This is a genomic window from Cyclobacteriaceae bacterium, from assembly GCA_030584025.1.
In the GTDB taxonomy this organism is placed as follows: Bacteria; Bacteroidota; Bacteroidia; order Cytophagales; family Cyclobacteriaceae; genus UBA2336.
In genome coordinates this window covers 1,730,144-1,787,814 of record CP129487.1, presented here as the reverse complement: position 1 = coordinate 1,787,814, position 57,671 = coordinate 1,730,144, and the positions used below count along the sequence as shown (strand labels likewise).

Annotated in this window: 38 protein-coding genes (2 of these 38 running past the window's edge); 29 read left to right on the top strand and 9 right to left on the bottom strand. The window is 44.5% G+C overall.

Annotated elements, in window-relative coordinates; genetic code table 11:
* A protein-coding gene (locus QY309_08170) for a PKD domain-containing protein (GenBank protein ID WKZ61455.1) crosses the window boundary here: on the top strand, positions 1–10,487 show its 3' portion. 6,892 nt of this gene lie to the left of the window's left edge; 10,487 of the gene's 17,379 nt are visible here — the last part of the coding sequence; the start codon falls outside the window, past its left edge; the stop codon is at positions 10,485–10,487.
* On the opposite strand, the gene QY309_08165 is transcribed toward QY309_08170, so the two are convergent.
* Together QY309_08165 and QY309_08160 are read right to left on the bottom strand one after the other, a co-directional pair.
* A complete protein-coding gene (locus tag QY309_08165; protein ID WKZ61454.1) occupies positions 10,484–12,424 on the bottom strand; it encodes an ATP-binding protein in 1,941 nt (646 codons plus the stop codon). The two genes, QY309_08170 and QY309_08165, sit on opposite strands and share 4 nt — an antisense overlap.
* Before the next feature lie 5 nt (positions 12,425–12,429).
* Positions 12,430–13,791, bottom strand: a complete 1,362-nt coding sequence (locus tag QY309_08160) for a sigma-54 dependent transcriptional regulator (protein ID WKZ61453.1) — start codon at positions 13,789–13,791, stop codon at positions 12,430–12,432.
* A 99-nt stretch (positions 13,792–13,890) separates the two neighbouring features.
* Between QY309_08160 and QY309_08155 the strand changes: the two genes are divergently transcribed.
* The 13 genes from QY309_08155 (at position 13,891) to QY309_08095 (ending at position 27,649) form a co-directional block, all read left to right on the top strand.
* A complete protein-coding gene (locus tag QY309_08155) occupies positions 13,891–14,358 on the top strand; it encodes a hypothetical protein (GenBank protein WKZ61452.1) in 468 nt (155 codons plus the stop codon).
* 5 nt (positions 14,359–14,363) lie between these two features.
* Positions 14,364–14,924, top strand: a complete 561-nt coding sequence (locus QY309_08150) for a rhomboid family intramembrane serine protease (GenBank protein ID WKZ61451.1) — start codon at positions 14,364–14,366, stop codon at positions 14,922–14,924.
* Positions 14,924–15,946: a DNA polymerase III subunit delta gene (gene holA, locus QY309_08145; protein ID WKZ61450.1), complete on the top strand. Its 1,023-nt coding sequence runs from the start codon at positions 14,924–14,926 to the stop codon at positions 15,944–15,946. Before QY309_08150 ends, holA begins: the two co-directional genes overlap by 1 nt.
* A gap of 156 nt (positions 15,947–16,102) precedes the next feature.
* Positions 16,103–19,144, top strand: coding sequence for a tetratricopeptide repeat protein (locus tag QY309_08140; protein ID WKZ61449.1), 3,042 nt, complete (start codon positions 16,103–16,105; stop codon positions 19,142–19,144).
* 5 nt (positions 19,145–19,149) lie between these two features.
* Complete coding sequence (locus QY309_08135) at positions 19,150–20,799, top strand: hypothetical protein (GenBank protein ID WKZ61448.1); 1,650 nt, start codon at positions 19,150–19,152, stop codon at positions 20,797–20,799.
* Between the two features lie 82 nt (positions 20,800–20,881).
* Positions 20,882–21,643: a hypothetical protein gene (locus tag QY309_08130; protein ID WKZ61447.1), complete on the top strand. Its 762-nt coding sequence runs from the start codon at positions 20,882–20,884 to the stop codon at positions 21,641–21,643.
* A gap of 55 nt (positions 21,644–21,698) precedes the next feature.
* A complete protein-coding gene (locus tag QY309_08125) occupies positions 21,699–22,370 on the top strand; it encodes a MotA/TolQ/ExbB proton channel family protein (protein WKZ61446.1) in 672 nt (223 codons plus the stop codon).
* Positions 22,367–22,756: a biopolymer transporter ExbD gene (locus QY309_08120; GenBank protein ID WKZ61445.1), complete on the top strand. Its 390-nt coding sequence runs from the start codon at positions 22,367–22,369 to the stop codon at positions 22,754–22,756. The genes QY309_08125 and QY309_08120 overlap by 4 nt, the downstream gene beginning before the upstream one ends.
* 2 nt (positions 22,757–22,758) lie before the next feature.
* Positions 22,759–23,640 carry a hypothetical protein gene (locus QY309_08115; protein ID WKZ61444.1) on the top strand — a complete coding sequence of 294 codons (882 nt, stop codon included), beginning with the start codon at positions 22,759–22,761 and terminating at the stop codon, positions 23,638–23,640.
* Positions 23,641–23,696: 56 nt separating this feature from the next.
* Positions 23,697–24,980, top strand: coding sequence for a folylpolyglutamate synthase/dihydrofolate synthase family protein (locus tag QY309_08110; protein ID WKZ61443.1), 1,284 nt, complete (start codon positions 23,697–23,699; stop codon positions 24,978–24,980).
* Positions 24,981–24,998: 18 nt separating this feature from the next.
* Positions 24,999–25,658, top strand: coding sequence for a tRNA (guanosine(46)-N7)-methyltransferase TrmB (gene trmB / locus QY309_08105; protein ID WKZ61442.1), 660 nt, complete (start codon positions 24,999–25,001; stop codon positions 25,656–25,658).
* A gap of 144 nt (positions 25,659–25,802) precedes the next feature.
* Positions 25,803–26,657 carry a UDP-2,3-diacylglucosamine diphosphatase gene (locus QY309_08100; protein ID WKZ61441.1) on the top strand — a complete coding sequence of 285 codons (855 nt, stop codon included), beginning with the start codon at positions 25,803–25,805 and terminating at the stop codon, positions 26,655–26,657.
* Entirely contained in the window at positions 26,654–27,649 is a 996-nt protein-coding gene (locus QY309_08095; protein WKZ61440.1) for a glycosyltransferase family protein, read from the top strand. Before QY309_08100 ends, QY309_08095 begins: the two co-directional genes overlap by 4 nt.
* Before the next feature lie 10 nt (positions 27,650–27,659).
* Here the strand turns inward: QY309_08095 and QY309_08090 are convergent, their stop codons facing one another.
* A complete protein-coding gene (locus tag QY309_08090) occupies positions 27,660–28,235 on the bottom strand; it encodes a hypothetical protein (protein WKZ61439.1) in 576 nt (191 codons plus the stop codon).
* Between the two features lie 69 nt (positions 28,236–28,304).
* Here QY309_08090 and QY309_08085 point away from each other — a divergent pair, with 69 nt between their 5' ends.
* From QY309_08085 to QY309_08035, 11 genes are all read left to right on the top strand, one after another.
* The gene (locus QY309_08085; protein WKZ61438.1) at positions 28,305–28,985 is read left to right on the top strand and encodes a hypothetical protein; all 681 of its coding nucleotides are present in this window, start codon (positions 28,305–28,307) and stop codon (positions 28,983–28,985) included.
* Entirely contained in the window at positions 28,972–30,591 is a 1,620-nt protein-coding gene (locus tag QY309_08080; protein WKZ61437.1) for a S8/S53 family peptidase, read from the top strand. Before QY309_08085 ends, QY309_08080 begins: the two co-directional genes overlap by 14 nt.
* Before the next feature lie 31 nt (positions 30,592–30,622).
* Positions 30,623–31,279: a ribulose-phosphate 3-epimerase gene (gene rpe, locus QY309_08075; GenBank protein WKZ61436.1), complete on the top strand. Its 657-nt coding sequence runs from the start codon at positions 30,623–30,625 to the stop codon at positions 31,277–31,279.
* A gap of 52 nt (positions 31,280–31,331) precedes the next feature.
* Positions 31,332–31,904, top strand: a complete 573-nt coding sequence (locus QY309_08070) for a penicillin-binding protein activator LpoB (protein ID WKZ61435.1) — start codon at positions 31,332–31,334, stop codon at positions 31,902–31,904.
* A gap of 10 nt (positions 31,905–31,914) precedes the next feature.
* Entirely contained in the window at positions 31,915–33,300 is a 1,386-nt protein-coding gene (locus tag QY309_08065; protein WKZ61434.1) for a hypothetical protein, read from the top strand.
* Positions 33,301–33,537: 237 nt separating this feature from the next.
* Positions 33,538–34,422, top strand: coding sequence for a hypothetical protein (locus QY309_08060; GenBank protein WKZ61433.1), 885 nt, complete (start codon positions 33,538–33,540; stop codon positions 34,420–34,422).
* A gap of 159 nt (positions 34,423–34,581) precedes the next feature.
* Complete coding sequence (gene gyrA / locus QY309_08055) at positions 34,582–37,077, top strand: DNA gyrase subunit A (protein WKZ61432.1); 2,496 nt, start codon at positions 34,582–34,584, stop codon at positions 37,075–37,077.
* A 23-nt stretch (positions 37,078–37,100) separates the two neighbouring features.
* A complete protein-coding gene (locus QY309_08050) occupies positions 37,101–38,288 on the top strand; it encodes a tetratricopeptide repeat protein (GenBank protein WKZ61431.1) in 1,188 nt (395 codons plus the stop codon).
* An 87-nt stretch (positions 38,289–38,375) separates the two neighbouring features.
* Positions 38,376–40,331 (top strand): glycoside hydrolase family 127 protein, encoded by a 1,956-nt coding sequence (locus tag QY309_08045; GenBank protein ID WKZ61430.1) that lies wholly within the window; start codon positions 38,376–38,378, stop codon positions 40,329–40,331.
* Positions 40,332–40,333: 2 nt separating this feature from the next.
* Complete coding sequence (locus QY309_08040) at positions 40,334–41,458, top strand: aldose epimerase family protein (protein ID WKZ61429.1); 1,125 nt, start codon at positions 40,334–40,336, stop codon at positions 41,456–41,458.
* On the top strand, positions 41,455–44,229 hold the full coding sequence (locus QY309_08035; GenBank protein ID WKZ61428.1) for an SUMF1/EgtB/PvdO family nonheme iron enzyme: 2,775 nt from the start codon (positions 41,455–41,457) through the stop codon (positions 44,227–44,229). Before QY309_08040 ends, QY309_08035 begins: the two co-directional genes overlap by 4 nt.
* Before the next feature lies 1 nt (position 44,230).
* On the opposite strand, the gene QY309_08030 is transcribed toward QY309_08035, so the two are convergent.
* A complete protein-coding gene (locus tag QY309_08030) occupies positions 44,231–45,850 on the bottom strand; it encodes an ATP-binding cassette domain-containing protein (GenBank protein ID WKZ61427.1) in 1,620 nt (539 codons plus the stop codon).
* Between the two features lie 207 nt (positions 45,851–46,057).
* Here QY309_08030 and QY309_08025 point away from each other — a divergent pair, with 207 nt between their 5' ends.
* From QY309_08025 to QY309_08010, 4 genes are read left to right on the top strand one after another with little or no spacing between them, the layout of a single operon-like run.
* Positions 46,058–47,956 (top strand): HYR domain-containing protein, encoded by a 1,899-nt coding sequence (locus QY309_08025; protein ID WKZ61689.1) that lies wholly within the window; start codon positions 46,058–46,060, stop codon positions 47,954–47,956.
* Between the two features lie 10 nt (positions 47,957–47,966).
* Positions 47,967–48,884 (top strand): type IX secretion system membrane protein PorP/SprF, encoded by a 918-nt coding sequence (locus tag QY309_08020; protein WKZ61426.1) that lies wholly within the window; start codon positions 47,967–47,969, stop codon positions 48,882–48,884.
* Position 48,885: 1 nt separating this feature from the next.
* The gene (locus QY309_08015; GenBank protein WKZ61425.1) at positions 48,886–50,475 is read left to right on the top strand and encodes a CDC27 family protein; all 1,590 of its coding nucleotides are present in this window, start codon (positions 48,886–48,888) and stop codon (positions 50,473–50,475) included.
* Complete coding sequence (locus QY309_08010) at positions 50,468–52,468, top strand: ATP-binding protein (GenBank protein WKZ61424.1); 2,001 nt, start codon at positions 50,468–50,470, stop codon at positions 52,466–52,468. The genes QY309_08015 and QY309_08010 overlap by 8 nt, the downstream gene beginning before the upstream one ends.
* A gap of 338 nt (positions 52,469–52,806) precedes the next feature.
* On the opposite strand, the gene QY309_08005 is transcribed toward QY309_08010, so the two are convergent.
* The 5 genes in view from QY309_08005 to QY309_07985 are tightly spaced (at most 38 nt apart) and all read right to left on the bottom strand, a layout consistent with a single transcriptional unit that may run on beyond the window.
* Positions 52,807–53,955 (bottom strand): HigA family addiction module antitoxin, encoded by a 1,149-nt coding sequence (locus QY309_08005; protein WKZ61423.1) that lies wholly within the window; start codon positions 53,953–53,955, stop codon positions 52,807–52,809.
* Position 53,956: 1 nt separating this feature from the next.
* The gene (locus tag QY309_08000; GenBank protein ID WKZ61422.1) at positions 53,957–54,475 is read right to left on the bottom strand and encodes a hypothetical protein; all 519 of its coding nucleotides are present in this window, start codon (positions 54,473–54,475) and stop codon (positions 53,957–53,959) included.
* A gap of 38 nt (positions 54,476–54,513) precedes the next feature.
* Positions 54,514–55,452, bottom strand: coding sequence for an ATP-binding protein (locus QY309_07995; GenBank protein ID WKZ61421.1), 939 nt, complete (start codon positions 55,450–55,452; stop codon positions 54,514–54,516).
* A 29-nt stretch (positions 55,453–55,481) separates the two neighbouring features.
* A complete protein-coding gene (locus QY309_07990; GenBank protein WKZ61420.1) occupies positions 55,482–57,485 on the bottom strand; it encodes a Mu transposase C-terminal domain-containing protein in 2,004 nt (667 codons plus the stop codon).
* Between the two features lie 24 nt (positions 57,486–57,509).
* Positions 57,510–57,671: the 3' end of a hypothetical protein gene (locus tag QY309_07985; protein ID WKZ61419.1), read on the bottom strand. It continues 240 nt past the right edge of the window; the window shows 162 of its 402 coding nt (coding positions 241–402); its start codon lies beyond the right edge, outside the window; it ends in the stop codon at positions 57,510–57,512.

Sequence of the window (57,671 nt, the reverse complement as noted above, 5' to 3'; positions counted from 1 at the left end):
TCAGCGGCAACAACAGTGTGTGTGAAAATCAGACCGGAGTGGTGTATAGCACGCCAGCCGCAGCAGGCAGAACGTATAACTGGTCGGTAACAGGCGGAGCGATTACTGCAGGGGCAGGCACCAACAGCATCACCGTAACGTGGGGAGCAGCGGGAGCGGGCACCGTTCAACTACAGGAAATTATTGATGCCACTACGTGTTCGGTAACTACACCGTTCTACAACGTAACGATCAATGCCAACCCGGCACCGGTGATTGCAGGTCCGGCTACAGCCTGTGCCAATGAGTCGGGTGCGGTGTACACCACAGGCGCCACCGGCAACAACTTCAACTGGACGGTGAATGGGGGAACCATCACTGCAGGCCAGGGCAGCAACAGCATCACGGTAACGTGGGGCTCGGCAGGAGCCGGCACCGTTCGGGTAACCGAGACGATCACCGCTACGGGCTGTGCGACCACGACAGCGAATTACAACGTAACGATTAACGCGAACCCTACCCCTGTCATCAGCGGTAACAACAGCGTGTGTGCCGGTGAGCAGAATATAACCTACTCTGTACCATTCAACGCAGGAAGAACTTATGCGTGGACGGTATCGGGAGGAACTATTGACGGACCATCAAATGGAAATAGCATCGTTGTGGATTGGGGTGCAGCAGGCCCGGGTACAGTAGCCGTTTTGGAAACCATAATCGCTACGGGTTGCAGCGCACTTACTCCGGATTTTAATATTCTTATCAACAATTCTCCGTCACCTGTTATCAGTGGATTAGCCACTGTCTGTGCGAACACAACAGGCGTTGTTTATTCAACACCAAATGTTCCAGGTGATCTGTATTCCTGGTCTGTATCGGGGGGAACTATCGTGGCAGGAGCAGGTACAAACTCCATAACCGTGGATTGGGGTGCTGCAGGCGCAGGATCAGTTACGGTAACACAATTCATTGTAAGCAGCAGTTGTACAGTCACTACTCCGCCTTACAACGTAACCATTGAAGCCATACCAACACCTTCCATTACTGGTGATAATACGGTTTGCGAAAATGCACAAAACAAAGTTTACACTACTCCACTTGTTGCAGGACATACGTATGCATGGGCGGTAACAGGAGGAACGATTGACGGTTCATCAAACGGAAACAGCATTGTTGTGGATTGGGGTGCAGCAGGTACCGGAACGATTCAATTAACGGAAACGATAACAGCCTCTGGTTGCTTTATTACTACCCCAATCTTTAATGTAAATATCAACACGTTACCTACGCCAGTTATCAGTGGTCTCAACGTGGTATGTGCCAATGATGCCGGAGTGATTTATTCCACACCGAATTCACCGGGTAATACATATACATGGTCAGTCTCAGGAGGTTCTATTGTAGCCGGAGCAGGCACCAATTCAATAACGGTTAATTGGGGGCCTGCTGGTGCAGGTACTATTGAAGTTACTGAAGTTGTTCCATCAAGTAGTTGCATTACAACAACCCCGGTTTACACGGTAACGATTAATCCAACACCAGCCCCTGTAATCAGCGGTGATAATGCCGTTTGTGCGAATGAGCAAAACGTTGTCTACACATCTCCATTTACAGCAGGGAATATCTATAGTTGGAATGTTACTGGTGGTACGATTGATGGATCATCAACCAATAATACCGTAACGGTCGATTGGGGTGCAGCAGGACCAGGAACCCTCACACTTACCGAAACAGTGGGTGGATGTACAACTGTTACTCCGGTTTATAACGTTACCATAAATCCGAATCCAACTCCTGTAATAGCAGGAAACAATAATGTTTGTCGGACAGAAACGGGTGTGTTGTATTCAACACCAAATGTTGGAGGGAACACCTACGCCTGGACGGTTGTTGGCGGTACGATAGATAGCGGTGCTGGTACGAACGAAATTTCTGTTACCTGGACATCGGCCGGTACAGGTTCAGTATCGGTAGTTGAAACCATCACAGCCACAGGGTGTAATACGTTGGCTGCACCACTTCTTGTAACGGTGTCTCCTAATCCGATAGTGAATGCCGGAAGTGATCAGGAAATTTGCGAAGGATCAGTCTTTAATTTTACTGCTCAGTCAACACCTGCAACCGCTTCAAACTTTGCTTCCTTACAATGGACGACTACCGGAACCGGTGTGTTGACGAATGCAACAACGTTGACACCTAATTATACACCTGGCGTAGGTGAAACCGGACCAGTAACGTTTACACTAACAGCTGAAGGTATTGGTACTTGCGCAGATGTTGCCGATCAGATGATTCTGAACATAACTCCGCTGCCCACAGTTGATGCAGGTAGTAACAGTGAGACATGCGCTGGTGCAATTTTCAATTTCTCGACTCAAGCGACACCGGCTTCTGCTTCCAATTATGCTACATTAACCTGGTCGCATACCGGAACAGGAACGTTATTTAATCCAAATACGATTGCCCCCACATATTTGCCTGGAGCAGGAGAGACAGGCACCGTTACTTTTACCTTACTTGTTACCAGCACGGGAAGTTGCGCGAATGCATCGGATCAAATGGATTTGGTGATTACGCCAGCGCCAACCGTTAATGCGGGAGGTGATGCGGAGATATGCGAGGGATCAAGCTTTGATTTCAGCACGCAGGCACCACTGGCGACCGCCACCAATTTTGCTTCCTTGCTGTGGACAACCACAGGAACGGGTTCACTGACCGGTGCCAACACGTTAACCCCATCATATACTCCTGGAATAGGAGAGACAGGAAGTGTAACGTTCACCTTAACGGCAACTGGAAATGGCTCTTGTGCTGCTGTGCAAGATGCCATGGTATTGCAAATTACTCCGGCTCCCATAGTGAATGCGGGCAGTGACGCAGAAATTTGTCAGGGATCGAATTTTAGTTTTGCCTCTCAATCTACTCCTGCATCAGCCAGCAATTTTGCTTCGTTATTATGGACAACAACCGGTTCAGGTTCCTTGTTTAATGCGACTACTTTAACACCGACATATATTCCTCAACCTGGGGAAACAGGTGTTGTTACCTTTACCCTTACGGCAGATGGTGGTGGCAGTTGCGCAGATGTAAATGACCAGATGACCCTGACCATTACACCAGCAGTTATTGTTTCGGCAGGTAGCGATGCAGAAATCTGTCAAGGTCTTGCATTTAATTTCGCCACACAGGCAACACCGGCATCGGCAAGTAACTTCAATACCATTACCTGGACTACCTCTGGTACCGGATCATTGGCCAATGCCAACACACTTACACCAACCTACACACCAGGTGTGGGCGAAACGGGTGGCGTAATCTTTACGTTGACAGCAACCGGAAATGGCAGCTGTGCCACATTGAATGATCAGATGGTGCTTACCATTACACCGGCACCATTGGTATTTGCCGGAAGTGATGAAGAAACCTGTCAGGGCGTAACGTTTAATTTTGGAGTACAAGCTTCTCCGGCAACCGCATCGCAATTCAGCAGTATTCAATGGACAACCACAGGAACCGGAACATTGGTGAATGCAACAACATTATCACCCATTTATACACCAGGCGTTGGTGAAACGGGTGCTGTCACCTTCACACTTACTGCCACTGGTAACGGAAGTTGCGTTAGTGTTAATGACCAGATGATCTTGAACATCACTCCGTCTGTACTTGTATCTGCTGGAAGTGATTCGGAAACTTGTCAGGGTGTGGCGTTTGCTTTCAGTACGCAAACAACGCCTGCTTCAGCCAGTAATTTCAATACCATAACATGGACTACTTCCGGTACAGGTTCTTTAGCCAATGCCAACACGCTTACACCAACCTATACCCCAGGTGTAGGTGAAACCGGAAGTGTAACCTTTACCTTAACCGCAACTGGAAATGGCAGTTGTGCCACAGTGAACGATCAGATGGTTCTGACGATAACTCCTGCACCATTAGTTTCAGCAGGAAGTGATGCGGAAACGTGCCAAGGAGTAACGTTCAACTTTAATACACAAGCAACCTTAGCATCAGCATCAAATTTCTCATCTATACTTTGGACACACACCGGTACAGGCACCATCTTTAACGCGAATACACTTACACCTACGTACGAGCCTGGTGTTGGAGAGACCGGAAATGTTGTTTTTACCTTAACGGCTATCGGTAATGGAAGCTGTGCCTCGGTGAACGACCAAATGACTTTGGTGATTACTCCTGAACCCACTGTATCTGCAGGAAGCGATGCTGAAACGTGTCAGGGTGTTACCTTCAATTTCAGTACACAAGCTACACCAGCATCCGCAACGCAGTTTGCTTCGTTGTTGTGGACACACAATGGTACAGGTACCTTGGCAAATGCGAGTACACTAACACCAAGTTATACACCGGGAGTTGGCGAAACCGGTAATGTTATCCTCACCCTTACGGTAAATGGTAACGGAAGTTGCACAAGCGTAAATGATCAGATGACATTGGTGATAACCCCGGCACCCGTTGCCTTTGCTGGTAGTGATTCAGAGACTTGCCAGGGAGTATCTTTTGATTTCAATACTCAAGTAACCCCGGCATCAGCAACCAACGCTTCATCCATTTTGTGGACCCATTCCGGTACCGGTACAATTTTCAATGCCAATACCCTTACGCCAACCTACCTGCCAGGAGTTGGAGAGGCGGGCAATGTAACCTTTACGCTAACTGTAAATGGTAATGGAAGTTGTGTGAGTGTGAATGACCAAATGATATTGGTGATTACCCCTGCGCCAACTGTAAATGCCGGCAGCAATCAGGAAACCTGCGAAGGTGTAGCCTTTAATTTCAACACACAATCTACACCGGCATCGGCAACCAACTACAGCAGCATACTTTGGACAACTACGGGAACGGGTTCTTTAACCAATGCCTCTACGTTTACGCCAACTTATACCCCTGGAGTAGGCGAGACCGGTGCGGTAACCTTCACCCTTACGGCCAGCGGAAACGGAAGCTGCGTGAGTGTGGCGGATCAGATGATTCTGAACATTACACCTGCACCTGTTGTATCTGCCGGAAGTGATGCGGAAACCTGTCAGGGAGTGAATTTTAACTTCAGCACACAGTCGACACCGGCAAGCGTATCAAATTTCAGCAGCATATTGTGGACAACCACAGGCACGGGTTTGCTTAGCAATGCCAATACGTTAACACCTACTTACGTTCCTGGTGCAGGTGAAACCGGATCCGTAACCTTTACACTTACTGCGAATGGAAGCGGAAGCTGTGTTTCAGTCAATGATCAGATGATTTTAACCATTACGCCTGCACCAACAGTTTTTGCGGGAAGTGATGCGGAGACTTGTCAAGGAGTGACCTACAACTTTACCTCACAAAGTTCACCGGCCACAGCTACAAACTTCCAAAGCATTTTATGGACAACTACAGGAACCGGCACGCTAAACAACGCCAGTACACTTACTCCATCGTATGTACCAGGTGTTGGTGAAACTGGGAATGTAACCTTTACCTTAACGGCAACGGGTAATGGCAGTTGTTTCACGATTCAGGATCAAATGACACTGGTGATTACACCGGCTGCTGTTGTTTCTGCCGGAAGCGATTCAGAAACCTGCCAGGGAGTAACCTTCAATTTTAATACACAAACAACGCTGGCAACCGCATCTAACTTTAACACGATACTGTGGACAACCACCGGTGCCGGTGTGCTCAGTAATGCCAACACCCTGACACCCACTTATGTGCCTGCCGTTGGCGAAACAGGTAACATCACTTTTACGCTTACAGCTACAGGCAACGGAAGTTGTGTTACCGTTAATGATCAGATGATACTCACCATTACTCCGGCCGCTACTGTGTTTGCCGGAAGCGATGCAGAAACCTGTCAGGGAGTGAACTTTAGTTTTGCTTCCCAGTCAAGTCCGGCCACAGCCACAAACTTCCTTTCGATTATATGGACCACCACAGGAACAGGTTCAATCACCAATGCAAACACACTAACACCTACCTACACTCCGGGTGTTGGTGAAACCGGTAATGTGATATTTACATTAACAGCTACAGGAAACGGAAGCTGTGTTTCGGTACAGGATCAAATGACACTGGTGGTAACACCAGCCCCCGTGTTATCAGCAGGAAGTGATGCAGAAACATGCCAGGGGGTCACGTTTAATTTTACTGCCCAGGGAACACCGGCAAGTGCCTTAAATTATGCCACTATAACGTGGACAACTACCGGTACCGGAATACTCTTTAATCCCAATACATTAACACCAACGTATCAACCAGGTGTTGGTGAAGCTGGGAATGTAACCTTTACTTTGACCGCAACAGGTAATGGCAGTTGTGATACCATTCAGGATCAGATGGTGCTCACCATTACACCATCGGCTACAGTATCGGCAGGTAGCGATTCAGAAACCTGCGAAGGAGTAGTATTTAATTTTGCTTCGCAGACTACGCCTGCCTCAGCCAGTAACTTCAGTTCCATTACCTGGACTACGTCCGGTCTGGGATCTTTAACAAATGCAAGCACCTTAACACCAACCTATACGCCAGGTGCGGGAGAAACCGGAAATGTAACGTTTACTTTAACCGCAACCGGTAATGGAAGCTGCGCGAGTGTAAACGATGATTTGGTATTAACCATCACGCCTTCCGTTATGGTTAATGCAGGAAGTGATGCTGAAATCTGTCAGGGCGGAAGTTTAGCATTTTCCTCTCGCGCAATTCCAGCTTCTGCCTCCAACTTCAGTTCGCTACAATGGACTCACAATGGCAGTGGAACTTTGTTTGATGGCACAACGTTATCACCCACATATTTTGCTTCTCCAGGTGAAACCGGTATTGTAACCTTCACCCTTACGGCATTCGCCAACGGAAGTTGTGTGGATGTTAATGATGTTATGGAGATTACCATTACACCCGGGCCAACAGCAAATGCCGGTGGCAATGATGCTGTGTGTGAAGGAACGCCATCCTTTGATTTTTCAACCCGTACCACAATAGCTTCTGCTTCAAACGGAAACTTGTTCTGGTCGCACAACGGTACGGGTAGCTTGAATGACGACACTGCGTTAAATCCCGTTTATACGGTAGGGGTTGGTGATGTTGGTAACGTAGTAACGTTTACCCTTACTGTTACGAGTCCATCTGCAATCTGTACCATCGTTATAAGTTCATTTGAGTTGCGTGTAAATCCACAAGCGCTTGTATCGGTACCGGCAACATTGGTTGATGTATGTGAACCCGACAGAATTAGCTTAAGTGGTTCAATAGGCGGCAGCGCAACAAGCGGAACATGGAGCTTGATTAGCGGAGACGGTACACTCTCCACCAGCAGTATTACCGGTTTAACCGTTACAGCATCCTACGATACTGAGCTTTCGGATGTAGGTAATGTACTTACCTTCCGCTTGACCACAAACGATCCAGATGGAGCAGGACCCTGTTCAGTTGCCTTTATTGATGTAGACTTTAATGTAGAAGAGTCAGCCAAAGTATTTGCCGGAGCGGATTTTGCCATTTGCGAGTATGATGACATAACGTTGAACGGATCATTTAGCGGATCAACATCATCGGTAACCTGGAGTGGGGGTACCAATAATTTTGATGTGGCTACTAACCCCATTACAGGTTATACCTTGAACAATGCAGAGCGTTCAGCTACTAATCTGTCAATCACCTTCACTTTGACCACTGATGATCCTGCAGGTGTTTGTCCTGCTGTTTCTGATCAGGTTGTGGTAGCGGTGAGGGATACGTTGAACTTTGTAACGATTGTTGGGTTAGATCCTGTTTATGCTGAAAATAGTCCTCCGGTTACGATGAGCGGTGTTCCACCAGGAGGTACGTTCTCAGGCCCTGGTGTTTCAGGAAATACGTTTTTCCCGTCTATTGCTAACTTAACCCCGGCAATAAATACTATACGCTACTCTTATCAGGATCCAGCTACCGGATGCTTCAGTTCACCCGTTAGAAACATAATCGTTAATCCTATTACAACAGTTAGCTTTAGAGTTCAAAATGAGCAACCTGATCCGCTTGGCGTGGCTAGTGGTTATATCTGTGCAGACCAAGGAGACCTTACACTTATCGAAGATCCGCTGGAGGATATTCCAAACCTAACACCTCCTGAAGCTGCTAATTTTTCAAGTCCTGATTTACCTCCGGGTAGTATTTACTTTGATGGTGGTAGCGGAAAATTCAAGCTGCGTACCGATGGTCTTACAACCAGCGAGTATACCATCATTTATGAATACACGAATGAATTTGGTGCAACAAATCCATTGGCACGCATTATACGGGTAACCGCATCACCTACATCGATAATTGACGTGGCCAACTCTTGCGTCACTTCAAATATCACATTTGCCGAATCGTCTTTAATTAGTGGTACCAATAGTTATAACTCAGCAATAACACAATACTTGTGGCAATTTGGTGATGGTAATGGAAGTACCTCTCAAGAGCCAACGTATCAATATACAGCCCCGAATAGTTATAATGTAACATTACTCGTTACCACAAATGAGGGCTGTTCAAATGAATCATCAAAGCTCTTACGTGTCGGACCTGTACCTGAGATGGCATTTAGCTGGACAGAATTTTGCAGCGGTGACGATACAAAATTCGTGGATCAGACGAATCCGGGAATTAGTAATATTGAATCGTATACATGGACATTTGATGATGGATTTTCCGTAACAGGCCTTGCTGGAGATAACATTCCTGCCGGAACAAATGGAGGAAGGACCTTAGGAACATTTGCCGAACCAGAACACCGCTATGATAATTTCGGTCAGTACAATGTAGAACTGACCGTTACTACTGATGATGGTTGTACAAACTCATTGATACGAAGAGTATTTATTCAAGATTATGGAACTCCATCGCCAACCATGGGGTACTTCGAAGACTTTGAATTAAGCCAAGGCACATGGGTTAGAACAAAAGCAAATAATGGACTTCAGATTTCAGATCTTATTGTTTCGGATACTAGTTGGCTTTGGGGTCCTCCAACGGGTACAGTAATTAATTCCGCAGCAGCAGGTAGTAGCAATGCGTGGTGGACGGGCGGTAATCCTGACATTACTTCGCAAAATGCCACCTATTTCCATAACGAGAAATCGGCTGTTATTGGACCTTGCCTTAATCTTCTTGATATTAAGAGACCCATGGTGTCAATTGATTACTGGTCTGATCTCGAAGATCAACGCGATGGAGCCGTACTTCAATATTCAATTGATGGTGGGACTACATGGGAAGCTATTGGCGATATCAGTGGCGCAGGTATAAACTGGTATAACCGGGGTGCACTGGTAGCTAATCCTGGCTTACAATCCATCGGTCAGTTTGGATGGACTGGTATACAAACTGGTTGGAGAACGGCCAGGTTTAACCTTGATATGATCCCGAAAACAGAACGCAATGAAGTTATTCTCCGCATTGCCTTTGGTAGTAACAGTGATAACGGTACACCTTCAAGACCCTATGAAGGTTTTGCCTTTGACAATGTTTTTGTAGGTGAAAAACAGCGCAATGTACTGGTTGAATATTTTACCAATGCAGGAATAAGCACTACTTCTAATGACTACCTCAATAATTTGTATACGAATCAATTTACGCTTAAAGACAGTGCTGACTTTTTTAAGATTCAATACCACATCGCGAATCCTTCTCCGGATGTGATCAATGCTGAAAATCCAATTGATCCTGCAGCCAGAAGCCTGTACTATGGCGTATCTCAACCTCCTGCAGCCATTATGGATGGTGTATTGGGTAACTACTTCGGTACAGCCTTTAACGGTGACCAAACCAAAATAACCGCAGTTGAACTTGACCGCAGGGCATTGGAAGATCCATTGTTTACAATTGATGTTATACAAAACCCAACAACGAATGACTCTATCGACTTAACTGTTGACTACGAATATATTGCACAGCAGTCGGTAACCACTCCTTACACGTTCCAGGTGGCGTTGGTTGAAGGTGATGTGAATGGAAATGTGAACGTGCTGCGGAAAATGTTGATGGGAAGTGAGGGGTTGACCGTGAATCAAACCTGGAATAACGGCACTGTGCAGAATGTCCCAGTCAAGAGTATTGTTAATGTTCCTGTCCAGGATGGTAATAACCTGTACCTGGTGGCCTTTGTACAAGATCGTAACACAAAACGCATTCACCAATCCAGAGTAATTCAATCAGAATTCAAAGTGCCCACAACAGTTGTTGGAATTGGTGATGACCCTGTATTGGCTCAGGTTAAAGACCTGGTGGTTTTCCCGAACCCTGCCTCCAATAAAGTGAACTTTGGAATTGAATCGGGCTTTGGTAATGTGACACCGATTCAAGGTTATACCTGGAGCATCATTGACCAACGTGGAGTTGAAGTGTTACGCGGTACCTTGAACGAAGACTTATCAGAACCGCAACAGGTTGAGCTGGATCGCCTCGCTAACGGCATGTACATCGTCACGTTCAGCAAAGGAAATAGGGTAGTGGTGCAGAAGAAACTGGCGGTGATGAACAGGCACTAAGCACCAGTTACTTTCACCTGCTTGAGTTCACTAATGGCTTTCTTAATCAGGTGAATAAATTCGGTTAGGATTTGTAAACTGGACTCAACCTGATCTTCGCTCTTTTTCTGGGCAAAAGCTTTTTTGAATTCTTCTTCCAGAATGACCGCGGTGTCCTTCAACTTATGAATACCCAATAGGGTTAAGGATGGTTTAATCTGGTGAATAACCCGTGAGAGTTCTTCCCAATTGTGATTGGCGATTGCTACCTCCAGCCGTTCAATGGAAACGGGCATGGTGTCTGTAAATGTTTGAATCATCTCCTGAATAAACTCCGTGTTGTTACCAGATACATTCCTGAGGTAATCCAGATCGTACAGCGTTGATTCCGAAACCGGAGGTTTGGTAGGCGTAGCTGCACTCAGTTTTAAGTCTTCAAATAATTTATTGTATAAATCTTCAGGTGTAAAAGGTTTAGACAAGTAATCATTCATGCCGGCTTCCAGGCATCGGTCAACGTCTGCCTTGGTAGCATTTGCCGTAAGCGCAATGATCGGAACCGAGCTTACGGGTTGGCTCATCAACCTGATTACCCGCGTGGCTTCATATCCATCCATTACCGGCATTTGAATATCCATTAACACGACATCGTAGGGGCGGGATTTTAAACGCTCGATGGCTACCAAACCATTCTCTGCTACATCGGTTTCACATTGCCAGCTCCGTAAGATGCTTTGTGCATAGAGCCGGTTTATGTCATTATCTTCAACCAATAAAACACTTAAATGCTTCGACCCGGCTTCTTTTGTTTTATTGTTTTTCTGAACCGGAGAAACCAATCCAATACGCCTGGTTGTACCTGTTTGATAGGGAATGGTAATGGAAAAGACCGATCCGACATGTTCCTTACTCTTAACCGTAATTTTTCCTCGTTGCAGTTCAACTAATTGTTTGGCAATGGTCAACCCCAATCCTGTGCCGCCATATCTTCGGGTAACGCTGGCATCGGCCTGACTAAAACTTTCAAAAATGGTTTTAAGCTTTTCTTCAGGAATACCAACACCGGTGTCCGTAACCGAAATATCTATCCAACATTTTCCCTTTTGTTCCTTTTGCACGGTGGCATTTACCAAAATAGATCCGGTGTGTGTAAACTTTACGGCATTGCTGATCAGGTTAATCAGAATCTGATTCAACCGCACAGGGTCACCAACCAATATTCGATTGGCTTTTTCATCAAGCGTATAATCGAGTGCAATTTTTTTCTCAGCAGCCTGATACTTGAATGTACTGATGAGCGAAGGAAGTAAATCAGCCAGGTTAAAACCAATCGTCTCAAATTTTAACTTGCCTGATTCAATGGCAGCCAGATCGAGGATGTCGTTAATGATCACCTTCAGGTTTTCGGCCGAATGCCTGATGGCATTCAGGTATGTCTCTCGCTCCTCCTTGTTCTGATCTTTACTAAGCAAACTGGCCATACCGGCAATGCCGTTAATGGGCGTTCTGATTTCGTGGCTGATGTTAGCCAGAAATTGTTCCTTTGCTTTTTGCAACCGAACCAATTCTTCGGCATCCTTCTTTCGTTGTGTGATGTCGCGGCAGTCGAGAATGAGCCCATTCAGTTTTTCCTTATGCTTCAGGTTGATGGAGTTAAACTCCAGGAAACGGTACGACTTGTCTTTACAGAGAAACTGAAATTCTATCTTCTGGTTATAGGCTTTCTTCTGACTCGTTTTGAATTGCCTTTTAAACTCCTCAAGCTTTTCAGGTAAAATGAAATCGAAAAAGTTCTTGCCCACGAGGCTGCGTGCACGATACCCCAATGTTTCATGAACCGAGGCATTATGATATAGAATGGAGCCGTTAAAGTCGACAATGAAAATGATATCAGACCCATCTTCAACAACCGCTTCGTAAAAGCGGCCGCGCTTTATATAAGCACCCAGATTCTTCATATACCCTAAATACCTGCAGCCTCCATCTCTTTCAGGTATCGGTAAAGTGATGATTTACCAATATCCAGACGTTTAGCCACCTCCAAAACATTGTTATCATAGCGGGTGAGGTAATGCCGGATAATCCGGTACATGTATTCCTGCATAGTCATCTCCTGGCTGAGTAGATATTCTGGCCGTTTGGCACTGCCGAAGGTGATGTGCTGCGGTTGAATCAGGTTGTCCTCACACATAACTGCCGCCAGTTCGATGACTGATTTCAACTCGCGGATGTTACCTGGAAACGGGTATTCCAGCATCCGCGACTGTGCCTCTTGCGAGATGAGTATTTTGGGCAACTGATTGTCTTTCGAAAATTGGTCAAGAAAATATTTCGCTATTAGAATTACATCGTTACCGCGTTCGCGAAGGGGAGGGAGGTTAATGGGCATACCTAATAACCGGTAGTACAGGTCTTCACGAAACCGGCCGCTTTTCACTTCTTCACCCAGGTCTTTATGGGTGGCCGAAATCACGCGCACATCAAGTTTGATAACCTGGTTTCCACCGATGCGGGTGATTTCGCGCTCCTGCAAAACGCGCAATAGCTTAGCCTGCAATGAGGGGTCCATTTCTCCGATTTCATCCAGAAAAATTGTTCCGCCTTCGGCTTCTTCAAACTTCCCAATCCGCTTTGTCACGGCACCGGTAAATGCGCCTTTCTCATGCCCAAATAACTCGCTTTCAATTAATTCGCGTGGTATAGCCGCAATATTAACGGCTACAAATGGCTTATTTTTTCTTTTGCTATTGTAATGTATAGCCTTGGCCACCAGCTCTTTACCCGTTCCTGTTTCGCCTGATATGGAAACTGAAATGTTGGTGCTGACGGCCTTTTCCATTAGCTGAAATACAGACTTCAAGGCTGTACTCTTGCCGATGATGCTGTTTTCAAATTCGTACTTCTCAGTGATTTCCTTCTTGAGATGATCAATCTCTTTTATGAGAGAAGATTTGTTTCGTGCATGGTTGATGGAACTGAGCAGGCGATCTTTCGTATCCTGATCTTTCGCGATGTAATCGAACGCACCTGATTTCAGTAACTCTACGGCCGTTCCAATCTTCTCCTGTGCCGATACGATAATCACACTGATGTTGGGATCGTAGCTTCTGACCTGCTCCAACACGCTCTCACCCGATTGATCGGGCAGGGAGTAGTCGAGTGTGATCACGGATGGGTTCTTGTGCAGGTTCGACAGACACTCTTTACCGGTAGTGAAATACTCTACTTCAAAATCGGGGTTAAGCCCCAACACATATTTCAGAAATTTGGTATAGGCAGGGTCGTCTTCTACAACAAATATTTTTAAAGGGTCCTTTTCGTACATGAGCTGATTCTTGACAGGAGTAAGATACGACAGTTTTTTTAACTCATAAAAGTACCAAAACATGGTATTATTCGACACATTTGTAATACGATTTTCAACATGGTTCCTGAACTCCACTCACTTAACGCACATGAAATGGAACTGGTGTATAAAGCACCGATTCTTGTCTGCATTCTGATAGCAGGTGCCGATGGTAAGATTGACCGCAAGGAGATCCAGGAAGCTATCCGCCATGCGGAAAAAAGAAAGAACCGGTCGGTTTCATCCGTATCAGTTTTGTTTCATGAAATTGCGCAAGACTTCGAGGATAAAATGAAGATTGTGCTTCAGAACTACCCATACGAATCCACACAACGCACACCTTTATTGGTGGAAGAACTTGCTGAGTTGAATACAATTTGGCCAAAGATTGATCAGGCATTTGCAGAAGAGTTTTACAAAACCCTGCTGGGACTAGCAGAAAAAATTGCCGGATCATCGGGTGGATTGTTAGGAATCAATACAATTGCCGATGAAGAAGCCCGATACATTAAGTTAAGCATGATCAAAAATCCCGCATCAACCTGATTTAGATGCCGCAATCCTCGATCATCGGAAGTTCTGTCATTCCGTTCCGTCTCGTTTTTTTTATGTGGCTTTGCTTTTACCTGGAGCAAAACTATGCCTGGCAAATCAGCGCTTACGGTATTGAACCCCGTACCTTAAAAGGACTGATTGGAATTTTTGTAGGCCCCATGGCGCATGGTGATGTATATCACCTGATATCGAATACCATTCCGTTGCTGTTTCTGGGAGCTACATTGTTCTATTTTTATAATGCTATAGCCAAAGCGGTTTTCTTTCGTGCCTATTTCTGGACGAACACATTGGTGTGGCTTTTTGCCCGGCCGGCCAATCACATTGGTGCTAGCGGGGTGGTTTACGGATTGGCGTTCTTTCTTATTTTCTTCGGCATATTCAGGCGCGATTTTCGTTCGATTGCCATTTCGGTGATCACCTTATTTTTATATGGAAGCGTCTTCTATGGTGTGCTTCCAGGCGATCCCGGAATATCATGGGAATCGCATTTGGGAGGCGCCTTGGTTGGTATTACATCAGCCATTACTTTTGGTGCCCGGAAACGAGTTGGATAATGGAAGCCAGTGTAAAGAAGATTCTAGAAAAACTGAAGGCGAGGAAATTCGATCCGGTCTATTTCCTGCAAGGCGAGGAGAGTTATTTTATCGACTACATTTCCGATTACATTGAAACTCATGCACTCTCGGAAACTGAGAAAAGCTTTAATCAGGTAGTGGTTTATGGAAAGGATGTAGCCATGGCTACTGTGCTTACACACGCCAGACGATTTCCCATGATGGCCGAACGGCAGGTGGTGATCGTTAAGGAAGCGCAGGATATTCAGGATATTGGACGGGAGACGGGTGCGAAACTACTTTTGGATTACCTGAAACAACCCGTACCCAGCACGGTGTTGGTTTTTTGCCATAAGCATAAGCAGCTTGATAAGCGGAAGGAGTTGGGAAAGAGCATAGAAAAACTCGCCACTACCATCTCGGGTAAAAAGCTTTACGAAAACCAACTCCCTGAATTTATCAGTGAATATGCCCGTGAAAAAGAAGTGAGTATTGATGCGCAAGCAGCTTACACCCTTTGTCAGTTGGTGGGTAACGATTTGAACCGGTTAACCAATGAATTTGATAAAGTTAGCCTGTTGCTCAAGCCGGGGGAGTCCATTACGGTGGAGCGGGTGATGAGTCATGTGGGGGTGAGTAAAGAATATAACATATTCGAGTTGCAGAAATCCGTAATTCAGCGCGATGGACTAACGGCTGCCCGGATTGTGAATTATTTTGAACAGAACACCAAGCGCAACCCGGTAATACCGGTTGTGGCATTTTTATATTCTTTTTTCAGCAAGCTTCTCATTGCGGCACAAGCTTCTGATAAAAGTGAAAAAGGATTGGTTAGTAGCTTGAAAATCAGTCCCTACGCTGTACGTGATTACAGTCAGGCTTTACAGCACTATCAGCTTATGAAGATCATTGAAAACATCATGCACCTGAAAACAGCCGATCTTCAATTGAAAGGCGTTGACTCGGGTTCAGCAGATGAAGGGCAGATACTTCGTGAACTGATTTATAAACTCATGCACTGAATGTGTTCATTGAACGTGACTGCCTTGGTTCTTACACACAAATTTCTTTACCTTTGAGTCCGTGCAGATGACACGGAAATTTTTTGACCTGATTTTTTGGTCTGCCATTTGCAATATTTTTTGCTGTTCGTGGTTCTAAACAAGAAACGACTGTTTGTGGCAAGGGTACTGGGATTATTTTTATTAGCCTTCTTTTCTACCGCAACCTTTACGGGTGCACAAGATCAGCTTTCAAGAAGCAGATCAGATATCTTATATAAGAAGGGTTTGGAATTGGTGAACCATGCCAATTATGGTGCAGCGCGTGAAGTATTTACGCAATACCTTCAACAATCCACTTCAACGGATACCAGGCGGGCAGAGGCGGAATACTACCAAGCCTATTGCGCATTAAACCTTGGCCACAGCGATGCAGAAAAACTACTGGAAGAATTTGTAGACAGCCATCCGGCCAATCCAAGAAGTAAAACAGCTTACCTTGATCTGGCCAACTACTTTTATACGGAGCGAAACTATGTAAAGGCCAGCGCTACTTTTGGCAAAGTTGATTTTGTTGCGCTCACGTCCGAGCAGCGCACCGAGGCTTACTTCAAGTGGGGGTACAGCTTGTTCAATCAGCGAAAGCTGGACGATGCATTGGTTAAATTCAATCAGGTAAAAATTCAGGATAGCCCGTATGCACCCGCGGCCAATTATTATGCCGGATATATCGCCTATGGAAATGGTGACTACGGTAGCGCGTATATTGATTTGAAACGAGCAGAGGCCAATGCTGCCTATGCACCTATTGTTCCACATCTCATTGCCAATGTTTTGTACAGGCAAAAGAATTACAACGACCTGATTCAGTATGAAGCAGGCTTGCGCGATCGGGCAAGTTCCATTACCAACTATGCGGAAATTTCCATGTTGGTTGCAGACGCTTATTACTTTAAGCAAGAGTACCAGAAAGCACTTGATGCCTACGAACTTTACCTTGATAAAAACAAAAGTAAAGCCCCGGCATCGTTGCTGTATCGGGCGGGGTACGCAAATTATGCCCTTGGCGTAGATGACCGTGCTATTGAATACCTGAAAGCTTCTGCAACTTCATCGGATACGGTTGGGTATTACGCCTCGTATTACCTGGGAATTTTGCACTTGAAACAAGGCAATAAGCCTTTTGCAGCCAATGCGTTTGATCATGCGCGTAAATACCTCAATGATAAAGATCTGGTAGAAGAGAGTACATTTCACTTTGCTAAAGTTTCGTACGATTTAGGAAAACCAGATTTAGCAATTACAGAACTTGAACGTTTTTTGATTGGCTTTCCGTCCAGCACCTACACCACCGAAGTAAAAGAAATTCTGGCGCAGGCCTATGTAAACGGAAACAATTACAACAAGGCCATTGAGTATATCGAATCATTGCCACAGCGTTCGACTGCTGTAAACCAGGCGTATCAAAAAGCAACGTTCTTAAAGGGCACGGAACTCTTTAATAAAGATGACTACACGGAAGCCGCTCAGTATTTTCAAAAATCATTGAGCTACCCTGTATCCCCGCAGTATGTTGGCTTGGCAAGTTTTTGGTTGGGAGAGGCATTCTCAATCGAGCGGAAATATCAGGAGGCCATTCCTCATTATCAAAAGGTGATTGCAACCACCGGTGTTGAACCTGAGGTTTTGATTAAGACACGATATGGTATCGCTTATGCACATTTTAATCTTCAACAATACGAACAGGCGCTGTTTAACTTCAAGGATTTCACCAACCGGTCGCCAAAATCAGGAAACATGTACACAGATGGACTGGTTCGATTGGCCGATTGCTATTACGTAAGCAAAAACTACCAGGAGGCTGTCAACACGTACAACCAGGCACGCAAGCTTAATTCTCCCGATGATGATTACATCCTCTTCCAAACGGGTGTAATCAATGGCATTTTGCGTAAGTACCCGGAAGCCAGAAATCAATTTAATGTGCTGATCTCAGGCTACCCAAAATCACAATATCGCGATGAGGCCATCTTTCAACGAGCGCAATTCGAAATTGAACAAGGCAACTATGAAACGGCAGCAAATGGTTTAACGCAGCTTATTAATGAAGGAAGTGGTTCACGGTTTCTGCCGTATGCGTATATGCGAAGAGCAGCTTCGTACTTTAACCTGAAGCAATACGATAAAACAGTCAGTGATTACGCAGCAGTTATTCAAAAGTTTCCGACACATCCAGCAGCACAGCAAGTGTTGCTACCTTTGCAGGAAGCGCTTGGGTTAGCGAACAGAAGTGATGAATTCGATCAGTACCTTACCGCTTTCAAAACGGCTAATCCGGAAGGAAAGAATCTTGAGGTGGTTGAGTTTGAAGCAGCCAAGACGCAGTACTTCAATCAACAATACGCTCGCGCCATCAATGGATTTAAAAATTTTCTAGCCACGTATGCCGGCAGTGCGCGTACGCAAGAGGCAAACTATTACCTCGCTGAATCCTATTACCGCTCCGTTGACCTGGATAATGCCTTGCCCGTTTATGTTCAGCTGAGCACTGATCAGAACTTTACTTTTCTCAATCGGGTAGTTGCTCGTATTGCAGAAATCGAATTTCGAAAGGGCCGGTATGAGAATGCCATCAACAGCTATCGCAAAATGGAACGCATGGCTACCAACAAAAAGGAACAGTTTAATGCGTGGTCGGGTTTGATGGAATCGTTTTATTTATTGGCGCAATACGATTCGGTCAATACTTACGCCAACATCATCCTTGAAAAAGGAAATATCAATGCAGGCGCCCAAAACAAAGCGTCTTTGTACCTGGGCAAGTCGGCCATGGCACAAGGAAAATATGATGCTGCCAAGGATGAATTTATCAACACCCTGAACACGGCTCAGGATGAATTTGGAGCGGAAGCACGCTATCGATTGGGTGAAATTTTTTACCTGACCGGTGAGTACAAACAAAGCTACGAAACATTGGTGGGCATGGATTCAGAATTTGGTGCGTACGAAGAATGGGTTGGTCGCGCTTTCCTGTTGCTTGCCGATAACTTTATGGCGATGCAAAATCCTTTTCAGGCAAAAGCCACCTTGCAATCGTTGATTGATAAATTTCCACTTGAGCATATTAAATCAACAGCAAAAGAAAAGCTGGCAAAGATTGAAGCAGAGGAATTGAGTAATCAAAAGAAAACCGAAGCGGATACGCTTGACAATAAATGATGTATTTGAAGTCGATACAAACGCTATTTTTATCCGGATTACTTGTGATCGGGTGCATCTTATCGGTACAAGCCCAGGATGAGGGAGGAGAAATCAAACCGGTTGAGATTGAAATCGTAAAAGAACGGGAAATCACCTTACCGCAAGCCAACCGGTTGTTTGATAAAATACCACCACGACCAGCCGAGCCAATTAAGCCGGAAATATCCTACACGTTTAAAACGTTGCAGTTCAACACACCGGAAGTGGTTACTTCCATTCGTCCGTTGCGCCTGAAGCAGGAGCAAGCTGCCGATGTGAGTGCAGGCTTTGTGAGTGCAGGGTACGGTAATTATGCGTCTCCGTACCTCGAAGCATTTTTCAATACCAAGGAGGACAAGAACAAATTGCTTGGCGTTCATGCTTTTCTGAACAGTTCGGGTAAAGGACCGGTAGATGGACGCAATTCAGGAAGTGGTAATTCGGGCGTTTCATTTTTTGCAGAATCATTTGGTAAAGAGATTACCCTACAGGCAAATGCAGGTTTTGAAAATTTCACTACGCATTTCTACGGATATCCTGAAGGCATGGAAGTTTCGCGCGATACCATTCGGCAATCGTACAATGTATTTAAAGCAGGTTTTGGATTGGCGAATGCCCGGAACACAGCCTTTAGTTATGGATTAGGCGGTAATTTCAGTTACCTGAAGGATAAATTTGAAGCAGCCGAAAGTACGGTTGACCTCACATTCAAAAGCGCCTATAAGCTTAAAGACGACCACGCGATTGAATTAAGCGCAGCTTATACCTTGATCAGCAGAAAAGATGAAGGGGTGGACGCCAAAGGCAGGAACCTGTTTCAGGTTAATCCCTATTATACTTTCAAGGCATTGGATAATGTAAAGTTTCGTATCGGTGCGGTTGTTGCGCTTGAAAACGATACGCTGGATAACCGTGATCTTCATTTCTTTCCTGATGTACAGGTAACGTATCCGCTTAGTCCGTCAGTTGATTTGATTGGTTCACTTACCGGTGGGGTTGATCGTGTTTCCTTGCAAAGCCTGATGCGCCAAAATCAATGGCTGGGTCCGGCAATTCCGATCTATCACACCAATCGCTTGTTTGATTTGCAAGCGATGCTAAATGCACGCATAAGCGGTAACTTGTTTATCAATACTGGTTTCTCGTTTGCCAACCTGCGCAACCTGTATTTCTTTGTTAATGATGTTGAAGATCAGTCGAGGTTTACCACCGTGTTTGATGACGGAGCTACGAAACGGGCTAACCTGTTTGCTGCCATTAACCTGAACTACGGAAATAAGGCTCGCTTAACCATTCGTGGTGATTACTTCAGTTATGGAACAGATAATCAGCCCGAAGCGTGGCATCGGCCTGGGTATAGCTTCAGCCTGAATGGACTATACAACCTGAAAGGGAAGATCGCTTTTAGTACCGATATTATTGCGCTTGGGGGAATCAAGGCGCTTGATCAGTCGCTTCAGACCATTACCCTCGATCCGGCCTTCGATCTGAATTTCAGAACGGAGTATTTTGTCTCCGATAAGTTCTCGGTGTTTGTTGACCTGATTAACATTTCGGGCTCCAACTATCAGGTATTTTTGAACTACCCCGTAAGAGGTTTTCAGGCCATGGGCGGCATAACCTGGAGCTTTTGAGCCATGCCGTTTACGATGCCCGATATGTTTGGATGCCTCAAAAATTCACTTAATTTTGTACATACCAACTGACTAACCCTTCATGGCAAGAAGAAAAAAGCAAAGCGAAGAAGACGCTAACAACGAAAATAAGGCGAATGAATCAGATGACTCGTTTGGTCTTCCTGAGATTGAATACGAGCCCATTCGCAAAGATGAAGAAGTAGAGAATTCGTCCTCCGAATCGCAGGAGACCCCTGAACCTGAACCACAGGAGGAACAGGTTTACTCTAATTATGAATCATCGCAGCAAGAAGAACAGCCCGCTGAAGAGTCTACATATCGTTATTCGGCTTACCAGGAAGAGTCTTCCATTTGGCCGAAGGTTTTGGGCATTTTGCTCGTCATTGTGTTGGCGCTGGGAGCAACTTGGTACTTTGTAATTTATCAACCGAAGGAAAAGGAACGAATAGCAAAAGAGGAAGCGGCAGCAGAGGCACTTCGTCAAAAAGCTTTGTTGGAGAAGCAAGAACAAGACAGGCTGGCAGAGGCAGTACGTCAGGCGGAACAACGTAGGTTAGATTCGTTAGCGGCTATTCCAAAAGAAGGAACCATAGAAACACTAAGTGACCGCACCGGTCGTTATTATGTGGTAGTAGCCAGTGCGCTCGATCAGGACTTGCTTATGGATTATGCCAAAGAATTGAGTGATAAAGGTGTGAGCTCAAAGATAATTCCTCCTTTCGGCAGGCATAAAGTTTCACGCATCAGCATTGCTGAAGGCGATTCGTTTGATGCCGCACAAACCATTGCCAACGGCCTGAAGGCTGAGTATGGCGATGCGGTTTGGGTATTGAAGTACTGATTACGCAAGCCGGCTGGGCTGCTATTTTTTAATTGAACAATTTATTTTTTGATTCATGATCTTACTTCAAATCATGACTGATGTGGCAACCGAAGAAACGGCCAATCAGTCACTATCCATTATTGATTTAGCGCTGGAGGGCGGCTTCATGATGATTCCCATCGTGTTGCTTTCGTTCATTGCCATTTACATTTTCTTCGAACGCTTTCTCACCATCAACAAAGCGAATCAGGATCCTGATCCGTTTATGCATAAGGTGAAAGAGCTTGTGCTTAAAGGCGACATCAGCGGTGCCAAACTCTTGTGTTCGCAAACCGATTCACCCATTGCCCGCATGATTGAAAAGGGGATATCACGGATCGGTAGTCCGTTGAAGAACATTGAAGCATCTATTGAAAATGTGGGTAAACTTGAAATCTTCAGGCTTGAAAAAAACCTTTCTACGCTGGCCACCATTTCCGGAGCAGCTCCCATGATGGGCTTTCTCGGTACGGTTATTGGTATGGTTCAGGCATTCATTTCTATTTCACAGCAGGAGGGATCGGTTAGTCCCAAACTCTTGTCGGATGGAATTTACACCGCCATGGTTACCACGGTAGCCGGTTTGATTGTAGGCATTATTGCATACCTGGCGTACAACTACCTGGTATCAAGAGTGCAGAAGGTGATTCATAAAATGGAATATACATCCATTGATTTTGTTGACCTGTTACAGGAACCACGATGAAACTGAGTTCGAAAAATAAGGTTGAGCCCATGTTCAGCATGTCATCCATGACTGACCTGATCTTTTTGTTGCTCGTGTTTTTCATGCTTACTTCATCGTTTGTAACGCCTTCAGGTTTACCGGTCAATCTGCCCACCACAAAAACCAGCACCATCGAAATGCAAAAAGTTTCGGTAACGGTGACCAAAGACCTGCAGTATTTCGTTAATGAAAAGAAGGTGTCGAAGAGTTTGCTGGAAGGAGAATTAAAAAGCAAGCTGACCACCAAAGGGGGGTCGGTGGTGTTGCACATCGATAAGGATGTGCCATGGGGAGAAGCGATGTATGTAACAGGCATTGCCACATCATTGGAAGCGAAAGTTATTGCGGCTACCAAGCCGAAATAGATATGATCGAAAATCCACAGGAAAAGAAAAACAAGCAGATTGCACTGGTCACGACCGTGGGCGTGCATGTACTGTTATTCCTGTTGTTTTTGTTTGTGATTGCCTGGCGCGCGCCTGATCCGCCACTTCCGGAATACGGCATTGAATTAAACTTTGGTGTGGATGATGTAGGGACTGGTTCAACACAACCCGATGAGCCGGCCGGCTCGCAACAGCCTTCGGAGGATGAGGTGGAAGAGAGCAATACCGACCAGCAAGAAGCTGAGGAGCAAATTCAGGAAGAGGCTACCCAGGAAGAGTCAACACCGGTTCAGGAACAAGCTGTGACGCCTCAGGAGAGTACAGTTGCTGTAAAGGAAGAGAAAAAGACAGAGACAAAGCCCGTTGAAAAGCCAAAGGAGCAAGAGAAGAAAGAGGTAGTCAAGACAGAAACCAAGCCCGTTGAAACGACACAAAAAACGCAAACACAAACCACAGCCGAGAAAACCACAACCGACAACAAGGAAGGCAAACCTGTAAGCCACGGTGACGATGTCAACAAGACTGGCGATAAAGGTGACCCAAAAGGTGAGTTGGATAACAAGGCGTTGTATGGCAAGCAGGGTGGTGGTAACAATGGAGCCGGATTAGATCTGGCTGGCTGGAATTGGGATTATATCCCCAATCCAAATGTTCCGAACAATGAGACCGGTAGGGTAGTTTTTGAAATCAAGGTTGATGACTCCGGAGAAATTATTTCGATTCGTACCATTGAACGAAGTGTAAGTCTGGAGGCTGAGAACATTTGTCGGAAAGAAGTGGAGAAGCTTACCTTTTCCAAGACGGGTACCAATGTTCCCGCAATTTCTACCGGACGGATTACCTTTGTGATCCGCTCCAAGTAAATTCCACAGTAAATAAGTTTGGATTTTGGTCGCCACAAGAGGACATTTGCGCCCGCATGTTCAGCTCTTACGAACAAACGATCGAATACCTCTACGCCAACTTACCCATGTTTCAGCGGGTGGGTGCGGTGGCTTTCAAGAAGGATTTAACCAACACCTTGGCGCTGTGTGAAGCGCTGGGCAATCCACAACAGAAATTTAAATCCATTCATGTTGGGGGCACCAACGGAAAGGGGAGCACGGCACACATGCTGGCTTCAGTACTTCAATCTGCCGGATACAAGACCGGTTTGTATACATCGCCTCATTTAAAATCGTTTACCGAACGCATTCGCATCAATGGCCAGGAAGTATCGCAGGCATTTGTTGTTGATTTTGTGAATCGGATACGGCCACACATCGACCGAATTAAACCTTCTTTCTTCGAGATTACGGTGGCCATGGCATTCGATTACTTTGCGAAACAACAGGTTGACATAGCCGTGATTGAAGTTGGCTTGGGTGGAAGGCTGGATTCAACCAATGTGATAACCCCTGAAGTTTCAGTCATTACCAACATTGGTTTCGATCACATGGATATGTTGGGCGATACGCTCCCTAAAATTGCATTTGAGAAAGCAGGTATTATCAAGCAACGTATTCCCGTTGTGATTAGTGAACTGCAGGAAGAAGTAGCACAAGTTTTTGAAGAGAAAGCTAAACTTGAGCAAGCGCCAATATTTTTTGCAGATAGGCCTGTTACAATCAGGCAGCATGGAAATTCGGTTAAAGTGAATGCTGTCTTTCAGGATCAGCCCATTGAGTTTGAGTTTCCTTTGTTGGGCAGCTATCAGCAAAAAAATATTGCCGGAGTGCTGACCGCATTGGAATGCCTGACTGATCGTGGGTTTTCAATTTCAAAGGAGCAAGTCTGTGATGGGATGCAACAGGTTATCAGCCAAACCGGATTGAAAGGACGCTGGCAGATTCTTCAAGGAAATCCGTTAGTCATTTGCGATACGGGGCACAACGTGGATGGTATCCGGTTGATCGTAAAACAGTTGGCTACTTATTCGTATAAAAATCTGTTTATGATTATCGGCATGGTGAAAGATAAGGATCATGGTGCTGTGTTTAACCTGTTGCCGAAGGAAGCACACTATATTTTTTGTCAGGCGAATATTCCCCGTGCGATGGATGCAAAGGAACTAACCAAGGAAGCAAAAGCATTTGGGTTGACAGGTGACGTTGTACCGAATGTAAATGATGCGTTGAATATGGCGCTGCGAAAAGCTAACCCTGACGATTTAATTTTTGTGGGAGGAAGTACTTTTGTAGTAGCTGAGTTGAACAATCTTTAAAATAAGTACGATCTATTCATGAAAAGAAAGCAGGAACGTTTCAAAATCATAGAAGAGCGGAGCAATGTAATTGAACGTTCAAAATCAAATTACACAACCATTAAAGGAAATTGGAGTCGTGAGCATTTTGGAAATGATAACCCCATCACCATTGAATTGGCGTGTGGCAGGGGAGAGTACACCGTTGGATTAGCATCGCTGTTCCCGGAAAGGAATTATATCGGGGTTGATATCAAGGGCGAACGCATCTGGAAAGGAAGCACCTGGGCCGTAGAGCAAGGGCTTACCAACGTAGCCTTTCTTCGCACGCAAATCCTATTGATTGAAAACTTTTTCGGAGAACAGGAAGTAGATGAAATCTGGATTACGTTTCCTGATCCTCGTCCGCGTAAGCGTGACATCAAGCGCAGACTTACCAGTCCGCGTTTTTTAGAGATGTACAAAAAACTACTTGCGCCCAGAGGTTTCGTTAGGCTCAAGACCGATAACACGTTGCTCTTCAATTACACCCTTGAAGTGCTTGAGCAGCGTACCGACATAACCGATTTTGAATTTACGCATGACGTATATGCCTCACCGCTCAGGCCAGAGTGTTTCGATATTAAAACACGCTATGAAGAAGCGTTTGCTTCCAAGGGAGAGACCATTAAATATTTGCGTTTCAGGTTCAAAAACTGACCCCTTTGCTTCATAACAATTCCATAATAACCCCATGAAGCGGGGGTAATAGCACAAGCATACTTTTGCATCAGTAGAACATCTTCACAGGTTTAGGTTACCTGGAGGCCTTTGGGTCTCCGGGTTTCTTAGTATACGATGTAAATGAGTAAACGTAAGAAGCGCGAGCTTGAAATTGTAGTCCTCTCCGATATACACTTAGGCACCTACGGCTGCCACGCAGAAGAGCTTCTGCGTTACCTGAAAACCATCAAGCCCAAAAAATTAATCCTGAATGGCGACATCATCGACATGTGGCAATTCAGTAAGCGCTATTGGCCCAAGTCGCACATGCAGGTTGTCAAACACATCACCGGCCTGCTAACCAAAGGAACCAAAGTTATTTACCTTACGGGCAATCACGATGAGATGCTCCGCAAGTTTGCCGGGTTTAAGCTTGGGTCATTTCAGATTGAAAATAAGCTTGTGCTCAAGTTGAATGGAAAACGTGCGTGGATTTTTCATGGCGATGTGTTTGACGTAACCATGCAATATTCCAAGTGGCTGGCAAAACTTGGTGCGGTAGGGTATGACACACTTATTCTCATCAACACATTTGTGAATTGGTGCCTGAAGCGCTTTGGTCGTGAAAAGATTTCCCTTTCGAAGCGGGTAAAGGACAGTGTGAAAACCGCTGTAAAATTCATTACCGATTTCGATAAAACGGCTGCTGATATTGCCATTTCAAACCAATATGACTATGTAGTCTGCGGGCACATCCACCATCCCGAAATTAAGTCTATTGAAACCGACAAGGGTTCCGTTACTTACCTGAATTCCGGTGATTGGGTGGAGAATCTTTCTGCCTTGGAATATGACGGCAACCGCTGGTCAGTTTACCGGTATAAAGACGATCCGTATGCTTCATCCATGAAATTACCCAAACGGTTGCGCCACGGACTTGATACCGATGAAATTTTCAGGGATCTTGTCAATGAATTTTTAATGGTCAAGAAATGAAATTGCTTTATGCCATTCAAGGTACGGGTAACGGACACGTGGCCCGGGCAATTGACGTTGTCCCCATCCTGCGCGAGTATGGTGACCTGGACATATTTCTCAGTGGGGCACAGGCCGACATTAAATTGCCTTTTTCAGTGAAGTACAAATCCAAAGGACTCAGTTTCTTTTTTGGAAAATCGGGGGGGATAGATTTTTATAAAACATTCAAGCAGAACAGTTCAAAGGAAGTAATGAGGGAGATTAAAAAATTTCCCGTAGAGAAATACGATTTGATCATTAACGACTTTGAACCTATTTCGGCATGGGCATGCAGGCGAAAAAAGATTCCCTGCATAGCGTTGAGTCATCAGTCAGCAATTCTATCTAAGAAAGTGCCGCATCCCAGACATTTTGATCCGGTAGGTGAATGGATTTTGAATAATTATGCACCGGTAGATGCTGCTGTGGGATTTCACTTTGCCCGTTACGATACAAATATCTATACACCCGTGATTCGTAAAGCCATTCGGGAGGCTAAGGTTACCAAAGGTGAACATTATACGGTGTACTTACCTGCCTATGATGATCGCAAACTCGTTCCATTACTGGCGCGAATTTCTAATGTGCGATGGCACATTTTTTCAAAGCATGCAAAAAAGCCATATCACATTGGCAGGCTCTCCGTTTACCCGATCAACAATGAAGAGTTTGTAGCCAGCGTGGTCTCATCCAAAGGCGTGCTATCGGGAGCAGGCTTTGAAACGCCCGCTGAAGTTTTGTTTTTGGGGAAAAAGTTGTTGGTGGTACCCATGAAAAAGCAATACGAGCAACATTACAATGCGGCAGCTTTGCGCGATTTGGGTGTGCCGGTAATCAAAAATGTAAAACGGAAGCGCTTGCCCAAAATTCAGGAGTGGATAGAAACCAAGCAAAAAATTGAAATTGATTATCCGGATATCACTCGTGAAGCCATTGAACATGCATTGAGGTTGGGTAGGTTTTCCATTTAAATGCTGACACTTAGGATTCTTCCAAGAACTCCAATACCTGAGCCAACTCATCATAGTTTTTATAGCCTGGTCTGTCTTCTACTGAGCCTTTAAGTGCAATGCTAACATGAGGTATTTCAACCAGTTGTTGGATGTTCTCACCCGGATTGTCAACCAGTACCTGAAATTCGGCTGCAAGATCACGAAGTTCTCGATCTGTTACAGGCTCAGGAACCAGCAGGAACGCTATATCGGATTTATAGTGGTCAATTATCTGTTTGTGTCTACCAAGACCTTCGATAGAAGTAGCTACAATCAATTTAATTCCTGATGGATTTAATACCATCAAATCTTCAACCGAAAGCTCAACCAAGTCTGGCTGGTACTGGTTGATGATGTCGTTCAAGTCATCCGCACCATAAGCTTCAGCGACCACTTGTGGTCCGGCAAACCAACCGCGCATTTCCTGAAATTGTTTAGGCTCAACATATCCATCCCTTCCGGGTACCACGGTAAACCCCAACAAATCCACACCCATGCCTGCGCTGTAACGTGCATCACTCAGGTTTGAAATGTTTCCCACTTTAACGGTTACTTTTAAGGCCATTTTAAAATCGATAACTTTGTAAAACTGAGAGTCATTTTATCAGGCCGATTTACTTAAAATGAAGGATAGTTGAAAAGAATTGCATCATATTTATTGGTTCTGATGTGCTGTTTGTGGGGTTGTTCCTCTGATGAAGTCCGGCTGAATGACGCAGCTTTCTTTCCGCTACAGGTTGGGTTTTATCAGGTTTATGATGTAGACGAAATTAACTACACTGCTTTTAACCCACCCGAGTCCTTGGCCTATCAACTTCGTGTGGAAGTGACAGATGTCTTTGAAAATCAGGAGGGAGGATTAACCTATGTGTTGTACCGAAGTACACGCCAGGCAGATAATGAGGCTTGGGAATATCGGGAGACCTGGTCCGTCCGTTTAACCAATCAATATGCATTGGTGGCTGAAGGAAACACCACCTATGCCAAACTTGTTTTTCCATTGCGCATAAATGCGTCATGGAATGGCAATCTGTTTAACGATGAAGGAGAGGATTTATACACCCTCGAGCAATACGGTGGTAACTTTGATGCCGGTAACGGTGTTATCTTTTCAGATGTATTGGTGGTTAACCAAAATCGTGAGAGTAATTTAGTGTTTAAAGATGACCGGCTAGAAGTATATAGCCTGGATAAAGGATTGGTGTTTAGTGAATATCAGGTGTGGGAGTATAATTGTTCAGGAGGCACATGTACTAACCAGATCAATAACGGTACTTACAGGAAGATGGTGTTGACGGATTATGGGGTGGAATAAATTTCTTTTTTTACTAGTGATTGGTGCGTGTGTGCTTGGTGCACAGGCGCAGGAAAATCAATACGTTGTTTTTTTTGCAGATAAAACGGGTACACCTTATTCCATAAATTCTCCGGAAACGTTCTTAACACAACGAGCACTTGATCGAAGAGCACGTCATAACATTTCAATATCAGAAAGCGACTTACCCGTTAATCCAGTTTATGTTCAAGGCCTTCGCGATGCAGGTGCGGAGGTGATCTACACGACCAAATGGATGAACGGTGCATTGGTTTCTTGCGATGATGCGATACTTTCTGCACTCGAGGATTTACCCTATGTATCATCTGTCGAATTTGTTTCACCGGGAAATCACCCTGCTTCTGGTAATCGAAGAAAATTCAAAAACGAAGTAACCGAGGCCGCTGCGGAAGCAACCGATATGCAACTTTCAATGATCGGACTTGATGCCATGCACCTGGATGGAAAGCAAGGAGATGGAATTGTTATTGCCGTTTTCGATGGCGGGTTTTCAGGCGTAGATATGACTACACCCTTTCAGCATTTGTTCACCAACAACCAAATTGATCAAAGTAATTCTTTTGATTTTATATCCGGAACTTCAAATGTCTTTCAATACGATGACCATGGAACCCGTGTGTTGTCCATCATGAGTGCAAACGTTGAGGGATCATTTACCGGTGGCGTTACGGAGGCTTCATACCAGCTTTATGTAACAGAAGATGTTCCAACAGAATACCGCATTGAAGAGTACAACTGGTTGTTTGCAGCTGAACGTGCCGACAGTTCAGGAGCGGATATCATTCATTCATCATTGGGGTACAGTACGTTTGATATCGCATCCATGGATTATACAACCGATCAATTGGATGGTGAAACAACCGTAGTAACCCGCGCAGCACAACTGGCATTTAGCAAGGGAATGATGGTGGTCACCAGTGCCGGAAATGAAGGGAACGATGCCTCGTGGCGCATCATTACCGGCCCGGCTGATGGCAAGGATGTATTGGCCATTGGCAATATCAACAGTTTCGGTGTGCGTTCATCATCTAGTTCCATGGGGCCTAGTGCCGATGGAAGAATTAAACCAGATCTGGTTGCTTTGGGTTCAGGTGTTTCAGTAGTTCGTGCCAGTGGATCGGTATTCACCGGATCCGGCACTTCTTTTTCGGCACCGCTTGTAACTTCATTGGTCGCGGGAATATGGCAGGCTTATCCGGAGTTGAAAAATACCAACTTGCTTGAAGCCCTTCGTAAGACAGCTTCCCAGGCAAACAACCCGGATAATTTGCTGGGTTACGGCATACCAAATTACCTCGCGGTAATACATTACCTGGAACAGTCCAGTCAAACCGAGCCGGTAATTGTTTTTCCAAATCCAGTTACAGACATGCTGACTATACGTCCAGCCTCACCCGAAAAAGGGAACATAAAGCTGGCCTTGGTCTCAAGTCAGGGTCAGTTGGTCACAGAACGAGAAGTTTCCTTTTCATGGTTGAATAATCAATACACTGCGGATCTATCGGGTTTAGCTTCCGGTATTTATATTTTGCGACTAACCACAGTTGATCGGATTTTAACCTTCCGAATCGTAAAGATGAACTGAATCAGAGCCTTATATTTGGGAAATTTTTCACATGGCTCAACCGATAATTGCCCCCTCCATTCTTGCTGCTGATTTTGCCAATCTTGAACGGGAAGTTCACATGGTCAATGAAAGCGATGCCGACTGGATTCATATCGACATTATGGATGGCGTTTTTGTACCCAACCTTTCGTTTGGATTGCCCGTGACATCGGCAATAAAAAAGCACGCAAAAAAGCCATTGGATGTACACCTGATGATTGTTCATCCGGAGCGGTACCTGAATGCGTTCAAGGAAGCAGGGGCATCGACCATAACGGTTCATTATGAAGCCTGTGAGCATTTGCATCGTACCGTACAAGAGATTAAAGCACTGGGATGCCAGGCTGGTGTGGCCATCAATCCACATACATCTGTAAATTTATTAGAGGACATCATTGCCGATATTGACCTGGTATGTGTGATGGCTGTGAACCCCGGGTTTGGTGGACAGAAATTCATTGAGAGGACGTATGAAAAGACCCGTACGCTGAAAGCTTTAATTGATTCCCGAAACTCATCAGCAAAGATTGAAATTGATGGCGGGGTAAACCTTACTAACGCGCCTGCGTTACGGCAAGCGGGAGCGGACGTGTTGGTGGCTGGCAATTTTGTTTTCAGTGCAGCCAATCCTAAGGCAGTGATTGCGCAACTGAAGCAAATTGGGTGACAAATCAGCATTTCCGGCAAGGTTTTTGATTTTTTAATGCAAACATTCTCGTATGAATAAGTTCATTATACTTTTCGCTGTTTTCGCTCTGTTTTCTTGTTCCCGTTCTGTTACCCGGATTGATCCTTCAACGGAGATTGACCTGAGTGGGCGCTGGAACGATACGGATTCACGTAAAGTTGCCGACCAGATGATTCATGATCTATTTAAATCGGATCAGTTTCAGAAATACGCGGAGTCTCTTGGAAGAAAGCCAGTGTTGGTCATCAGCTCAATCAAGAATAAAACAAGCGAACACATTGATGCCGCTAACTACATCCGCAAATTTGAAATGGTAATCCATAATTCAGGCATAGCCGAATTGGTGGAGTCGGAAGAATTTCGGGATAAGGTACGGCAGGAGCGGGCCGAGCAACAGGATTTTGCTGATCCGGCAACTGCTGCACGGTGGGGCAAGGAAGTTGGGGCTGACTTGATCTTATTTGGCGAAATGACTTCCGAAACCGATGTGTATCAGAAGAAGCGCGTGGTCAACTACATCACTACACTTTTCCTCACCGATGTGGAAAGTAACAAGCGCATCTGGTACGGACAAAACGAAATCAAAAAGCTGGTAAAGAACTAATCCATCAGTCATGCTGAAAACCCTTTCCGTCATCAGTTTACTGATGCTGTTTTCAGCATGTGCATCCTTTTATGAAGGTACGTACGAATACAACCGCCAGTTTGAAGAAGGTAACCTAGAACAGGCTTTAAAAACCCTTCGGTCGAGCAGCCTGTACAAACGCAAGCATGCCGAGTTTTTGTCTTATGTGAACAATGGACTGCTCCTTTCCGTGATGGGGCAATATGAAGAGAGCAATGCTTATTTTGAGAAAGCCTTTGTGTTTGGCGAGGATTACCGGATCAATTATGCCCGTGAAGCTGCATCGTACTTAACCAATCCAACCGTAACCATCTATCGGGGTGAAGATCATGAGCACCTCATGCTGTTGTATTACAAGGCATTGAATTTTTTGAAGATGGAAAAATATGAAGAAGCCCTGGTTGAGTGCAGGCGCCTGAATATCCGGCTTCAACAATTGGCGGATCGGTATACATCGGAAGAAAAATACAGGCGTGATGCTTTTGTGCACAATCTGATGGGCATCATTTACCAGGCTAATGGTGATTGGAACAATGCCTTTATTGCCTATCGCAATGCACTGGAAATTTACCAGGATGATTATTCAAAGATGTTTGGCATTCTTCCACCTGATCAGCTTAAGCGTGATTTGCTGGAGGCCGCTTATCGCACCGGCTTTACGGATGAATATGAATTGTTCAAAAATCAGTTTGGCTGGCCGGATTATAAAGTCAATAATCGTGATGCCGATTTGGTTTTTTTCTGGCACAACGGATTAGGACCGGTAAAGGATGAATGGAGCGTGAACTTCATGATCAACCGGTCGGGCGATCAGTTTGTATTTTTTAACGAACAGCTTGGATTGAGTTATACCTTTCCGGTAACTGATGAAGACGATCGCAATTCACTCAGTAGTATCGAATTCTTTCGCGTGGCATTTCCACGGTATGTGGAGCGACCACCCTTATACACAGGTGCTTCGATTAATCATAATGACACCACCTATTCCCTTCAGCTTGCAGAAGACATTAACCGCATAGCGTTTAAGTCGCTTCAGGAACGGATGTGGCTTGAATTCAGTAAGGCCCTTATTCGGGTGGCCTTGAAAAAAGCAGCGGAACACAGCGCACGCAAAGAAGATGAGAGTCTTGGTGCCTTAATTGGTATGGTAAACGCCATGACGGAAAAGGCCGATACCCGAAACTGGCAAACCTTACCGCATAGCATTTTATACTCCCGCATTCCGATGAGTGAAGGACCCAATAAGACGGTGTTCGAATTACAGTTACCCGGAGGGGGAGTGGAGCAACAAACCTTTACCTATCGGGCCACCAAGGGGCAAACACTTTTTCATACCTTCACTTCGTTAGAATCAAGACCAGTCAGGAGGTATTAGCATGTGGCAAATTGGCTGAATTTACCTACTTTTGACGTTTATCTTCAGCGTATGAGCGAGGTGTAAAATTCTCACTATCAAATTTTTATCCGCCTGAACCAAAAACTCATCATATCCCTTCTCATTGTTGTCCTGGGTGCGCCCTTAACAGGCGTTGCACAGGAGGAGAAGGACGTCAGCATTCCCCTTGATCATTTTTATGTCGACAGGCAGGGTATCGGGTTATTCCGAAAGCTGTTGAGCAAGGTGCATTTCGGTTTAAGCACGGGTTACGGTTCAACAACGTTCAGGCATGAGCTTGAGGATTTGGGCATTTACCAACCCGCCACAGGAAACCCGTATCTGTTTAATCCGACCACACCGGCCAATGGATTATTCAACTGGTTTAACGAAGCAGTTGATACAACGCTTACCGTCAACCCTGGCGAGTTTTTGGTGAGCCCGGATACGGCTTCAATAGGGTTCAGGAGTAAATCGTTTAATATTCCGTTGCGGTTAACCGCGCATGTTGAAATCAAACAACGATACCGCATTGGTGCTGGGTACTCATTTGAGTTTACCAAAGTCAATAACTTTGAACCCTTATCGTTTGGCGATGATATAAATTCCTATCAGCCTGAAGTTTCCTCTTTCTTTCTTAAAAAATACTTTGTCTTGCTCGGTGCATCCGTTTATCGCTATGATAAATACCTGCTTACTGTTGATGCCCAGATAGGCGGGTACAGCCTGGGTAAAAAATTTGATAAGGCTGTAATTGATAAGGGTATATTTTTCAACCTGGGTGGCATGGTTGAACGAGAGATGTCAGAATACTTTCGATTGTTCATTCGTCCTTCAATCGAATTCAAAGGATATGATTTGAATATTGCTGAAACCGGAACAAGCATCAGGCATCGCATGAATGCTTTTTACATCAATGTTGGGGCGTCTTACCGGATACCCGAATTAAGGCGTTGTTACGACAAGTTATGCAGGGCGCAAATCAACCACGCACACGGCAACCGCGAGTACCGGAGCCGGGTACATCCCATCTGGAAAAAGCAGAACCCTCACCACGGAGAAAACTACCCGAACCTGATCAAATACAAGGGTAAAAATAAGCGCAAACTTAACCCGTATTAAGAGGCTTGAACTACCTGAAAATCAGGCCTGAAAATCCCAATAAAAGCAGTCAGAAACGCCCATTTTTTGTATCAAATTATTATCTTGCACCGCTTGAAAATTGCCCTTAAAAGGGGCAGCAAAAGTGAAGGTAAACTGACTAAAATCCGATAGAAAACCGTGGCTGAAGAAACCGGTAATTTGCCCGAGCGGCAAAACATAATCCCGATCAATATTGAAGATGAAATGCGCGGTGCCTACATCGATTATTCGATGTCGGTTATTGTTTCACGCGCACTGCCCGATGTTCGCGATGGCTTAAAGCCGGTACACCGCAGGGTGTTATACGGCATGCTTGAGCTGGGTGTTAACTACAACAAATCCTATAAGAAGTCGGCTCGTATTGTGGGGGAAGTGCTTGGTAAGTACCACCCGCATGGGGATGCTTCGGTTTACGAAACTATGGTGCGCATGGCCCAGGATTGGTCGATGCGCTACCCGTTGGTTGACGGACAGGGTAACTTTGGTTCCATTGATGGCGATGCTGCTGCGGCCATGCGATATACCGAAGCCCGCTTGCGCAGAATTGCAGAAGAATTGCTGGCTGACATCAACAAAGACACCGTTGATTTCCAACCCAACTTTGACGACTCTTTAACGGAACCTACCGTACTTCCGGGCAAATTGCCCAACCTGTTGGTGAATGGCGCCTCGGGCATTGCGGTTGGTATGGCCACCAACATGGCTCCGCATAACTTACGCGAGGTAGTGGATGGTATTGTTGCCTATATCGACAATAACGACATCACCATTGAAGACCTGATGAAGTTTGTCACCGCGCCTGACTTCCCGACCGGTGGTATCATTTATGGCATTTCAGGGGTTCGGGAAGCGTACAGAACAGGTCGGGGCAGGGTTGTGGTTCGTTCCAAAGCCGAGATTGTAACCCAGGCCAATGGCCGGGAGCAAATCGTGGTAACCGAAATTCCTTATCAGGTTAACAAAGCCCTGATGATTGAGAAAACGGCTGCCTTGATTAATGAAAAGAAGATAGAAGGCATTTCCGATATCCGCGATGAGTCGGATAGAGATGGATACCGCATTGTATACGACCTGAAGCGTGATGCAATAGGTAACATCGTGCTGAATAACTTATACAAATACACCCAGTTACAGTCGAACTTCGGAATTAACAATGTAGCTCTTGTAAAAGGCAGGCCACAGACGCTTAACCTGAAGGACCTGATCAAGAACTTTGTGGAACACCGCCACGAAGTGGTGACCAGGCGCACGCTTTACGAACTGAACGAAGCTGAAAAGCGCGCACACATTCTGGAAGGTTACCTGATTGCGCTGGATAACCTGGATGAAGTCATTGCCTTAATCAGAGCATCGAAAGATCCGGAAACGGCAAAGACAGAATTGATTAGTCGCTTTGGGTTGTCGGAAATTCAGGCAAAGGCCATTTTGGAAATGCGTCTGCAACGCCTAACAGGCCTGGAGCGCGACAAGATTCAACAGGAGTACAAAGAAGTAATGGAGCTGATTGGTCGCTTGAAAGATATTCTGGCAAGTGAGCCCTTGCGCATGCAGATCATTAAAGATGAACTGGCCGAATTACGCGACCGGTATGGAGACGATCGCAGAACCGAGGTTGTACCTACGGAGGAAGACGACATTCTGCCAGAGGATATGATCCCGAACGAGGAAATGGTGATCACCATCTCCAACCAGGGATACATTAAGCGTACATCCCTTTCAGAGTACAGAACACAGGGCAGAGGCGGAGTTGGATCACGAGGTGTAGCTACAAAAGAAGATGATTTTACCGAGCACCTGTTTATCGCTCATGCGCATAATTTCCTGCTGATTTTTACGGAGAGCGGTAAAGTGTATTGGAAAAAGGCATATGAAATTCCGGAAGGAAATAAAACTTCTAAGGGGAGGGCCATCCAAAACCTGATCAACATTGAGCCCGGGGATACGGTCAAGGCCGTAATCAATATCCGAACACTGGAGGATGAAGAATACCTGAACAATAATTTTGTAATTCTCTGTACGGAGAAAGGCACCATCAAGAAAACTTCACTTGAAGCTTATTCACGACCGCGGCAGGGAGGCATTAATGCCATTACCATTCACGATGGCGACCGGTTATTAACCGCCTCGCTGACCAATGGTAAAAACCATATCATTATAGCTAAGTCGGAGGGTAAGGCTGTGCATTTCAGCGAAGAAGATGTGAGGCCAATGGGCCGTACTGCAGCAGGGGTACGAGCCGTTACACTCGATTCTTCTACCGATAAAGTAATAGGCATGGTGTGCATTACCCGGGAAGATGCAAATTTGCTGGTCGTTTCCGAGAAGGGATACGGCAAGCGTTCGTCTATTGATGATTACCGGGTGACTAAACGCGGTGGAAAAGGGGTTAAAACCATAAATATCACCGAAAAAACTGGCAAGCTTGTTGCGATTAAGGAAGTTACCGATGATGATGAATTGATGATTATTAACCGTTCAGGTATTACCATTCGCATAAAAGTTTCCGAACTTCGTGTGATGGGTAGGGCAACCCAAGGTGTGCGTTTAATCCGGCTGAACGAAGATGACCGCATTTCATCCATAGAAAAAATTCAACGGATGCAGGATGAAGCACCCGAAGAAAGCAAAAGTTAAAACTGATTATAACCTAAATTAAAATGAAACGAGTAGTATGTTTTTTGTTGGTTGCTTTGCCATTGGCAGTATTTGCCCAAAAAGCGCCTAAGCCAAATTTGAATAAAGCTTTAAACTCCTGGAAGCAAGGGAAGTTGGATGAAGCCAAACAGATGATTGACGTATGTGTTACCGATCCAAAGCTTTCATTGGATCCGAAAACATTCTTCTATCAGGGACTTATTTATGCTTCTATCGACACCACGACCAATGAGACGTATAAAGGATTAGCCAACAATAGCTTTGAAGTAGCCTCACAAGCTTTAGCAAAAGCAGCAGAGATGAACAAAGACGCAAAGAATGAATTATTCTACCAGGGAAATGATTTTTTACCGGTAACCTTATCCCAAAGTGTAGAATTCCTTGGAAACTACTACCTGAATAAGGGAGCAGTTGCTTACCAGGAAGATGACTATGAGACTGCCTTGAAAGAATTTGACAAGACCAAGGTTTTAAATCCAAAAGATACAACAGTACACTTCTATTCGGGCTTCGTAGCGCAAGCGAATGAAAACTACGATCGCGCGTTGGAAGATTTGAGAAAATACATTGAGTTGGGAGGTACCTCGACTGATGCGTATACGGTGATCATCCAAACCTGGGCAGGCCCTAAAGGCGACAAGAAAAAGGCACTTGAAATTACACGCGAAGCTAAGGCTAAATATCCTGACAATAAGGATTATCCATTGCTTGAAATCGGTTACCTGATTGACCTGGAGATGACGGAAGACGCCAAGGGTGGACTTGAAAAAGCGGTTGCAGCAGATCCTTCCAATAAAACACTGTTGTTTTATCTCGGTTATGTGAATTCCAAACTGGATAATTTCGAAGAAGCCAAGAAAAACTTTGAGGCTGCTTTAAAAATTGATCCGAAATATTTTGATGCGCAATATTACCTGGCACAACTTTACTTCATTGAAGCAGATAAAATCAAAGCTGAAATGAATAACCTCGGTATTTCTGCAGCTGACAAAAAGCGTAAGATTGAATTGGATAATGAGTTGGTTAAACGTTACAAAACAGCAGCACCTTATTGGGAAAAGGCTGAGCAACTGAATCCTTCTGATACAGATGTATTGGATAAATTAAGCATGATCTATTATTACCTGGGTGAAGATGCAAAAGCGGCACGCGTTGAAAAGCGCCTGAAAGAATTGGGTGTAGACAATTAATCTACATCTTCCCATACAGAAAGAAAGCCGGAGTGAAATTTTTCATTCCGGCTTTTTCTTTTGAATTTAGTCCAAACAGAAAGCCAGATGCGCCAATTCCTTAGTTTTCTTTATCTTCTCTTCATGCTGGCACAATCTGGGTTTAGTCAGGAATTGCTACAAGGCGTCAGCTTTTCATCCCTCACCATTACCGATACGTTCTGGAAACCCCGACTGCAAACTATTGCCACCAATACATTGGATGCCTGCATTTCGCAAACAGAAATTAAAACCCCACGCATTCGCAACTTCGAGAAGGTAGTTAACCAGACAGGGGAGAAGCATGAAGGCATTTATTATGACGACAGTGACGTGTACAAAGCGCTGGAAGCAATCGCTTATTCTTTAAATAATTTTCCGGATAAGAAGTTAGAAGAAACGGCTGATCGCTGGATTGATGTTATTGCCAAAGCTCAGCTTCCTGATGGGTACCTGAACACATATTACCAATTAGGCGATATTTCAAAACGCTGGACCGATATCGAGAAACATGAAGATTACAATGCAGGGCATCTCATCGAAGCTGCAGTGGCTTATTACCACGCTACTGGAAAAGACAAGTTGTTGCAAACGGCTATCCGGTTTGCCAATCACATTGACTCAGCGTTTCGGTTAGGTAATAAGCCTTGGTTTAGTGGTCATCAGGAAATCGAACTGGCTTTGGTTAAGCTGTTTGATGTCACTAAAAATGATCGCTATTTAAAACTTAGCGAATGGTATTTACAACAACGCGGTAAAGGCTATTACACTTATGGTACCAATTGGATTACACCCGACTACTGGCAAGACGTAAAACCGGTGCATGAGCAAACTGAAATCACCGGTCATGCAGTGCGTGCCATGTACCAATACACTGGCGCAGCCGATGTTGCAGCAGTTATGAATAACAAACAGTATGCAGAAGCCATGCGTGCCGTATGGGAAGATGTTGTGTATAGGAATCTCTACATCACCGGTGGCATTGGATCATCTGGTCGTAATGAAGGCTTTTCAATCGATTATGATTTGCCCAACACGAATGCCTACTGTGAAACATGTGCTTCAGTGGGCATGGTGTTTTGGAATCAACGCATGAACCGTTTAAGTGGTGATAGTAAATTTATTGATGTACTCGAACGCAGTTTATACAATGGTGCACTTTCAGGCTTATCCTTATCCGGTGATCGCTTTTTTTATGGCAATCCATTGGCATCATTCGGTACACACGCTCGCAGGGAATGGTTTGGCACGGCATGTTGTCCGTCCAACATTGCCCGACTAACCGCTTCTGTTGGCGATTACATTTACGCCACAAGCACGACAGCTTTGTATGTCAATTTATTCATCAGCAATACGGCAACAATTCATCTGGATAAGCAAGTTGTCCTTGTTCAGCTCACCACCAATTATCCGTGGGAGGGTGCTGGAGAACTTACATTGAATCCTGAAAGGAAAAGCAATTTCGAACTTTACATTCGCATACCGGGTTGGGTAACGGGTAAGCCAGTACCGGGCGAACTATACACATTTAAAAATAATCAACCAGTCAAAATTATCTTTCGGGTAAATGAGAAGGAGGTTCTTCCTGAAATTAAGAATGGTTATGCGGTCATCAAAAGAACCTGGCAGAAAGGGGACAACGTGAAATGGGATTTTCCGATGGAGGTTCACGAAGTGGTAGCGCATGAAGCGGTGACACAAAATCGTGATCGATTGGCACTTCAACGCGGACCATTGGTTTACTGTGTTGAGGGTGCTGACAATGGGGGTAAGGCATGGGATTTTATTGTTCCGGAGAACACGAAATACAAAATTGAATTCAAGCCTGAATTACTGGGAGGGGTCGTAACCATTTCATTTGAAGCACAAGCCCTTAAAGGGGGAGAAACACCTACATCCTTAGTACATTTTCCGAAAACCATTACGGCCATACCATACTTTGCCTGGAACAACCGTGGAGCAAACGAGATGCAGGTATGGTTGCCAAAAAAAGTGAAGGAAGTCAGAATCAATCCTGAAAATTAACTATGAACACATCAACGAGACTTGGTATTTTTTTACTGGTTGGCGTGGCTTTCGCCTGCTCCACAGACAAGAAAGAACAACATAAGGAAGCTGGAATAACCGTTAATGATTTTGGTATGATCGACACAACAACCATTAAGGAATATGCAATACGAAACAAAGCCGGCATGCAGGTAAGTGTGCTGAACTATGGCGGAACGATAACAGAGGTTATTGTTCCCGACCGAAAGGGAAATTTCGAAAATGTCGTGCTTGGCTTTCCAACCCTGGAAGGTTATCTCAGTGAAAACAATCCGTACTTCGGAGCATTGATCGGCCGGTATGCCAATCGTATTGGTAAAGCAACCTTTCAATTGAACGACCAACTGTACACGCTTGCACCAAACAATAACGGCAACACCTTGCATGGAGGTAACAAAGGTTTTGATAAGGTGGTGTGGGATGTCAAGATCGAATCTGATAGTTCCATGCGCCTGACATACGATAGTCCGGATGGGGAAGAAGGGTTTCCCGGAAACCTGCATGTGGAAGTCGTGTTCACATTAAGTAATGCCAACGCGTTAACGCTGGATTATTCCGCAACGGCTGATCAAGCCACGCCTGTAAATCTGACAAGCCATGCATACTTTAACTTGTCGGCAGGAAAGTGTTCAACCATTCTTGATCATGAACTTCAACTCTTTGCTGAGCGCATAACCGCTGTAAACGATTCACTTATTCCTACGGGTGAGTTCATGGAGGTTTTTGAAACACCTTTTGATTTTTTGGAAGCAAAAACAATCGGTCGCGACATTCATAATGTGCCCGGTGGATATGATCACAACTTTGTGCTGTTTGAGGCAAAAGAAACCGGACTGGCCGGTCCTGCTGCCATACTTTACGATCCATTAAGTGGAAGGGAAATGAAACTGTTTACATCTGAGCCCGGCCTGCAATTTTATTCCGGCAACTTTTTAGATGGAACCATTACCGGGAAAAACGGACAGGTCTATGTAAAACACGCTGGACTTTGTCTGGAGCCCCAGCATTTCCCGGACTCACCCAACCAACCCCATTTTCCTAACACGATTTTAAAGCCGGGAGAAACGTACTACCAAACAAGCCGGTTCGAATTTAGTGTGAGATGAAACGCCTTACATCGCTTCTGCTGATAGTGATTGCATGTGGCGGTCTGATTGCGCAGCCATTAGATGAATTGTCGGTACAGGAAGGGAGAGTAACCCGCATCAAAGCAGCAGCCCATGTATGGACGGTCAATCTTCCGCTAATTACCTTCCGCGTTAACGACAGTTTACATCATTCCGACTCAGGTGGACCATTAGAAGTTAACTACACAAATTTTCGTTATAGCGGGCAAGGTGCTTCATTCCGGATTACTTTCGTCAACGTTACACGAGATACCCTTACGTTAACCAATGTTGTTCCATTTGGAGAGACCAACAAAGAAGTATTCATTACCGGCCTGGGCAAGCATCCGCTTTCGCGAACACACCTGTTTTTACCCGATCGAAAGCCGGTAAATGTAATCGTCCCGGATAATGCATGGAATCTGGGGTACTCCGCGACTTCGTTGGATGCTAATTTCAAAGTATTTGGGTTGACCAGGCGTGATCCGGATTCATTCGTAAAGGCAAACCGCAGAAGGTTTGAAACCATTTTGTTGCCGGGTGGATCAGTATCCTATTTTATGTATGCTGATCTGTACAAAGGTGACTGGCAGGAAGGGCTGCGAGTAGCATTTCAAAAGCGTTACTTATATGATTTAAGTGACTTCAACGATGAACTCTATAAACGTCCTGATCTGCAATGGATAAAGAAGGCCTATGTGATGCACCTGATGATGGCATGGGACAAGCATTACTTTGACTACAAAACGGGTCAGTTCAATTGGCAAAAATTTCAACAGCGTGGAAAGGAGTGGTATGGGGGAGATGATGTGATTTGCCTGTGGCCAACCTGGCCCTCGCTGGGGTTGGATCAGCGCAACCAGTTCGACCTGTATCGTGACTTGCCAGGTGGATTATCTGCCCTTCGCGCTCAAGCCGATTCTTTACGCTTAAACGGAACGAAATTCTTCATCGCATACAATCCATGGGATGAAAGCACACGCTCGGAAGGGCACCTGCAAGGGCTTGCTTCCCTGATCAAAGACACTTCGGCAGATGGTGTTGTGCTCGATACCAAAGGCGAGTCGAGTAGGGAGTTGCAGGAAGCTGCCGATGCCGTAAAGCCGGGCGTGATTATGTACAGCGAAGGCATGGCTGTACCGAAGGATATGCCCGGCATCATCAGTGGGAGAGTGCACAACGCCTTGTACTATCCACCCATGTTGAACCTAAACAAATTCATCCGTCCCGACTTCGCCATTTTTCGGGTGGCCGAAGTATTCAAGAAAAAAATTAAACGCGAATATGCACTCGCGTTCTTCAATGGTTACGGTACGGAGATCAACCAGTTTGCACCGGGCCATCATGAATGGGAAGAAGAACAGTACCGGTTTTTAGGAAGAACCACCCGGATCCTTCGGGAGAATCACAGCAACTTCATTTCATCAAACTGGAAGCCACTCATTTCAACCTTGCGTGACAGCGTTTGGGTGAATGAATGGCCCGGCAAGCAGAAGACCGTTTACACCGTATTTAGTCTGAAGCCGGAGGGCTTTCGCGGGGTCTTGTTTGAAGTACCTGAACAACCTGACAAACACTATGTTGATCTATGGCATCATGAACCAATACTTCTAGCAAAACAGGGTCAAAAAAGCTATACTCAAGTTCAACTTGAAGGATTCAATGCATTTGAACTGGGTACCAACAACGAAGGCTCTGTTAGCTGCATCGCTGAGTTACCCCAACTGATCAGCGCCAAAATCATGAATAACCGGTTGGTTGGGCGCTGCCCGCAAGGAGATAAATTACGAATTTGGGCAGGCAACCCAGCCTACGGAAAAGTGAACAAAGAGGTAAGCTTGCATGAGCAAAGCACGTTCGATTTTTTCATCCCCGACCTGCTAGGCCGTTATGAAGGGAAGGTAGTGGTTCAGGCCTTTGACCAAGATGAATTGCTGGATGAAGTTATCCTGTATATCAAACCCGGCACACCACGGTTGATCAGTAAATCAGTACCAACCAGTAAATCTGCTTCATCAACTACAGGTATGGTGCGCATACCTGTCGGAACATTTATTTTCAAGACAACAAACGGAGATGCCTTCATTCCGTATCCGCAGGAACAGGAAGGAAAAGTAATCAGCATGAAATCATTTTGGATGGACAAACATCCGGTAACCAACGAAGCGTTTTATGCTTTCATACAAGCCACCCGGTATAAGCCTCAAGACACAACCAATTTCTTAAAACACTGGCGCGATGGAAAACCCGTGAAAGGCGAGGAGAAATTTCCGGTGACGTATGTCTCCTATGAAGACGCACAGGCTTACGCACTATGGGCAGGAAAACGATTACCCACAGAAATGGAATGGCAATATGCGGCTCAAACCGACAAGCTCCTGGAATGGCCCTGGAAGCAAGTCAAACCCGTTACGCGTAAGGAGCAATTCGTAACTGAAACGCTTACAGTGAAAGCCATAGAAGGCATCGATCCGAAACATGCCAACCTGGGCAATGGTGAGCTCTACCCGGTGGGCCGATATCCGAAAGGCGCCAATCCACATGGCTTGCTCGATCTTAGTGGATGTGTTTGGCAACTCACCAACGACATCTACGAAAGTGGTAGTTATCGGTACATCATCATGAAGGGGGGGAGTTACTTCAAGCCCTCATCAAGTTGGTGGTACGTACAGGGCGGTCCGCGTGAACTACACTACCGGCAAGCCTTGCTCCGGGTCAGTGAAGGGTTTGAACGTAACGCAACCGTTGGCTTTCGTTGCGTAAAAGACTGATTTACGCGTACAAAGCCTCCTTCTGTTCAGCTACTTTCTCGCTGGTGATGTATTCATCATACGTCATGAGTTTATCAATACAGCCATTCGGAGAAAGTTCAATAATCCGGTTGGCTACGGTTTGGGTAAATTCGTGATCGTGAGAAGTGAACAGGACAGTTCCCGGAAAATCCTTCAGGGCATTATTAAATGCGGTAATGGATTCCAGATCAAGGTGGTTGGTGGGTTCGTCCAGGATCAATACGTTGGCACCGGTAAGCATCATGCGTGAAATCATGCAGCGTACTTTTTCGCCACCTGAAAGCACACTGCACTTCTTGAAAACTTCTTCGCCCGAGAAAAGCATCTTACCTAAAAAACCACGAATGTATATCTCATCGCGGTTTTCTTCTTCGGCATATTGCCGCAACCAATCAATCAGGTTGTCATCCGATTGAAAGTAGTTTTCATTGTTCGATGGGAGGTACGCTGTGGTAATGGTTTGCCCGAATTTAAATGAGCCGGTGGTGGCGTGAAGCTCACCCATCAAAATCTGAAATAAAGAAGTGATCGCCAGGCTGTCTTTACTCAGGAAAGCAATCTTATCACCTTTGTTCACATAGAAATCGAGGTTGCTGAACAGGGGAGTGCCATTGTTGGTGTATCCCAACCCAACCGCGTGCAAAATCTGATCACCGGCTTCGCGGTTTTGTTTAAAGATGATGGCCGGGTACCTACGGGTAGACGCCTGAATTTCATCGACATTGATTTTCTCCAACAGCTTTCGCCTGCTGGTTGCTTGACGCGATTTGGATGCATTGGCACTGAAGCGCGCAATGAATTCCTGTAGCTCTTTTCGCTTTTCCTCCGCCTTTTTGTTGGCAGCCGAGCGTTGTGTCAATGCCAGCTGACTGGATTGATACCAGAACGAATAATTACCAGTATATAAGCGTATCGCCTGAAAATCAATATCAACAATGTGGGTACACACTGTATCCAAAAAGTGACGGTCGTGCGATACCACGATAACCGTGTTTTCAAACTCAAGCAGAAAATCTTCCAACCAGGTTATGGTATTTATATCCAGGTCGTTAGTAGGTTCATCCAGAATCAAAATATCCGGATTGCCATAGAGCGCTTGAGCCAGCAGCACACGTACCTTTTGTGAGCCATCCAGTTCCTTAACCAATTTATAATGCTCTGACTCATTAATGCCAAGTCCGCTTAGAAGCGCGGCTGCATCCGACTGCGCATTCCAGCCGTTGAGTTCGGCAAATTCTGCCTCCAGTTCAGAGGCGCGCATGCCATCGGCATCGGAAAAATCAGGTTTGGCATAAATGGCATCTTTTTCTTGCATGAGGTTCCAAAGCTTGGTGTAGCCCATCATCACCGTATCCAACACGGTAACCTCATCAAATTCGTAGTGATTTTGGCGTAATACAGCCATGCGCTTACCCGGCTCCATGGACACATTGCCACGTGTTGGGTCAATCTCGCCCGAAAGAATCTTCAGGAATGTAGATTTTCCGGCCCCATTGGCCCCAATAACCCCATAACAATTGCCTTGCGTGAAACGAAGGCTTACCTCATCAAAAAGAACACGCTTACCAAATTGGAGCGAAAGCTTATTTACTGCCAGCATTGAATTTCAAAATAAGGCGCGAAGATAAGCCAAACGAATGAGACTAAAACCCAGGCTGGGAACGATTGTGTGTAGGCGTAAGCCAGATCGTATCAAAAGGGGTATAATAGTTAACCTTTTATATAATTTTTTACTTGAAAAAGATATAGTTATTAAATTGATATTCAGTACATTTGAAGTCTCTGTTTTTAGATCATATTGGTGATGATGACACGAAACCGCACTGTTCAACGAACAGGATTTTTTGCGTTGGTTTTGCTTCTGCTCAGCGTACTACGGGTAAGCGGGCAGGAATGTTTGTGTCCTACCTTAGCGGAGTGTAGTCCATGTTCTGGTGGGATCAGTTCATTTACACTTTTGTATGAGGGAACACTGACTGCGCCTATCACTGTGAGTGATGGTTTGGACAATATCTTTTTCGGAATAATATCTCCAGGGTTAACCTTTACATTTACCTCCCCTGATGGTACCCCTTTTCTTGAGGTTTATATCGAAGGCATCTTTCATACTCAAATTAGTACAGAATGTAGTATTATATCGATAGGTCAAAGGTATGGGGATTTCACAATCCGTGCTGCCCAAAGCAAGAATGGAGGCCCTCTTTGCTGCCCGAATGAGTTGCTGGATACTACACCCCCTAATTTCATCAGTTGTACCTCCCACCTGCAAGTAGCACTGCCAAATAATGCATGCTCGGTAGCGGTAAATTGGTCTAGTCCACCTGTTTCGGACAATTGTGGTTCTCCGGTCCTCAGCGTTTCCAAAGCTCCAGGAAGTTTGTTTGTTCTAGGCACGACTACTGTGACGCACACAGCAACCGACAAATACGGCAATCAATCTACCTGTAACTTTAACGTAACGGTGGTTGACAATTCACCTCCGGTGTTTACTTCGTGTCCATCAAACATTCAAGTATCAGCCAACAATAATTGTAGTGCAACTGCCACCTGGAGTAACCCAGTAGCACAAGATAATTGTTCGGCCAACATAACTGGTACCCACACTTCTGGAAGTGTCTTTCCGCTTGGTGTAACTACCGTAACTTATACCGCAACAGACCCCAGTGGTAATCAATCTACCTGTAGCTTTACGGTTACCGTAGTAGATAATTCACCTCCTTCTTTTAATTCCTGTCCACCCAACGTAACACAGAATGCCGTCAGTGGCTGCAGTCGTAATGTGAGCTGGGGTATGCCGGTTGTACAAGACAACTGCTCCGTTACTGTAACAGCAAGCCATATACCGGGGGCCACCTTCCCGGTTGGAGTAACTACTGTTACGTATACAGCAACAGACCAAAGTGGCAATCAGGCTACGTGCAGTTTTACCGTAACCATCCGGGATAACATGAACCCTGTACTCAACAATTGCCCATCCGATATTGAGCTTACAGCAGGTGCTACGTGCACGGCTATTGCTTCGTGGACTCCACCCACTGCTCAAGATAACTGCTCGGTGAATGTAACGACCAGTCATCAACCTGGAACTGAATTTCCAATTGGTGAAACTATCGTGACGTACACGGCAACTGATCCAAGTGGTAATACGGCTACTTGTTCATTTACTGTTACTGTGAACAATACGCAGTTACCGGTACTTGAAAATTGTCCTGACAATTTGGTTGTTGATGCCGATGAAAGTAATACAGCAATCGTTACCTGGGATGAACCTGAATTTTCAATTGCTTGTGGCGCGTTAACCATCACACAATCGCATGAACCCGGTGATGTTTTCCCGGAAGGAGCAACACAAGTTATTTACACGGCTGAAAATGAAGCAGGCGATGTGGTTGAATGCCGATTCACGGTTACGGTAAACCGTAAAGTGCTTAACCTGAAAGCAACACCCGCCATAACACCCAATGGTGATGGCATCCAGGATGTATGGATCATTCAGGATATTGAATTCTTTCCTAATAACCGGGTAGTAGTAGTTGATCGTTGGGGCGGAGTTGTGTATGAAGCTTCGGGCTATAATAACATTTCGGTAGTATGGACAGGTGAGAACAAATCGGGGAACCTGGTGCCTACAGGAACGTACTTTTACCGGATTGAAATTCAACAAACCCGTGAAGTTTTAACGGGATCCATTGAACTTGTACGATAAGCGGGGAGGTATGGCAACGAATAAAAAAATCATCGGAATAATTTTACTGCTGCTCAGCTCCATGCAGTTGGCTGTTGCGCAGCAAATGCCGCAGTACGCCCAATACATGTTCAATCCTCTGGCAATAAATCCCGCAGTTGCTGGTGGGGAAGAGGTGTTAAGCCTCGGCTTTATCAATCGCAATCAGTGGAGCGGCATTGAAAATGCACCCAAGACACAAACCTTAATGGCACACAGTTCATTCGTGAAACAAAATCTTGGACTTGGATTAGTTTTGACACATGATAAAATCGGGGTGCATAAAAATCTATTTGCGAGCATGGCACCTGCATATCACTTAAAGACGGGTAAGCAATCCACACTTTCGTTTGGCGCACAACTAAACGTTATTCACCAACGCTCGGATTACCCTTCGCTGATGCAAAACGGAACAGTGGATCCCAATCTCGCGCAAGCGGTAAACAGCTTGTATGCTGATTTTGGTTTCGGTTTCTTTTTCCGCTCTCAAAATTTTCAACTCGGTATATCGGCACCTTCTTTCCTTTCACATCGCGAAAGCCCGAGCGACACCGCATCATTTGAAGTCGATAATGCGCACTATTTTGTATTCAGCCGATATACCATTACTATGAACCCGTACTGGAAAGTTCAACCGGGATTTTTAATTCGTTATGCACCTGATTTGCCAACTGCTTTTGATGTGAATGCCAACATCATTTATCGGAATGTACTCACCCTGGGCGCATCTTACCGAAGCGAAAAATCACTCACGACTTTGCTCATGGCACAAGCTTCCAAGCAATTGCAATTGGGGTATGCCTATGATTTTGCTTTAGGTGATGTGGCGCTTCCGCGTACCGGCTCGCACGAGTTGATGCTCAAATACATTTTTCGATACAACACCAACAACATTTCATCGCCACGTTAAGATGCTTCTTCTGAAACCATATCGCTTATTGCTTTTACTCTCGCTTGTAGCAACAACAGTGCTTGCCCAGGAAAGTGTATGGTCGATTGGAAAAGGAGATATGCAGTTAGGAAATGAAAAATTCGAACAGCATGCGTGGGCAGAGGCCAGTGTATACTTTGAACGGACCATAAAGAAACAACCAACCGATGTTTCGCTTTACCTGAAACTGGGCCGTTGCTATGATGAGCTAAATCGTTTTAATGAAGCCATTGATGCGTATGGCAAAGCCATAGCCATAGAAACCATTACCGATTCGGATGCTTTGTTTAGATATGCCGAAGCTTTACTTGCCCTTGAAAAGTACGATCGCGCATTGGATGTCTATCAGCAATTGCTTGCGCTCGAACAAAAGGAGTGGATTGAAAAGAAAATCTGGCGGATTCACAACCGGCAATACCTGATGGAGGACTCCGCGCATGTAGCTATACGAAGATTATCATTCAATACTCCGCACAGTGAATTCGGGCCGCAACGTGTTGGGGACAGGCTGATCTTTACTTCAAACAAAAAAATACAAACACCGGTGGAACGCCTGCACAACGAAGCCGACTTCTACCGGATGTATCACACCAAAATTACGTACGATCCAAACGAGGATGTAATCAACACCTCACAACCTGAAATTTTTGCGCGTGAATTACAATCTTCCTGGAATACCGGACCATGTGTGTTGTATGCACGCGGTACCCGCATGGCTTTTATAGCGAACGCCAGCGAAAGTGATGCTCGTGGTGCGCGACCGCTTCATTTATCGTTTGCTGCCAAGGTGAACAATCAATGGAAAGTGACGGAAACCTTTCCGCACTTTCACGAATACTCCATCAACAGCTTTACACTGAATGAAGCCGGTGATGTGCTGATCTTTTCTGCAGATTCGCCTGCTGGCATCGGAGGTAAGGATCTTTTTATGTCCGAAAAAATAAGTGGCCGTTGGACCGATCCGGTTAACTTAGGTGCTACCATCAATACCCCCCGGGATGAGGTGTATCCATTTTTGCACGCCAATAAAACACTATACTTTTCTTCTGATGGTCATGCGGGATTGGGTCAACTTGACCTGTACAAGATTGTATTTTCACGCGATTCATTGAATACCGAACCTGAAAACCTGGGCTACCCGATCAACAGCCCACATGACGATTTTTCCATTATCGTTGATTCCTTAGGCATGCATGGTTTTCTGGCTTCCAACCGAAAAGCAGGCGGCCTGGATGATGATCTTTATGAATTCGACATTAACCTGGAGCAGTATCCACTTACGTTGAATGCCTTGTTGAAAATAAAAGATCATAGCTGGAGTTCAACCCAGGATGTAAAACCATGGCCGGGCGTTACGATTTCCATGATCGACCGTGCCACTGGCACGCGTGTGTACCAGACTACTTCCGATGCACAAGGTAATCTCACCCTTGTGATTCCTAAATTCAGCTACTACATCATTGAGGTGGAAGGGGAGAGCGGAAAACAAAAGGTGGCGTTTGAACTTTCAAAATACAAGCGCGACCTGGGTATTCCTGAAATTGTATTTGTAAAAGATTTATTTGACTAAGCGCGTTACCATATTATTTCGATTACGGGTTGGGCTGCTATTCCTTGTGTTCATCAGCAGTGCGTTTTTAGTATGCGCACAGCAAAAGCAGGTGTTGCAGATCAAAACCCTGAACGAACAATTACAACCCTTTGCATTTGCTGAAGTTTCACTGGATGGCGCACCTTACATCAACACCGGAAACAAAGGATCAGTAATCACCGAGATTGCTGCCAGTGCCTTGCCGGTAAAAAACATTGGAGTAAAAGATCAGCAATACGAAGTGGATTCGTGGAGCATGGCTAAAGGGGTGCTGCAAATTGTATTGCGAAAGAAGCGCTACAAGGAAGTGCGGCTTGCGGTAAAATTTGAAGACGGTAAACCCGTGCCGCAGCAGCGCGTGTATTTCAGTGGAGCAACCGATGTTCAGATCACCACTGATCAGCAGGGGAGAGCCGTGTTTCCAATTCCGTTGCAGGAAGAGGTAAAGGCAACCGGGCAATTCAAGGTGCCCCCGTATGTGGTTTCACAACTCACCACCGTTAACGGTGAACAGACCTTATTTGTGCGCCCCGAAGTGGTAGCCAGCGCCACACCTGCACAGGAACCTGTTGCCAAAGCAGAAGAAAAATTCAACCTGTCGCAGTTAGACTCCATTCAATCGCTTACGGTTTTTTATGCCGTGATGCGGAATAAGGATTTCACCAAGCTTAGTGCCCAGGAATTAGCCCGGGTGGATGCCAAGTTTAAAGAACTTGAAGAGCAACATCGAAAAGCTGAAGGGAGGGAACCCGAAGTGTTTGTTGGCAACATATCCGATTCATCTTTTGTAGCCGAAGATATCCGTAACCTCATCCGACAGGCTACACAAGAAAGTGAGGCGTTGGGCTTTAACCGAGAAAGTTTTGATGAAAAGATTAAACTCATCACCGAAAAGCTGGAGCAAGGATTTACCAACCTGGGGCCGGTGGAGCGTGCAGGCTTGCTGAATGACCTGGACATGCTAGAGAAATTGCTGATCGAAAACGAATCGAAGTTTTTTAAAAATCAGGAAGATTACCGGGCACTGATTAATTCATTGAAAGAGAAATATTTTGATATCGAAAACCTGGAGACTCAACTGATTGAAGCCGAGTCAACCCGGTTAGAAGAGCAACGTCAGTTCAGGCAGCGGTTGTTTTTGGTGTTGGGATTACTGGCCGTTTTTGGGGTAATGATTGTGTTGCTGATCACCTTCAGCGGCCGCTTGCGCAGGCAGGCGAGGGCGTTGAAGGCAGCGAATGAAGAGGTGCAGGCCATCAATGAGAACCTGGAAAAGATTGTAGAAAAACGCACCGCCATGTTGGCTGAAACCAACCGCGAGCTCGATACCTTTCTGTACCGCTCGGCTCACGATATGCGCGCTCCGCTGCGATCCATTTTAGGTTTGTGTAGCCTGGCCGGTCATATTCCACAGGAAGAACTGTTGAGTAAAGTGATGTTGGCCACCACCAACCTGGATGCCGTGTTGAAGCGCCTGATTTCTATTAGCGACATTGGTAAGGATAAAACCCCGCGGAAGTACACGAAGGCAAGTCTGGAGGAATTGGTGCGGATACAGTTTGGAGCCGAACTAAAGGAGAAGGACATTACGCTAAGCATTGCCATGGACGACAAGCTGGAGTTTTACGCCATGCCAGCGCTGGAAGAACATATACTTGTGCCCATGCTGGAAAACGCCATGCTATACAGCACGTTACGCGAAAACGGAAAACCAGCAATTGAACTTGCCATTACAAAAGAAAAAGAAACGGTTGAGTTGGTTGTACACGACAACGGCATTGGTATTGACGATAAAAACAAAGCTCGCGTGTTTGAAATGTTTTACCGGGGGCACACGAAAGCACAAGGTGCCGGCCTCGGACTGTACCTGGTGAGCAAAAGCGTGGCCGCTATGGGCGGGAGCGTAGCCGTTGAAAGTGAGCCGGGACAGTTTGCCCGGTTTACCGTGAGCGTGCCAACAGCCAAAGGGTAGGTTAATTCATAAAACATTAACTTAACATAATATAAATTATATAACTCTTTTTATCAAAATCGAAGAATCGATATCTTTGGATCTATTGCATTAGTTGAGACAATTAAATCTGTGTTTGATGGACAATTAAAAATGTGCATAACAGATCATAGTGATATTATCAAAAACGTCAACTGTTCGGTTGAAATACGAAATTTTTACTTTAAAGTGCCTCTTGTAACTGCTTTTGCTGGATACTTAAGCAATAAAAATGACCATCATATTGTGGTTGGACTATTACTAAAAGGCTAATATGAAAAGGGATTACGCGGCACTTAAGATTAAAAAAATGATAACATTTACCTTAAAGGCAAACTTTTGTTGTGTTTAATTGAATAGACTAGTTGGAGCTTCAACCAGAACATTGGATCCATCCCTAAAGCTTCACTAATTCTCAATGCCAGATCAAAATCAATGTTGACCGAACCTTGCTTCAAGTGATCAAGTCTTGTAACCTTGACACCAATATGAGAAGCAAATTCATGCACCTTCCAACGCATAGGAAAAAGATAATTCTCATAAAGTACATCTCCAGGCTTCATCACATTTTCCCTAACACCTACCCTTCTCTTGCTTAAGTCTATACGTTCATTAGTTACATAAGGCACCTTAAGATTGGTATAATACAATAGTTGCAAATTTAGCCAATGTGTAGGAGCTGTATCAAAAAGCTGACTCAGCTTTATGCTAAGGTCTAGACTTAAATCATCCTTCCCATGCAGGATATTCCTAAGTCTTTTCTTTCCAATAGAGAATATATGACTCCATTCAATTAGTCGGATTTTAGAAGGAATTATGATGGAACTGTTTAAAGTAATCCCCGGATGAAGAAGTGATTCCTGATTAGTAGAAGGTTGGTTTTGTAAATTATTCTTGTAATCTAGCAAGTCGAACTTTAGTTGTTCAGGTATTTTTGCTCTTTTTTCAATGTATTGATCAATGTCAAGTGCAAGTTGAATTTTAAGCCAGTGTATCGGGTTGGATTCTTTGAATACGGATGATAATTTAAAGGCTGTCTTAAAATTTATTCTTTTAGTTCCACTTAATATTCTATTTAAAATCCGCTGGTCTATTATGGATTGACTTCTCTCTTCAAGTGTATAATTCTTGTGCAGTACCTCATGTGCATGAAGATTCAATTGATTGTTCGGATAAAAAATGCGTTTCGGTTTTGCTTTAATTTTAGAAATTATAGGTCTTCTTGTGTTTTGAGCCAGATATTTGGAGAATTGATAGGCGACTTGTAATTCGTGCCAATACATTGGATTGGTCCCTGTGAACCTAGCTAATTTAGAAATGAACCTAGAGCTCATCATGCGTTTACAAGAGACAACATTTCTAACGGCAGTATCGTCTATTCCGGCCGCTTTAGCAAACTTGAGCATACTTAGGCTACTTGGTATAATATATTGATGTTTAAGTATTTCAACAGGGGATAAATTAATCATACTATATGAATTTATAATGATTCATAATGATCTTTGCAAAGAGTTTACCTTTAAATTTTGCACACTCCCTTTCCCATTTAGCGGAGTAGTCATCGGGTAAAATGAAAATAAATTGAGCAAAGCATCTTAATTCAAGGACCAATCCGATCAAACCAAATACTTTTTTGAATTCCAGATGTTGACAATTATCTATAACAATCAATATTTCTGATCGAGTTTCTATAACTTTTTTTACAATTACAGAAATATTTTGCCCTAGCACTTTAGTAAATGGCTTAATTGAAGAACACCCCAAATTCTCAAATAGGATTTGATAGATTTTATCCATTTCACAACTGATTCCAAGCTTGATGAAGTGGCAATTGGGTAAGGATGATAAGTATTGCCTGAATTTAATCACTTTTTCTGGCTGGTCGGATCTGACGATCAAAACGGAATTTAAGTCATCTCTATTTTTTTCTAAGATGAATTGAAAAGCTGTACTCCACTCGATTTCAATAAAGGACTCATCGATGTTCATATTGTTTATTCAATAAAAACTATATTGCTTATTTCGAATTAAACAGGTTCAACATCACTGGTAGACGATTTTCTTACCTTAGATTTCTTAGCTTCCCGAGCTCTCTTGGCTGATTCCCTTTTCTTTCTTGCAATTTCTTCCTCAAGTTTATCCTCTTCATCCTCATCTTCATCTACCCTACTATATTTTTGAGTAGTTTGTGCCCCTGAATTAATTAGTGATTGTCCAGGAACTCCTACCTTTTTAGGTGACCTTTGCTCAAGCTTCGCCAGTTCAACTTCTTCTAAAAGAGCTTGTGTCATATTTTCCAGTTCTGCAATCGTGTCTATGGATGAGCTATGTAATAAAAGTATTTGATCCTCTGTTAGTTTATGGTGAGCTCCATAAGCAGCTATTTCATGCTTTTTCAAAGAAGGCACAGTGTACCAGTTCTCGACTCTACGATAAAATTCTGCTATTCCTGGTACTCCATTCTTTCTGGCCTTTAACAAATTTTTTTGAAAGTAATCAAGTCCAATAAATACGAATCCGGTTGTCTGAATGGTATTGTCACGTAGCTCGAACCATGTTGATAATGCTCTTGGACTTAATCTCCCCGCATCATCAATAACAATTAGCTTCTTAGTATTATCCTTGGTCAGTAAGTAACTGACCAGTTTCATCTTCACAAATAGAGTATCTGTGACACCGGGGTAAGCCCCGGAGAGTTGGCTTATCATCTCATTAAATAAACTCGAGATGGTATAGGTAGTACCAATCCTTAAGTAATAAACTTCAGGATGATCCTGTATATAATGGGCAATTGCCGAAGATTTACCCATACCTTCCCTACCTAGAATGGCAACCATTCTTGATCTACGCTTCGCCTCGTCTAAAATGGCAGTAATATATTGCTGTGAGGAAAACATAAAGCCTATTTTAGTAAATAGAAAATTAAGCAAATCGATAGACGAAAACTTTTCATATAGATTTTTCATACCTTTATTAAATTTAGGATTAAGTCGTTTTATGGATGAATCTCAACTTCATCGACCAGTTTTTCGAATTTTTCTAATCGCATTCTACGCTTCAATTGTTTGTCAGCAAGGCTTTCTCGACTAATTGGTTTGCGATCAGGTTGAACACCTGCTGCCAAGTCTTCATCAAGTTTCCGGGCATCCGCAAGATACTGCTGCGCTTCGCGAAGTATTCGTCTTTGCTTTTTAAAGACCTCTTTTTTGTTGTTTCTCGTCATAACCATTCTAGGCTCTATCTCACCGATATAATTTAATGTACCCCTTTCGAAAATATGTATCTTTGAAAGGTCGTTTGGGTCATAACACATTCGCACATCTGTATTCTTATGTTTCCAAAGCATTTCGGCTTTTGTTACCTGGTAACAGTACTCTACGTTATTAATTTGCAAATCGATTCTTCCGTCATTTTTAATTCTTTTCTTGGTTTTAGCCATCCAGAATAGCAAAGGAATCATCCATACCTGTAAGTTAATGGAGCGCTTTGACGGGTTTAGGCGAAAGGTGTCTTTTGGAGCAATCTTTTTCCTTCTGTCGTTAGTCATTTCATTATATTCCTGTACCATCTTGGCGAATTCTATGTGTATCTCTCTTTCAGAAAGCATAGCCTTCTTTTCTTTATACAATTTTTTCCTAATCTCATTAGCGGGATTACCTGCTTTATTCTTACTCTGTATATCCTCTCCTATGTACCAAGGTTTGTCGGAATGTAATTTTTGAAATACCGCAAATGATGATTCAATTTCTGCTTTCCAAGTGGGTATGTTTGGTTGCGACTTGGTTGTAACTACACCCAAATTATTAAGCCTTCTCCAGAAGCGTTTAAAGATTCCTCTTTTGTAAACGGAATCATTATCCACAATTATTTCCTCAGGTAAAATGCAATGGTCCGCAAATGCCATTTTAAATGCCTGTTTGGCTTGAGCTGCAAGTCTTCGCTCTGCCAATGCCCAACCCACCATTTTCTTTGAAAAAACGTCCAAAACTATGTAAGCCCATAGACGTATAACAATACCATTTTTAAGGCAGTATATTTGTGTCTTATACCAGTCACCTTGAAATTGTTCTCCTGCATTCTCAGCTAAGAAGCGAATGATTTTGGGAAGACCATTCTGACGACCCCACTCCTTCCCATTAGCATCATATTCTAAAACATTGCGATCAAGCGAATTCTTTTTAATCGTTTTAATTGTGGAATGAGACAAAGACACCCCGAAAGTCGATTCTACCCTTTTGACAATTTTACGTATAAGTAACCGCTGTGGGCTTCTTAATAGCTTACGTATAAATGCTTTAATTTGACCTGTCATCTTAACTTGGAATTCGCGAGGAATCCCTCGCATCTCGTGTATGAGAGCTTCTGGAATCCCCTTTCTCCGGCAAGTAGAAAGCTTCCTTAAAAAATACACATAGTTGAACGTATAGAAAATAGGCTCTCTATCAGAATCAATTTCATTGGTCATTACTTGCCTATAGGCTGCAAATACCATCTTTAATGGCCACTTTGATTTAATACAAGCTAAAATTCCTACTATTAAAGAATGTGTTTTGGCGTAAAGAATCCTCTCTGCCTGTTCCTGAATTTTTTCAGTATAAAACTTCAGATAGCGCGGCCATTGATTATTGTATAAGTCTTCGAACGTCATTTTTAAATTTTGGAATTCGAATTCTTTGTTAATGTCCTCCTGTAGTTTGCTATCGGCTAGTAATAATTCATAAGCCTCGGTTGCAGAGTTGGGCAGCTTAATTTTAGTTTTGCCGTTCTTTGGTAGTGAATCATAGTCAACCATAATTGCATCACCATCCCTGAATGAATTATAATAGTTGCTACGACCATTACCATTCCTGGATAGCCCATTGCGCAGTGATTTGGTATTCCAACCAAACCGACTGATTAAAAGACCAACAGATATGTACAATCTAACCGAACCACTTACCGGTGATTTAATTTTGTAAAATTTCTGTGCTCTCCAAGAGCCAATTAATGAAGTATTCATGATTTGGGAATTTATGTGTTTTGACTATGCGTTCTGCGTTATATGCAGCAGGATTTTGTTAAGGCCCTCACGTGAAATGATTAATTTCCTGTAAAGGCATCTCTCCTCATCAATTTCAGTTAAAGCTTGATTGATAAGCTCAGGGTTATTTGTCTTTTGTAGATTAATTATGAAATAACCAAAAGA

Coding starts and splice junctions, on each gene's coding strand:
- QY309_08165 (WKZ61454.1), bottom strand. CDS start 12,424: ATGAAGAATCTGGGTGCTTATATAAAGCGCGGCCGCTTTTACGAAGCG.
- QY309_08160 (WKZ61453.1), bottom strand. CDS start 13,791: ATGTACGAAAAGGACCCTTTAAAAATATTTGTTGTAGAAGACGACCCT.
- QY309_08155 (WKZ61452.1), top strand. CDS start 13,891: ATGGTTCCTGAACTCCACTCACTTAACGCACATGAAATGGAACTGGTG.
- QY309_08150 (WKZ61451.1), top strand. CDS start 14,364: ATGCCGCAATCCTCGATCATCGGAAGTTCTGTCATTCCGTTCCGTCTC.
- holA (WKZ61450.1), top strand. CDS start 14,924: ATGGAAGCCAGTGTAAAGAAGATTCTAGAAAAACTGAAGGCGAGGAAA.
- QY309_08130 (WKZ61447.1), top strand. CDS start 20,882: ATGGCAAGAAGAAAAAAGCAAAGCGAAGAAGACGCTAACAACGAAAAT.
- QY309_08125 (WKZ61446.1), top strand. CDS start 21,699: ATGATCTTACTTCAAATCATGACTGATGTGGCAACCGAAGAAACGGCC.
- QY309_08120 (WKZ61445.1), top strand. CDS start 22,367: ATGAAACTGAGTTCGAAAAATAAGGTTGAGCCCATGTTCAGCATGTCA.
- QY309_08115 (WKZ61444.1), top strand. CDS start 22,759: ATGATCGAAAATCCACAGGAAAAGAAAAACAAGCAGATTGCACTGGTC.
- QY309_08110 (WKZ61443.1), top strand. CDS start 23,697: ATGTTCAGCTCTTACGAACAAACGATCGAATACCTCTACGCCAACTTA.
- trmB (WKZ61442.1), top strand. CDS start 24,999: ATGAAAAGAAAGCAGGAACGTTTCAAAATCATAGAAGAGCGGAGCAAT.
- QY309_08100 (WKZ61441.1), top strand. CDS start 25,803: ATGAGTAAACGTAAGAAGCGCGAGCTTGAAATTGTAGTCCTCTCCGAT.
- QY309_08095 (WKZ61440.1), top strand. CDS start 26,654: ATGAAATTGCTTTATGCCATTCAAGGTACGGGTAACGGACACGTGGCC.
- QY309_08090 (WKZ61439.1), bottom strand. CDS start 28,235: ATGGCCTTAAAAGTAACCGTTAAAGTGGGAAACATTTCAAACCTGAGT.
- QY309_08080 (WKZ61437.1), top strand. CDS start 28,972: ATGGGGTGGAATAAATTTCTTTTTTTACTAGTGATTGGTGCGTGTGTG.
- rpe (WKZ61436.1), top strand. CDS start 30,623: ATGGCTCAACCGATAATTGCCCCCTCCATTCTTGCTGCTGATTTTGCC.
- QY309_08070 (WKZ61435.1), top strand. CDS start 31,332: ATGAATAAGTTCATTATACTTTTCGCTGTTTTCGCTCTGTTTTCTTGT.
- QY309_08065 (WKZ61434.1), top strand. CDS start 31,915: ATGCTGAAAACCCTTTCCGTCATCAGTTTACTGATGCTGTTTTCAGCA.
- QY309_08050 (WKZ61431.1), top strand. CDS start 37,101: ATGAAACGAGTAGTATGTTTTTTGTTGGTTGCTTTGCCATTGGCAGTA.
- QY309_08045 (WKZ61430.1), top strand. CDS start 38,376: ATGCGCCAATTCCTTAGTTTTCTTTATCTTCTCTTCATGCTGGCACAA.
- QY309_08040 (WKZ61429.1), top strand. CDS start 40,334: ATGAACACATCAACGAGACTTGGTATTTTTTTACTGGTTGGCGTGGCT.
- QY309_08035 (WKZ61428.1), top strand. CDS start 41,455: ATGAAACGCCTTACATCGCTTCTGCTGATAGTGATTGCATGTGGCGGT.
- QY309_08030 (WKZ61427.1), bottom strand. CDS start 45,850: ATGCTGGCAGTAAATAAGCTTTCGCTCCAATTTGGTAAGCGTGTTCTT.
- QY309_08025 (WKZ61689.1), top strand. CDS start 46,058: ATGACACGAAACCGCACTGTTCAACGAACAGGATTTTTTGCGTTGGTT.
- QY309_08020 (WKZ61426.1), top strand. CDS start 47,967: ATGGCAACGAATAAAAAAATCATCGGAATAATTTTACTGCTGCTCAGC.
- QY309_08015 (WKZ61425.1), top strand. CDS start 48,886: ATGCTTCTTCTGAAACCATATCGCTTATTGCTTTTACTCTCGCTTGTA.
- QY309_08005 (WKZ61423.1), bottom strand. CDS start 53,955: ATGATTAATTTATCCCCTGTTGAAATACTTAAACATCAATATATTATA.
- QY309_08000 (WKZ61422.1), bottom strand. CDS start 54,475: ATGAACATCGATGAGTCCTTTATTGAAATCGAGTGGAGTACAGCTTTT.
- QY309_07995 (WKZ61421.1), bottom strand. CDS start 55,452: ATGAAAAATCTATATGAAAAGTTTTCGTCTATCGATTTGCTTAATTTT.
- QY309_07990 (WKZ61420.1), bottom strand. CDS start 57,485: ATGAATACTTCATTAATTGGCTCTTGGAGAGCACAGAAATTTTACAAA.